The organism is Vibrio sp. 10N.261.46.E11 (genome assembly GCF_041472735.1).
In the GTDB taxonomy this organism is placed as follows: domain Bacteria; phylum Pseudomonadota; class Gammaproteobacteria; order Enterobacterales; family Vibrionaceae; genus Vibrio.
In genome coordinates this window covers 1-46608 of sequence record NZ_JBFRQW010000012.1, presented here as the reverse complement: position 1 = coordinate 46608, position 46608 = coordinate 1, and the positions used below count along the sequence as shown (strand labels likewise).

General features: G+C 44.2%; 36 protein-coding genes and 3 pseudogenes. 9 read left to right on the top strand and 30 right to left on the bottom strand.

What is annotated here, in order from left to right:
- Positions 1-97: 97 nt before the first annotated feature.
- The 7 genes from AB4407_RS04415 to AB4407_RS04385 form a co-directional block, all read right to left on the bottom strand.
- The gene (locus AB4407_RS04415; RefSeq protein WP_372119036.1) at positions 98-1276 is read right to left on the bottom strand and encodes a tetratricopeptide repeat protein; all 1179 of its coding nucleotides are present in this window, start codon (positions 1274-1276) and stop codon (positions 98-100) included.
- The gene (locus AB4407_RS04410) at positions 1273-1893 is read right to left on the bottom strand and encodes an energy transducer TonB (RefSeq protein ID WP_372119033.1); all 621 of its coding nucleotides are present in this window, start codon (positions 1891-1893) and stop codon (positions 1273-1275) included. The genes AB4407_RS04415 and AB4407_RS04410 overlap by 4 nt, the downstream gene beginning before the upstream one ends.
- A gap of 19 nt (positions 1894-1912) precedes the next feature.
- On the bottom strand, positions 1913-2317 hold the full coding sequence (locus AB4407_RS04405) for a biopolymer transporter ExbD (RefSeq protein ID WP_004731145.1): 405 nt from the start codon (positions 2315-2317) through the stop codon (positions 1913-1915).
- Positions 2314-2874 (bottom strand): MotA/TolQ/ExbB proton channel family protein, encoded by a 561-nt coding sequence (locus AB4407_RS04400; protein WP_372119030.1) that lies wholly within the window; start codon positions 2872-2874, stop codon positions 2314-2316. The genes AB4407_RS04405 and AB4407_RS04400 overlap by 4 nt, the downstream gene beginning before the upstream one ends.
- Positions 2874-4250: a MotA/TolQ/ExbB proton channel family protein gene (locus AB4407_RS04395; RefSeq protein WP_372119027.1), complete on the bottom strand. Its 1377-nt coding sequence runs from the start codon at positions 4248-4250 to the stop codon at positions 2874-2876. The genes AB4407_RS04400 and AB4407_RS04395 overlap by 1 nt, the downstream gene beginning before the upstream one ends.
- A complete protein-coding gene (locus tag AB4407_RS04390) occupies positions 4250-5017 on the bottom strand; it encodes a DUF3450 domain-containing protein (RefSeq protein WP_372119024.1) in 768 nt (255 codons plus the stop codon). Before AB4407_RS04390 ends, AB4407_RS04395 begins: the two co-directional genes overlap by 1 nt.
- Before the next feature lie 178 nt (positions 5018-5195).
- Positions 5196-7322 carry a TonB-dependent siderophore receptor gene (locus AB4407_RS04385; RefSeq protein WP_372119021.1) on the bottom strand — a complete coding sequence of 709 codons (2127 nt, stop codon included), beginning with the start codon at positions 7320-7322 and terminating at the stop codon, positions 5196-5198.
- Positions 7323-7879: 557 nt separating this feature from the next.
- Here AB4407_RS04385 and AB4407_RS04380 point away from each other — a divergent pair.
- Complete coding sequence (locus AB4407_RS04380; RefSeq protein ID WP_372119018.1) at positions 7880-9184, top strand: dicarboxylate/amino acid:cation symporter; 1305 nt, start codon at positions 7880-7882, stop codon at positions 9182-9184.
- A 195-nt stretch (positions 9185-9379) separates the two neighbouring features.
- Here AB4407_RS04380 and AB4407_RS04375 read toward each other — a convergent pair whose 3' ends face one another.
- The 3 genes from AB4407_RS04375 to AB4407_RS04365 form a co-directional block, all read right to left on the bottom strand.
- Positions 9380-10765: a histidine kinase sensor domain-containing protein gene (locus AB4407_RS04375; RefSeq protein WP_372119016.1), complete on the bottom strand. Its 1386-nt coding sequence runs from the start codon at positions 10763-10765 to the stop codon at positions 9380-9382.
- Complete coding sequence (locus tag AB4407_RS04370; RefSeq protein ID WP_372119014.1) at positions 10762-11427, bottom strand: response regulator transcription factor; 666 nt, start codon at positions 11425-11427, stop codon at positions 10762-10764. The genes AB4407_RS04375 and AB4407_RS04370 overlap by 4 nt, the downstream gene beginning before the upstream one ends.
- Positions 11428-11507: 80 nt before the next feature.
- A complete protein-coding gene (locus AB4407_RS04365; RefSeq protein ID WP_372119011.1) occupies positions 11508-11981 on the bottom strand; it encodes an NYN domain-containing protein in 474 nt (157 codons plus the stop codon).
- 245 nt (positions 11982-12226) lie between these two features.
- Between AB4407_RS04365 and AB4407_RS04360 the strand changes: the two genes are divergently transcribed.
- A complete protein-coding gene (locus AB4407_RS04360; RefSeq protein ID WP_372119009.1) occupies positions 12227-12769 on the top strand; it encodes a DUF4174 domain-containing protein in 543 nt (180 codons plus the stop codon).
- A 30-nt stretch (positions 12770-12799) separates the two neighbouring features.
- Here the strand turns inward: AB4407_RS04360 and cobA are convergent, their stop codons facing one another.
- The 5 genes and pseudogenes from cobA to AB4407_RS04335 form a co-directional block, all read right to left on the bottom strand.
- On the bottom strand, positions 12800-13570 hold the full coding sequence (cobA, locus tag AB4407_RS04355) for a uroporphyrinogen-III C-methyltransferase (RefSeq protein ID WP_372119006.1): 771 nt from the start codon (positions 13568-13570) through the stop codon (positions 12800-12802).
- Between the two features lie 322 nt (positions 13571-13892).
- Entirely contained in the window at positions 13893-14708 is an 816-nt protein-coding gene (locus tag AB4407_RS04350; protein ID WP_372119004.1) for a formate/nitrite transporter family protein, read from the bottom strand.
- Between the two features lie 125 nt (positions 14709-14833).
- Positions 14834-15157 carry a nitrite reductase small subunit NirD gene (gene nirD, locus AB4407_RS04345; protein ID WP_372119002.1) on the bottom strand — a complete coding sequence of 108 codons (324 nt, stop codon included), beginning with the start codon at positions 15155-15157 and terminating at the stop codon, positions 14834-14836.
- Positions 15158-15171: 14 nt separating this feature from the next.
- Complete coding sequence (gene nirB, locus AB4407_RS04340) at positions 15172-17745, bottom strand: nitrite reductase large subunit NirB (protein WP_372119000.1); 2574 nt, start codon at positions 17743-17745, stop codon at positions 15172-15174.
- 556 nt (positions 17746-18301) lie between these two features.
- Positions 18302-18832, bottom strand: a pseudogene (locus AB4407_RS04335) (IS3 family transposase); the annotation flags it as partial.
- Between the two features lie 181 nt (positions 18833-19013).
- Between AB4407_RS04335 and AB4407_RS04330 the strand changes: the two are divergent.
- Positions 19014-20204 (top strand): hypothetical protein, encoded by a 1191-nt coding sequence (locus tag AB4407_RS04330; protein ID WP_372118997.1) that lies wholly within the window; start codon positions 19014-19016, stop codon positions 20202-20204.
- Between the two features lie 197 nt (positions 20205-20401).
- On the opposite strand, the pseudogene AB4407_RS04325 reads toward AB4407_RS04330, so the two are convergent.
- The 3 genes and pseudogenes from AB4407_RS04325 to AB4407_RS04315 form a co-directional block, all read right to left on the bottom strand.
- Positions 20402-20545: pseudogene (locus AB4407_RS04325) on the bottom strand (acyltransferase); the annotation flags it as partial.
- A 126-nt stretch (positions 20546-20671) separates the two neighbouring features.
- The gene (locus AB4407_RS04320) at positions 20672-21748 is read right to left on the bottom strand and encodes a hypothetical protein (protein WP_372118995.1); all 1077 of its coding nucleotides are present in this window, start codon (positions 21746-21748) and stop codon (positions 20672-20674) included.
- A gap of 93 nt (positions 21749-21841) precedes the next feature.
- Positions 21842-23173, bottom strand: coding sequence for an anaerobic sulfatase maturase (locus tag AB4407_RS04315; RefSeq protein WP_372118992.1), 1332 nt, complete (start codon positions 23171-23173; stop codon positions 21842-21844).
- 137 nt (positions 23174-23310) lie between these two features.
- Between AB4407_RS04315 and AB4407_RS04310 the strand changes: the two genes are divergently transcribed.
- Together AB4407_RS04310 and AB4407_RS04305 are read left to right on the top strand one after the other, a co-directional pair.
- A complete protein-coding gene (locus AB4407_RS04310) occupies positions 23311-24099 on the top strand; it encodes a formylglycine-generating enzyme family protein (protein WP_372118990.1) in 789 nt (262 codons plus the stop codon).
- A gap of 80 nt (positions 24100-24179) precedes the next feature.
- Positions 24180-25862: an alkaline phosphatase family protein gene (locus AB4407_RS04305; RefSeq protein ID WP_372118987.1), complete on the top strand. Its 1683-nt coding sequence runs from the start codon at positions 24180-24182 to the stop codon at positions 25860-25862.
- A 208-nt stretch (positions 25863-26070) separates the two neighbouring features.
- Here AB4407_RS04305 and AB4407_RS04300 read toward each other — a convergent pair whose 3' ends face one another.
- From AB4407_RS04300 to AB4407_RS04260, 9 genes are all read right to left on the bottom strand, one after another.
- Positions 26071-26976: a LysR family transcriptional regulator gene (locus AB4407_RS04300; RefSeq protein WP_372118984.1), complete on the bottom strand. Its 906-nt coding sequence runs from the start codon at positions 26974-26976 to the stop codon at positions 26071-26073.
- 78 nt (positions 26977-27054) lie between these two features.
- The gene (locus AB4407_RS04295) at positions 27055-28434 is read right to left on the bottom strand and encodes a BatD family protein (protein ID WP_372118982.1); all 1380 of its coding nucleotides are present in this window, start codon (positions 28432-28434) and stop codon (positions 27055-27057) included.
- On the bottom strand, positions 28431-30155 hold the full coding sequence (locus AB4407_RS04290) for a VWA domain-containing protein (protein ID WP_372118980.1): 1725 nt from the start codon (positions 30153-30155) through the stop codon (positions 28431-28433). The genes AB4407_RS04295 and AB4407_RS04290 overlap by 4 nt, the downstream gene beginning before the upstream one ends.
- On the bottom strand, positions 30148-31227 hold the full coding sequence (locus AB4407_RS04285; protein ID WP_372118977.1) for a VWA domain-containing protein: 1080 nt from the start codon (positions 31225-31227) through the stop codon (positions 30148-30150). The genes AB4407_RS04290 and AB4407_RS04285 overlap by 8 nt, the downstream gene beginning before the upstream one ends.
- Positions 31220-31780 carry a DUF4381 domain-containing protein gene (locus AB4407_RS04280; RefSeq protein WP_372118976.1) on the bottom strand — a complete coding sequence of 187 codons (561 nt, stop codon included), beginning with the start codon at positions 31778-31780 and terminating at the stop codon, positions 31220-31222. Before AB4407_RS04280 ends, AB4407_RS04285 begins: the two co-directional genes overlap by 8 nt.
- Positions 31781-32743 carry a DUF58 domain-containing protein gene (locus AB4407_RS04275; RefSeq protein WP_065104776.1) on the bottom strand — a complete coding sequence of 321 codons (963 nt, stop codon included), beginning with the start codon at positions 32741-32743 and terminating at the stop codon, positions 31781-31783.
- A gap of 12 nt (positions 32744-32755) precedes the next feature.
- Positions 32756-33739, bottom strand: a complete 984-nt coding sequence (locus tag AB4407_RS04270; RefSeq protein WP_372118974.1) for an AAA family ATPase — start codon at positions 33737-33739, stop codon at positions 32756-32758.
- A 165-nt stretch (positions 33740-33904) separates the two neighbouring features.
- Positions 33905-36319, bottom strand: coding sequence for a tetratricopeptide repeat protein (locus AB4407_RS04265; RefSeq protein WP_372118971.1), 2415 nt, complete (start codon positions 36317-36319; stop codon positions 33905-33907).
- A 207-nt stretch (positions 36320-36526) separates the two neighbouring features.
- Positions 36527-38074 (bottom strand): arylsulfatase, encoded by a 1548-nt coding sequence (locus tag AB4407_RS04260; RefSeq protein ID WP_372118969.1) that lies wholly within the window; start codon positions 38072-38074, stop codon positions 36527-36529.
- 346 nt (positions 38075-38420) lie between these two features.
- Here AB4407_RS04260 and AB4407_RS04255 point away from each other — a divergent pair, with 346 nt between their 5' ends.
- Together AB4407_RS04255 and AB4407_RS04250 are read left to right on the top strand one after the other, a co-directional pair.
- The gene (locus AB4407_RS04255) at positions 38421-39983 is read left to right on the top strand and encodes an arylsulfatase (RefSeq protein ID WP_372118966.1); all 1563 of its coding nucleotides are present in this window, start codon (positions 38421-38423) and stop codon (positions 39981-39983) included.
- 293 nt (positions 39984-40276) lie between these two features.
- The gene (locus AB4407_RS04250) at positions 40277-40918 is read left to right on the top strand and encodes a DUF2057 family protein (RefSeq protein ID WP_372118963.1); all 642 of its coding nucleotides are present in this window, start codon (positions 40277-40279) and stop codon (positions 40916-40918) included.
- A gap of 104 nt (positions 40919-41022) precedes the next feature.
- Here AB4407_RS04250 and AB4407_RS04245 read toward each other — a convergent pair whose 3' ends face one another.
- The gene (locus AB4407_RS04245) at positions 41023-41517 is read right to left on the bottom strand and encodes a GNAT family N-acetyltransferase (RefSeq protein ID WP_372118960.1); all 495 of its coding nucleotides are present in this window, start codon (positions 41515-41517) and stop codon (positions 41023-41025) included.
- Between the two features lie 479 nt (positions 41518-41996).
- Here AB4407_RS04245 and AB4407_RS04240 point away from each other — a divergent pair, with 479 nt between their 5' ends.
- Entirely contained in the window at positions 41997-42494 is a 498-nt protein-coding gene (locus AB4407_RS04240; RefSeq protein WP_372118958.1) for a fasciclin domain-containing protein, read from the top strand.
- Positions 42495-42630: 136 nt separating this feature from the next.
- Here the strand turns inward: AB4407_RS04240 and AB4407_RS04235 are convergent, their stop codons facing one another.
- Positions 42631-43098: a GNAT family N-acetyltransferase gene (locus AB4407_RS04235; protein ID WP_372118955.1), complete on the bottom strand. Its 468-nt coding sequence runs from the start codon at positions 43096-43098 to the stop codon at positions 42631-42633.
- A gap of 130 nt (positions 43099-43228) precedes the next feature.
- Positions 43229-44044, bottom strand: coding sequence for a PhzF family phenazine biosynthesis protein (locus AB4407_RS04230; RefSeq protein WP_372118952.1), 816 nt, complete (start codon positions 44042-44044; stop codon positions 43229-43231).
- A 628-nt stretch (positions 44045-44672) separates the two neighbouring features.
- Between AB4407_RS04230 and AB4407_RS04225 the strand changes: the two are divergent.
- A pseudogene (locus tag AB4407_RS04225) lies at positions 44673-46502 on the top strand (c-type cytochrome); the annotation flags it as partial.
- Between the last annotated feature and the right edge of the window lie 106 nt (positions 46503-46608).

Genomic DNA, 46608 nt, shown 5'->3' with positions numbered 1-46608 from the left:
CGATGAACCAAAAAAAAGGGTGTCCTTTGAACATTCAAATGACACCCTTTCACTGTCTTATTTAGTACTCTGTTTTCTAGCTTGTAACTATACGTGATTAGACGTTTCCGCTTTCGCTTACCGTTCTTAACTGAGTCAGATATTTAATCCACCCTTTAGCCTCAGAGGACGGTTCAATGTTGTTCGCACGCTTAGCTTGAGCGAGAGCATTATCTAAGTTCTTCAACTTATACCATGAACGTACTTTGGCCAATGCAACGTCAGCTTGCTTGTTTTTGTCTTTCACTTTGTCTAAAACAACCAAAGCACGTTCGTAGTAACCTTGCTGAACCAATAATTGTGCAACATTCCAATGGTATCGAGTGTTCATGTTCGACGCTAACGTCCACACTTCAATAGCATTGTCCCACTCTTTCGCTAACTGCCAGTAGGTTGCTTGCTCAGCCAGAAGTTGAACATCGCTGTTTGCGTCGTCTAACTTACTAATTTCTTGGGCAGCGCGCTCAGGAATGCCTCGTTTCGCGTACAGTTGTGCAAGTAGCCTGCGGTCTGAATTATTCAATTCAACACCTTGTAGCTCGGCAAGCGCTAAGGTGTTCAACGCATCTCGGCTGCGTTCTAACCTTAACTGAATCCCGACTAGTTGGCGCCACCAGTTGTCTTTTTCTGGTTGAAGTTCAACTAAGCTTTCTAACGTAGGAATTGATTGCTTCCATTGTTTTAACTGTAATTGTGCACCCAGTTTTAACGAGAGAGGCGACAACTGTGGTTTTGAATTGAACTTGTTATGATTACCTATTGCCGCCAGTACTTTCGTCCAGTTTTCAATTTGGTATTCAGCTTGAGCAATTCGCATCCAAAGTGTGTCTTTCTTTTCGGTTTCCGGTGCTGTTTTAACGAGCTCATAATAGTGTGGTAATGCCGCTTTAAAATGCTGCTCGCTAAGCAGCAAATCAGCTAACATACGTTTCGTTACCCAAGCTTGCTCGTCGACCAACAAGCCACTATCCACTGCATAAGTAAGCTGCTTAATCGCCGCGTCAGTTTTACCATCTTGACAGTAAAAAACACCAAGCATGCGAGCGACATAGGCTTGGTCATAGCCTTTAGATAACTCCAAACTAGCCAACACCTCAATAGCCTGTTTAACCTGCTCCTCTTGAGCAAGTTTATTCGCCTTTTGAACGCGAATAACGGTGTATTGGGTAAGCTCTTTTGCCGGTACTGTAAGGGGCAGTATCAACAAGCCCACTAATATCCATATCTGTTTCATCATTTTGCCAACTTAAACTCTAGTTTCACGGTTTGACCAACCTGAGCTATCGCTTTTCCATCGACGACTTTGGGTTGATACTTCCATTTTTTAAGTGCTCTTATTGCTTCGCGTTCAAACATACGACGCGGATTTGCATCCGTAACTTGAATATCAACAGAACGTCCTGTTTCATCAATTGTAAAAGACAAAATGACATACCCTTCAGCGCCACGCTTTAGCGCTTTTGCTGGATAACGAGGTTCAACTCGATAAAGCGGCATTACCTGTTGATTTGACCCAAAGTCAGAAAATGTTGGAGCGTTAATCGCTAGGCCTTCAATTGAAGTATTCAAATCCAGTGAAGACAGTGAAGACATTGAATTCAGAGGCGTTACTTCAGCTTGCGACTGAGACGTTTGCGCTTGCGGTGGCGGCTCTGGCATTTCGGGTTGTTCCGGGACTGCACGTTGTCTTCTCTGTACTTCTTGTTCTTGTTCAACCATTACCATGTTGAAACTTAACGTCTCACCATTTTCTGGCGAACGTTGGTGTCCATTATCGACCATCCAAGCCATGAAAGAAAATAGAGCTAAACCCAACGCTCCCGCTAAAGGTAATGCAAGAAATAGGCGAATCATTGATTAAGATCCTCCAAGATCATCGCTTTTCAGCTGCAAGCGCAATATTTTTAACACCCGCACCTTTGGCAGCGTCCATCACTTTAACAACCGTACCGTTGTAAGCGTGCTCATCTGCCTGAATAACCAAAGAAGCATCAGGTTGCTCTAGCAATAAGTGTTCTAACGTCGCTTGAACACGTTCAACATCCACAACACGTTTATCTATAAAGATGTCGTTCGCAGAAGTAATCGCAACAAAGATACCCGCATCCTTTTGGCTCACTACGTTTGAAGCTTGTGGGCGATTGACTTCAACCCCTGATTCACGAACAAATGAACTGGTCACAATAAAGAAAATAAGCATGATAAAGACAATATCAAGCATCGAAGTAAGGTCTATTTGAGCCTCTTCGTTTTTAGAATGACGTCGACCGAGTCTCATCGTTGACTCCTTAAAGATTTTTCTAATTTCAATTCTAAGCGGTTACACACTTTCGCTAAACGAGCATGAACAAACATGCCCGCTAATGCAGCAACCATACCCGCCATGGTTGGCAGTGTTGCCAGCGAGATACCTGAAGCCATCAATTTAGGATCACTGCTTCCTTGAGTCGCCATGACATCAAAAACGGAGATCATACCGGTTACGGTACCGAGCAAACCCAACATTGGACAAATAGCGACTAACAGCTTAATAAAGTTCAAGTTTTGGTTAAGTAAGATACTCGCTTGCCCCAGCCAACCTTCACGAATGGCTTTCGCATGCCAAGAAGAGTGATCTTCTCTTTCATGCCACTGATTAATCCAAGCTTGACGCTGCTTTGGAAAGTAGAACGCAAGATAAAGCACACGTTCTACCACAAGCACCCAAAAAACGAGGACAACAGAGGCTAGCCACCACAGGACGAAACCGCCCTGCTCCATAAAGTTTGATAAAGACAGCAGCCAGTTACTCGTTAACCAACTCGCTGGTAATAGAGAACCCGACAAAATATCCATTATGCGGCAGTCCCAACTGGTGAAACAACAACGCTTGGTTCAATAGACTTCTCTGCCTGCTCAGCAACAAGGCCAATGCCCTGCTTTTCCAGAATATTGCGAATGTTCTCTGACTGAGTACTCAAAATGTTGTGTGCCAATAGCAACGGCATTGCTGCAACCAGACCAAGTACTGTTGTTACAAGCGCCATCGAAATACCGCCCGCCATGACTTTAGGATCACCATTACCAAACTGTGTGATCACTTGGAATGTTTCGATCATGCCGGTTACAGTACCCAACAAGCCAAGCATTGGTGCTAGTGCCGCCAATAACTTAAGCATCGATAAACCTTTCTCTAGATGAGTTTGTTCATCAACGACGGCTTCTAAAAGGCGCAGTTCTAATGCTTCAACGGTTTGGTTTTGTTCTTTGTCGTAAACCGCAAGAATGCGACCTAGAGGATTGTCTCCAGCTTGTTCAGGTTTTTTAAGTTGAACGCGAATCTTCTGACGAGCGATAGCCAAAGAAATACCACGAACCAACGCGATGATTAGACCAATCGCTAGTAGGCCAAGAATCACTTTACCAACCACACCACCCGCTTGTAGACGGTCAGTTAGGCTTGGCGTAAGTGCTAATTGCTCTAACATGAATCCGCGAGAAGGATCGACAACCACGTTAGATACTTCACCATTCGCTAACGAAGAAAGTGACGTTAACGTTGGGCCATTTTGTGGTTGTTTAAGGTAAGCGATCGCATCTTCACGCTGAGTGTTCCAGCTAACATAGCCTTGCTCTGTCACTAGACCAATCGAACCTAGGCGGTAAGCGTCAACCTTGTTTGTATTGCCTTCACCATTAATGAATGCAATTTGAGATTTGCTAAGCTCAGAACTCGCTTGAATCTGCTCAACCATGCTCATCCACAAACCAGACAGCTGTGGCATTGATGGCAGCGATTTAGCATCGATAATTTGGTCAACAGTCGCTGTGTGCTCTGCGCGATCAACGCTGTTTACTGTTGAGCTAAGCTCTGCGCCTAGTTCTTTCGCGTTTTGACGAACGACACCGAATAACTCACCAAGGCTACCCGTTTCTAAACGCAGTTTTTCTTCTAAACGAGCAAGCTTGTTTTCGTTATCGCTGAAGGTTTGAGTAAGAACGTCTGTCGCGTTTTGAACCGATGTCCGTTTCGCTTCGAGCTCTGCTTTGATCGCTTTAAGCTCTTGTTCAGTCTTATTGAAGTCAGCTTCACGAATTACGTTGTGAGAAGCTTGAGTACGGTTTTCTGATTTTGCTTTGTTAACGAGTTGAGCCGTTGAGTCTGAAGCTGAGAAAGCAGAAAATGAAAGTGATGTAATGCAAAGCAATGCTGCTAATGGTTTTAAGTTCATTACTTAACCTCCGCAACAGTTAAAGAAACAGGTAAAGTAATCAAGCTTGGAGCAGTTTGTTGGCCAGCAATATCGTACGCTTTATCTAGCTCTGACTTCATAGAAGAATCAAGTTCTTGCCATTGAGCTTCTGTTTGATTCCAAGCCCAGTATTGGCTGCCATTTAGATTACGAGCAACCAAAGAGATACGACCCAAATGCAGAACATCTGCCTCGATTGTTTTATCGCTCGCCAATGCGACACGACCTTGGTAAACACCCAGCTTAATTCCGTAGTCCATCTCGATTTGGTATGCCTCTAGGATGCGGCGGTATTTCTCAGCATCACTTACGTCAGCACGAGTCATCATTGCTTGTAGCTTTTCTACTCTTTCTAGACGCTGTTCTTTCTTAATCGGCACGTCTTTCTCTACCAACTGTTGAAGGCCATCGATCATTTGATACATCAATGGCACGACACCTTGGCGTGTGTATTTGATTTCTTCGATCTGCTCTTCAATGCTTTGAGCTTCTTGGTTTTGGCTCTCGACTAATGCAGCAAGGTGATCGTGATAGATTTCTAGGTTTTTAACTTCTTCTTGCAGACGCTCAACCTCAGCTTGCAGCAATAATGTTGCTTGTGAGCTTTTATCAATAACCTTCTGGCTCGAAGCCGACGCGTTATTGGTCTTGTTTTGAATTGATTGAGCTTGATCCAAGCTGTTTGCCATCGATGACGTTGCAACCAAACTGATGGCAAGTGCTAGGCTAGTTTTTAAAAGATTCATAATTGTAGTCATTTACTTTAGAAGAAGAACAAATGAGTTTTATTGATAAGCAGTCTCATTATCATTAAAAACCACTCGCATTGCTAGGGGTATTTTTACTAAATAGCAGAATCAAGAAAGGGGAAAGTCGAAACTTTCCCCTTAGCATTTAAGCTACCAATAGTACCCTACTAACAAATTAGTATTTTACCTGTAACGTAGCCATGTAGTTACGACCTTCGCCAACAACAACGCCGCGAGTGCTGCCGCCTTCTAGGTAGTCTGTATCAAACAGGTTCTCTACATTAAAGCGTGCAACAAAATCTAAGTTCTCATCGTACTTAATAGTATGTGCAACACCTGCATCTACACGAGTGTAAGCGTCTTTCTTAAATGTGTTAGCACTTTCAGTGTAACGCTCACCTACGTGATACACACCTAGGTTTACATCAGTACCGTTGTTGAATGCGTAAGTAGACCAGATGCTTGCAGTAAATTCAGGAACGTCTGCTGGTGTTTTACCATTAAGAGCTGGGTCATTCTTATATTCAGCATCTAAGAACATTGTTGACGCGCTTACAGAGAACGCATCCGTCACGTAGCCCGTCGCTGCTAGCTCCACACCGGTGTGAACTTGTTCACCAACCTGTGTTGTACGCGTCTCTTTTGCGTGAGATGCAGGAAGGTCTTCTGTAACTTGCATGTTCGTTTGTGTGATCTGGAATACTGCACCTGATACGAATAAACGCTCGTCAAACAATTCCCACTTAGAACCTAGCTCGTACAATGATCCTTGTTTCGGCTTTTGTGATTGACCGAAGTTCACATCTTTCGAGTTTGAGATTTCACCTACAGGTTCAAAGCTTTCAGAGTAAACTGCATAAATTGAACCATTTTCAGCCGGTGAGTACACCACACCTAGTTTTGGTAAAAGATTGTTGTACGTCTGCTCTTTAACTTTCGACGTGCCTTTGTTGCTGATCGTTTTATCGTATGCTAAACGAACACCTGCAAGCGCTTGCCATTGGTCGTTAAAAGTCACAAGGTCTTGAACGTATAGACCGTAGTGTTGGCTTTGTGAATGCGATTGTGAATCATCATTTTTGTAATGAATGTCCGCTGGCATATCAAAGCCTTTACCACACTCTTTTATTGCATCTGCTTCTGATGCATTTTCACAAGCATAATCCCTTACATACAAGCGCTTGTAATCGTAATGCAAACCATTAGCGCCAACCAATAGACGATGGTTTACACCCAATGCATCAACATCACCTGTGAAATCTACATAGGCCGTATCGAACGTCCACTCATCATGGCGATCAGAAACTTGATACCCGAACGTCTTGCTTTTCTTGTTTGCTTTAACTTCGTTTTTTGACTCTGTACGACGACGCTCGTAAAACTGGCGGTTAATACCAGACTTAACCGACCATGCATCGTTTAAGTTTGCTGTAAGACCCACTCCGTAGTTTGCAACATCATTGTCTGTTTGTGCAAAACGTTGATCATTAACCGTATTTGGGTTGATCGCTTTACCCGTTGTCTTATCAATCTTAGAGCCGTTATCTAGGTCACCTAGCTCTTGCGTACGATCGTAATGTGCAGATAACATTACATCTTCGTTGATATCGTAATCAACAAACAGGCCACCAACAAAACGTTCAGTTTCCACATCTGTGCCGTCAAAGCGAGTGCGGTAAGAGTCTTGATTTTCTTTTGAAACGACAGCACGAGCACGTAATGTCTGAGCATCATTCAATGAACCGCTTACATCTGCGACAGTACGAGTGTAGTTGTCAGAACCAATGTCTTGACTCACGTTAACTTGCGTTTCGTACGTAGGCTTCTTCGTCACCATATTAACAAGGCCGCCTGGTGCTGATTTACCGTAGAGTAAACCTGCAGGGCCTTTTAGTACTTCAACGCGTTCTAGTAGTTCTACCGGTTGACGGTAATGAGACCAGTGTTGAACACCATCGCGCAAGTAACCAGAACTGCTTCCTAGAGAGAAACCACGTAGGTTGAAGCGCTCACGGTTCGTTGATTTAGAACCCGCTGAAATTGAAGCATCATTTTTTAATACTTCGCCAAGCGTGCTTGCGCGTTGCTCATCAATGATTTGCTCATTGATAATCGTAACTTGTCCCGGAGTCTCTAATTGAGTGGCCTCCATGCGCATTGCCGTTGTATTCGTGTCGGCTTTGTAGCCGTAATCACGGCCTTCAACAACCATATGTTCATCAGTTTTTACTGTTTCAGCCAATGCTGCTGGTGAAACTAATACTGCGCCGATCACTAAAGCCAATGGCTTTTTTGAAAACATGTCCTTTTCTCCACTTTTATTCTTTTAGACGAACACTTTGCTATTTATTCGATGTGTCCGTTAGACCGTTTCCGGTACCACTGAATCATTTCGCGACGGAATATAAGTGATAACTATTACTATTTGCATTAAATTTACATTCTTTGCATTCGTAACGCTTTGTAAAGACTTGCTGTAAATCGTTAACCCACAGTGAAAACACCCAACTCGATCCCGTTATTTGATGTGTACTTGAATTGAAAATCGGTTCTTGGCGCCAAATTTTGTGTAGATCCACCCTTTTTTCAGCAAATGTAATGAGCAAAAATCTGTCATAAATTCCTGTTATCTTATTTATTACCTTTGGAATGGCAATAGTTTGTATAAAACACTCGCAATATGTAAAAAATTGGTGAATAACTTTGTTTTAGTTTGTTTCAATCGAACAATTATCGGTGATTACGATCACATCTGTAATTTCAAACTCATTTTTTGTTTTTCGATTTGATCAACCGACTGCTAATCTCCTGCACACTTTGGAAAGGTATCAAAGTTATAAATAATAAGGAGTGTTCTAAATGAATACCAAGAAACCTATGTCTCTGACCGGCCGAGTTATCCTCGGTATGGTTGTAGGTATATTAACGGGATTTGCCATTCAATCCCTTTTTGCTGAAAGCGGATTTGTTAATAACTACGTCGTTAACGGACTCTTTGAAGTTGGTGGACAGATCTTTGTCGCCAGTTTAAAAATGCTTGTTGTGCCACTCGTCTTCGTTTCACTCGTGTGTGGTACAAGTTCTCTTAAAGATTTATCAACTCTTGGCCGTATGGGGGGCAAAACGCTTGCACTCTATATTGGTACCACTGCTGTTGCGATTACTTTAGCACTGACTATCGGTAACCTGTTCCAACCTGGAGCTGGTGCGGATCTCACAGCTGCTAGCTCGTTCAAATCAGCAAACGCCCCATCTTTAGGCCAAGTGATCATCGACATGTTCCCGACCAACCCTATTCAGGCGATGGCTGAGGGCAAAACGCTACAAGTTATCGTGTTTGCAGTATTATTCGGTATCGCGATCAGTGCTGCAGGGAAACCTGGGGAGCGTATCGCTGCCGTTTTCTCTGACTTGAATGAAGTCATCATGAAGCTGGTTGCGCTACTAATGAACCTTGCTCCTTACGGCGTGTTTTTCTTGATGGCTAAACTATTCTCAGGCCTTGGTTTGGGGGCAATTTGGAACCTAGCGGAATACTTCTTAGTACTGGCTGGTACCCTACTTCTACATGGTTTGGTGACTTACAGCGCAATGCTTAAAGGATTCGCAGGCCTTAGCCCGATAACGTTCCTTCGTAAGATGGAAGATGCGATCATGTTTGCATTCTCAACTGCCTCTTCGAACGCAACAATTCCAGTTACAATGGAAACGGCTAAAAACCGCATGGGCGTAGACAACAAGGTCGCTTCTTTCACTGTACCACTAGGTGCAACAGTGAACATGGACGGTACTGCGATCATGCAGGGTGTTGCGACTGCGTTTATCGCACAAGCGTACAACATCGATCTAACTATGGGTGACTACCTAATGGTTATCCTAACAGCGACACTGGCTTCTGTTGGTACTGCAGGTGTTCCTGGTGTAGGTCTTGTTATGTTAGCGATGGTATTGAACCAAGTAGGTCTGCCGCTTGAAGGTATCGCGCTAATTATGGGCGTTGACCGTCTTCTTGACATGATACGTACTGCTGTAAACATTACTGGTGATAGTGCTGTAACTATCATTGTAGCTAAGTCTGAAGGATCTTTTGACGAAGCTCGCTTCAATGACCCGGCAGCTGGTGAGAAAGAAGAAGAAGTTAAGCTAGCACGCCAACAGGCATAATCTCGCTTATCTGATGCTCTTGTCTTCAAGCTCTGGCGTAATTAATGGCTACGCCTAGCTCATTCAAAGCACATAAAGAAAAGCGCCACTGCTGATGCAGTGGCGTTTTTTATTGGGTTCTCTTAGAGCCGATACGATTCAACGCTCGCCTATTTTCTCATTGCAGGGGTGAGCGTCGAGTACCGAACCTAACGCTTAATCTACGATAGGAAACATGAGCTTCACTCTAAGTCCCCCACCTTCTCTGTTCTCCGCGGTAACATGTCCATTCATCACTCCCATGGCTTCCTTAACGATCGCGAGTCCAAGACCATAACCACCAGACTGTTTATCTCTGGCTGACTCGATGCGGGTAAACGGGTCAAAGATATCTGCAATCTTGTTATCTGGAATGCCTTCACCATCATCCCCTACAGAAATGACACTGTAACGTCTATCATTAAGCTGCTCGTAGGTCGTGACGACAATATGGGCATTATCTCCTGCGTATTTGATCGCATTTCCAATAAGGTTACTGATCACTCTTAAGAGCAGCCTCTCATCAACATTAACCATTGATGTCGTTGTTTTCAAATCACCAACCAAAGTTTGATTAGGTTTCAAGTCGTTTTGCATCTGGGCAATTAGCATCGAACAATAATGTTCAAGATGCATTGGAGTTAACTTAGAATCATAGCGAGAAGTTTCTAAGCGGCTGAACTCAAGAATTTCACCCACCAGCTTATTCATCTCTTCCGTTTCGTTTTCCATTCGCTCGAGCAAACCCATGCTTTTTTCATCGACTTTGCTGCGTAACAAATGCAATGCGAGATTTTGCCTTGCTAACGGTGTTCTCAGCTCATGTGAGACATCACGAATCAAACGACGCTGCTTTTCAGCCAGAGATTTAATCTCAAAGGTCATATGGTCAAAATCATTGGCAAGCTCATTGAATTCACGTGTAGTTGAATCCAACTCAGACACCACGCTCACAGAAAAATCCCCTTGCGCGAGCCTTCGACTGGCCTCTCTTAAACGATCGAGTGGTTGCTGCAGGCTTTTCGCCATAATAATGGAAAACAGCGATAGCACGATCAAAGCAATCACAGCTTTAAGCGCGTAGGAATACGGTGCAAAGGATTTTGCTGGATGAAACTGGCCTGGTAGTTGGACCACGAGCGTGTTGCCGTTATCAAGTGGCAAGCCGAAGATAGGCTTACTCACTCGATCACTGAGTTGATGATCTAGTGTACGAAGGTACTGCAACTTAAATTCGAAATGCGGATGCATGTGTCGATGGGTAATGGGACGATTGTTTTCATCAATTACGAATAGATAGTAACCTTGAGCATTACCCCAGTCGGCAAGCTCATCCATGTCCCCTTCTTCGATCAATACATTAGCTTGATAAGCCAAATCCAACATCTCAGCTTTAACGGGCTCAGAGACCTTTAACAAGGCTTTCATGAGCGCTCTTTCTGCAACACCTTGAAGGATGAGTATGCTGACTAAAATCACAGTCAAGTAACTGAACAGCTGAAACGTTAAGCCATCCTTACGCTTGATAACGAAATCAGGGCACCGTAGAAACCGGTTAATCATACTCCTACCGACTCTAGGTAGCTGTAGCCTTGACCGCGCACAGTTTTAATATGTTGCTTTGATAAGCCAGCCTGCACCAATTTTCGACGTATATTGCTGATATGCATATCTAAATTACGATCGAAGGGGCAAAGCTCTTTTTTCAATACATGTACTTGTAAGTCAGATTTTGAAACAACGATACCATCATTTTTGATCAGATAATCAAGCAGCTCTTTTTCAGTGCCCGTTAAAGGTAGACGGGTAAGTTGCTCGCACAAGCCTTGATTTGATGAAGCCATTGACTGTCTTTGACGCTCAAAGCCAACTCGTCGCAAGATCACCTTAATCCGAGTTAGAAGTTCAGGTACATTGAAAGGCTTAGCGATGTACTGATCTGCACCCGCTTGATAGCCATCTAACATAGAGGCATCGTCATTAAGCGCAGTTAGCATAAGGATTGGAGTAGCAAAACGCTGACAAATGCGTCTCGCGACTTGAATCCCACTTAAATTGGGGAGCATCACATCGAGTAAGACTAAATCAACAGGATTCGATTGAATAAACTCTAGAGCGGATTCACCGCAATGAACGGTATCAACGTGATACCCCTCATTTTCCAACACTTCACCCAATAACTCACACAACTGAATATCATCATCAACAACTAAAACACGAGACATTGCACACACCGATAAATAAGAACTGTTTGCATTCTAATTATCGTTATTATTGATTTCAATTATAAAGTGCGTGATTTCCTCTACAGAAGAAAATCTTTTTCAATCGGTACAAATTTTGACGCAGAATCGATAAGATTTTGAGCGGTTAACCCGGGAACGCCGTACACTTCAACGGGCTTTCCAAAACGTTCCTTAATTCGTTCAACTAAGACTTCGAAATCACCGTCGCCCGATACCAGAATAATCCTATCGACCGTCTCAGCAAGCTCTATCGCATCTAGTGCAATACCTACATCCCAATCCCCTTTTGCGCTACCATCGCGACGCTGAATAAACGGTTTCAACTTCACATTAAAACCAACACCGCGCAAGATATGGTGGAATTGACGCTGTTTGGGATCTTGACTAGAGATCGCGTAAGCATTGGCTTCAACAACGTTGCACCCTTCCGTGGCAACATACCAAAACTGGTTATAGTCGAAGTTAGAACGGTATTTATCTCGAGTTGTGTAGTAAACGTTCTGAACGTCGACCAAAATTGCTATGTTTTCCATAAATTCATACCTTTAGATTTTCCGTATACCCTATTCTATTCACTTCTAAAATGCGAGTCGCTTTCTTTAATAAAAATGAACCTGTTGGCTATCGTTAACGTAGATCTAAACACGTTTAATACAAACCTAGCTATGCTTAATACAGTCGCATCAAATTTGAAGCCCATCACTGTAGGTATCTCGTCAGTGTGATAAGCCGAAATTAGTTTGTAATCAGGATCAGAGTTACTAGAGGTTGGTTGACTATGCTACATAAACAAACACACAAATCGAGCTTAGGCATGGACACCACCAAAGCAACACAAGCAACCAAGTGCTCAAACACTTGGCCTACTGTATCAAAGGTTCTAACTATCAGTACGGTATTAATCATGAGCTTAACCATCAACTCAGTGCTTGCCTACCCTGCTTATTCTCATTCCAATCCACTCCCACACCGAAGCGTCATATATTTCGCGCCAACAGAGGATTCAGTGGTCAAAGAATTTCTAAACGAAGTGTTGATCAACAACTGTCAATTGGACGAACGTGATGTGGTTATCATGGTCATCGCAGAGAGCGGTTACACCGTTCCGGCATGGTTAGTTGAAGAATTTAATTTAGAAGCGGTGACGAGCAGTTATGGAATACCAAAAGGTTCACACACTGCCGTGTTGATTGGTAAAGACGGAAAAGAGAAACACAGATGGAATGGTAAAACAGATTGGCGCTTAATCACCAATATCATAGATGAAATGCCCATGCGCCAACAAGAAATGCAGCGACAAAGTAGCCGCTGCAGTATTTAACTCAAAACAAATTGCTAGAGCGTGACTTGGTTACTTGTTAAACCAAGCCAGTTTTTCATGGAGCTGAGCAACACTTCCAACCACAATCAGTGCTGGGCTCTTTGCAACGCCAGCAAGATCAGCTAGGTCGCGTAGCCCACCTCTAAACACTTTCTGCTCTTGGCGAGTGCCATTTTCGATAATCGCAACAGGCATATCTGCTCGCATACCGTTATCGAGTAAATTCTTCTGGATATTGGGGCTCTCTTTCAAGCCCATATAAAACACAATTGTGTGATTGTGCTGAGCAAGAGAACGCCAGTCAATATCTTCGCCATCCTTCTTCAAATGACCCGTAATAAACTGTACGCTTTGCGCGTGATCTCGATGTGTAAGCGGAATACCCGCATAAGCTGTTGCGCCTGCAGCTGCCGTGATACCGGGTACTACTTCAAACTTCACACCATTTTCAGCTAAAGTTTCACACTCTTCGCCACCACGACCAAAGATAAATGAATCACCACCTTTTAGACGCACAACGTGCTTGTTTTCTTGTGCTTTAGTCACCAACAGCTGGTTGATCTGATCTTGTGGTACGCAGTGATGATCGAGCTTTTTACCCACATACAACATTTCTGCTTCTGGGTTAGCCATCGCCAAGATATCTTTTGATACCAAGCGGTCATAAACCAACACGTCTGCTTGTTGAATCACTCGTGCTGCTTTTAATGTAAGTAAGTCTGGGTCGCCCGGACCTGCACCTACTAATGAAACCAATCCTTTGGTTACTTCTCTAACATTCGATGACGATACTTCTGACATGCTGCGCTCCGAAGGTTTGCTTGTTTTATATCAAGCTTCAATCTTTGGGATAAGTCACTGTATTCATGATAACTTATCCAAATCCTTAACCCTTAGACTATCAGGTGTTGAGTTAAATATTCAGTCTAAATACTAACGAAGATAGAAATAATTATAACAAAACAATCTATTGCGGATGTTTTGCTCAATAGCAAACAACGCATCTGTGATAACTAAGGGTTTGTCTGCCCGAAAATACACTGACAGCTTTCAAATTAAAAAGCCCCAAACACGTTGTTGGGGCTTTCAATCTCATACTAATTACGTTTCATCGTATTCAGAATTACTTAGCGCCTAGCGAAGGAGCTGTTTTAGCGTGAGTTAGGTACAGAGGAACACATGTCATTAGTAGACCACCAACGATGTTACCTAGGATTGTTGGGATAAGGTTGAAGTTCAACCATGTCGCGATACCGAAGTCAGCGCCAAGAATCATACCCAGTGGGAATAGGAACATGTTTACAACTGTGTGCTCAAATACAAGTGCGAAGAAAATGAAAATTGGGAACCACATCATTGCTACACGACCAGTTACAGTACGTGCTGTCATGTTACCAATCACACCTAGACATACCATTAGGTTACAGAAAATACCGCGCACGAAACACGTAATCCATCCGTCCATACCCATGTTTTCAAAACCTAAACTACGACCAGTAGATACAGCTATGAACTTTTGAGCAACTGCGTTTGGTTCTAAAGAGAAGTTACCTGTAAGTGAAATTGCCACTAACACTGCAACAATAAGAGAACCAATTAGGTTACCCAGACCAACGATACCCCAACAGCGTAAGATACGTCCCCAAGTAATACCTGGGCGGTTATCGAATTTTGCTAAAGGTGCTAAACCGAAAACGCCCGTTACTAGGTCGTAGCCCATAACACTTAAGATTACGAAACCTACAGGGAACACAAGAGCGCCCACAATACCAATGCCGGTTTGCACGATAGTCGTAATTGCCACAACAACGGCAAGAGAAAGAATGATGCCTGCCATTGTGCTTCGGATCAGAAGATCACGAGTGCCTGTTTTTGTTTTTGCTTCACCTACGTCGATCATAGTTTGAACAAATTCAGCTGGTTTGAAATCAGGAGACATAATGTTGTCCTTAAAAAAGTTAAAAATAAAAGTTAAAAATTGATAGGAAAAGGTTCTAATTGCCGAATTAAGGCAATGTCGATAACTAGAACCCTTGATCTATCAAATCTTACTAATCAGTGAGATTAAGCAGAGATTTCTACTGCGCCTTTAGTAACACGAGCTTTATAAGCTTTAACGCTAAACTGCTCGTCTTCCATGCACACGCCTGTCGTCAGGTTAAAACGTTGCTTCTTAAGCGGGCTTGCCACCCAAAGCGCTTCTTTGTGCTCAACAATCAAACCACGTGATAACACGTTAGATTGGAAGTAAGGGTCTGTGTTGCTAATCGCAAATACTTCTTCAGCCTTAGTTGGGCGGAAGACTGCTACTTGTTCACCAGCAACCAATGCACAAACACCGGTACCTGGGATAATGTCTTCGATCTTACAAACTTTGGTAAATGCCATGATGTCGTCTCCCCTTAAACAGATTCTACGTGAATGATGTCGCACTGATGCTTTGAAGTAATGGCTTCTGGGTGTTTTTCTGTGAATGTCGCTGGACGGTGTTGCTCACGACCATCATCAACAAACACTACATTTTCATCACGGTCATCAGCATTGATGAAGTGTGCAAAACGCTTAAGTTGAGCTTCGTCGTTGATTGTATCTGTCCACTCACAAGCAAAGTTACCTACTAGACCAGCAATGTCAGTTTCAAGTTGGTCATTGATGCCAAGCTTGTTGTCTACAATTACTTCACGTAGATAGTCAACGCCGCCTTCTAAGTTGTCCATCCATACCGAAGTACGTTGCAGTGGAGCCGCCGTGCGGATGTAGAACATCATGAAACGGTCGATGTATTTAATCAGCGTTTCTTGGTCTAGGTCACTTGCAAGTAGGTCTGCGTGACGAGGCTTCATACCACCGTTACCACACACGTACATGTTCCAACCAGCATCAGTTGCGATGATACCTAAATCTTTACCTTGAGCCTCAGCACACTCACGAGTACAGCCAGAAACACCAAACTTCATCTTATGAGGAGTACGGATACCTTTGTAACGGTTCTCGATCATCACGCCAAGACCAACTGAATCTTGAACGCCGTAACGACACCAAGTAGAACCAACACATGTCTTCGCCATACGAAGTGCTTTTGCGTAAGCTTGACCTGTTTCGTAACCTGCAGCGATTAACTTTTTCCAGATTGCTGGTAAGTCGTCTTTCTGAGCACCGAATAGACCGATACGTTGTGCACCCGTAATCTTGGTGTACAAGTTGTATTCAGCAGCAACATCAGCAAGAACGCTAAGTGCTTGAGGCGTTACTTCACCACCCGCCATACGAGGGATAACAGAGTAAGTACCGTCTTTTTGCATGTTACCGAGGAAGTTATCGTTGGTATCGTGCAGCTTCACGAGTTCTGGCTTAAGGATGTGTTCACCCCAGCAAGAAGCAAGGATAGAACCCGCTAGAGGCTTACATACTTCACAGCCGTAACCTTTACCGTATTTCTCTAGTAACTCATCGAATGTTTTAATTTCTTCGATGCGAATAAGGTGGAAAAGCTCTTGGCGAGAGTAAGCAAAGTGCTCACAAACGTCGTTCTTCACTTCCACACCAGCTTTAGCAAGTTCAGCGTTCAGTACTGAAGTCACAAGTGGAATACAGCCACCACAGCCAGTACCAGCACCCGTTACCGCTTTGATATCACCAATGGTGTGGTGACCTTCAGCAACGGCTTGTGCAATCTTGCCTTTAGTTACATCGAAACAAGAACAGATAACGGCAGATTCAGGAAGAGAATCCGCGCCAAGTGTTGGCTTTTCAGCACCCGCGTGAGCAGGAAGAATCAATGCATCTGGATGCTCTGGTAGGTCGATTTCATTCAGCATTAGCTGAAGAAGATCACCATAGTCAGACGTATCGCCGACCATTACCGCGCCAAGCAGCTTCTTGTTGTCTTCAGAAACGATTAGTCGCTTGTAAATTTCTTGTTCTTCGTTTTGGTAAACGTAGCTCTTACAACCTGGAGTGCGGCCATTAGCATCACCGATAGAACCTACTTTCACGCCCAGAAGCTTAAGCTTCGCAGACATGTCAGCACCTTCAAATGTGCTTTCGTTACCGACAACGTGGTCAACCGCCACTGTCGCCATTTTATAACCAGGAGCCACTAGACCGTAGAACGTTTGGTTCCAAGATGCACACTCACCGATAGCGTAGATATCTTTGTCTGTCGTTTGACAGTGATCGTTAATCTCGATACCACCGCGAGGTGCAATACCTAGGCCCATTTGACGAGCAAGTTTGTCTTGTGGGCGAATACCAGCAGAGAATACGATGAAATCAGTTTCTAGCTCTGTACCGTCTGCAAAACGCATCACGTTACGAGCTTCTGTGCCTTCAGGAGCAATTTCAAGCGTGTTCTTGCTTGTATGGACATTTACACCCATACGTTCGATCTTTTGACGAAGCTGATTACCACCAGCAAGATCAAGCTGCTCTGCCATAAGCTTTGGAGCAAACTCTACAACGTGAGTCGTCACACCTAATGCCTTTAGCGCACCAGCCGCTTCAAGACCAAGTAGACCACCACCTACAACAACACCAGATTTAGAATCCTTTGCCGTCGCTTCGATAGCTTTTAAGTCTTCGATAGTACGGTAAACAAAACAGTCTTTACCTTCGTTACCTTTGATTGGCGGAACGAATGGGAATGAACCTGTCGCAAGGATGAGTTTGTCGTATTGAATTTCACGACCAGTGCTTGAGTAAACTGTTTTCTTTTCACGGTTAACGTTAATAGCACGTTCGCCGATCAGCATGTTGATGCCGTGTTTCTCGTAGAAGCCTTCTTTTACCAAAGAAAGTTCATCTGCAGTGTGGTGTGAAAAGTAAGAAGAAAGGTGGACACGGTCATACGCAACACGTGGTTCTTCACAGAACACCGTGATGTCCATGTTTGCAACATCTGTCTTCTCGACTAAATCTTCGATATAGCGATGGCCGACCATCCCGTTACCGATTACGACTAGCTTCATCTTGCTCATAAGAATTCCTGAAGGTTATATATTTCTTAACTGAGCGAATAATGAATTATGAAAGAAAATGAAAATATGATGTAAATCAATTACGAAAACAAACCACCCTAAAGGGGTAGAGCAAAAGAGGTAGATATGCTTGATTATCGAGCAAAGCAAACGAATAACCACAGTTTAGATAGGGTTTAGCGGGGTTTTATATACACTTTAATGCATTATTCGGAATGTTGTAAAGTTTCAGAATAGGTTACCAACAACGCAAGTAAATGACAATCATTTTCATTTAGGTTCTTATAAATATATATAGAAGCTTATAAATACATGTAGAACACCGTTTGCATGAAAAACTATGTGTAATTGTGAAAACCATTCCTACCATGCGGAATTGAAACGAAGCTATTAGCCCTTTTAGCCGGTGAGTAACACAATACCAAAGCCGCCGCATGCCACCTTCAACACTAAAACTAACGCACAGTAACGATGCAACGCGTTGCCTCGCTCGCCTAGAGAAAAGACTCAAAGCGATGTGCTCTTCAAATGGAATCGTACAATTTACTTAATAATTCACATCGTGCTTGTTACCATTGTCTTCAAGCTCTTTTTGAATTCGCCTTGCACCATCACGTTCTTTTTTTATCTTCAAAGACTTCTCGAACTCTGCTATCAAGCAGCTTACGCCGTTCGTCTCGTTGAGTGACCTTGTGGCGATTTTCAATCCAATAATAAAACCCACTTCGAGCCCCCCCGAACACCTTAGCCATACGGACAACCTTATATAGCATCAGGTGTTCGAGCATAAACTCATAGCAATCTATTTTAGATTTTTCGCGAAGTAGGTGGCGGCCTTTTTTACGATGTCTAACTCTTCAGCTTACTCGGCTAATAATCGTTTGAGCTTGGCATTCTCAATCGCTAATTCTTTTTCTCCATCACAGGTATTTGTGCCTTTTTTGACCGCGTTTAGCCGTCCATAGATTTGAGACTCATATAAAGATAGTTGTCTTGCCGCAGCCACAACGCCTGCTTTCTCGGCTAGTTTGAGTGCTTCTGCTTTAAATTCAGGAGCATGTTTAATTCGTGTTTTCTTAATTGTCATTATTCACCTCGTTAGTGACTGTACTCACTTAACTCAGTGTCCAAAACTATTGGTACGGATCATTACTGAGCAAACATGCTTTGTAAGACATTGTATGAGTATGTCTTACAGCAACTTCTGTCACTAAACAACGCACTTCAGTTCCGTATATTGATACTTCGTATGAATAATAAGGTGTGTCATGAAAACTCTATCTTTAGCTACCTTAGCGACAGCTATCTTTCTCATTGGATGCGGTTCAAATCAAAGTAAATCGTTATTCAATAAGGCAAACGCAGCACCGTCAGTTGTACATGGAATTACGATTGAAGCCGTTCCCTCTCAATTCGCTGAATACTCTCAAGCAGGCTACAACCGATATGTCGCGATCAATGCTCCGAATGGCAAATCGATCCATATTTTGATTATGGATCGCCTGAGCGATTATCAAATAGTCAGAGCCGTCAATGTTCTCAACCACTATCTAACTCCTGTTGATGGCACTAAGTATGGGAGCGCTGACTCAAAACGCGAGATTGCAAACGCGATGGCTAACAATGGCGCAATACTAAAGCTAATGAATTATTACGATGAGCCACGATACAACGATGACTTGCCCGGGCAGCCCTTGTTCGAAGAAGAGATTCAGGTTGAAGGCGGTGAATGGTATGTCCAACAAGATTATCAAGAGCATCGGGACGCCTCTTATGAAGAAATACTGCACCTAGTTCATGACTATGGTATTGGCGTTTACGACTCGCCTGAAGGTGCAGTAACCGCATTACCTGAATTTCAAAAAGAATTTAATGCGATACAGAGACAAGCATTACACCATGCTTACACACCACCCCGTGATATTTTAAAAGAGTGGCAAGAAGAAGTCAGCGTTGATCAAGAGTACTTTGCCGCTGTAATTGATAGCTACTACGGACTTTGGGGAGCATACAACGGCAAAGGTATGTGGGGGTTATACCAAGTTAAAACCCGCGACGATTTCTCAAAAGAAGACCCCGATGCACAAGCGATAGTAGAACAGATTTTCTCTCCAACATTGACTTACGATGCATACATTGCTGATACATTCACTGGTACATTTAAAATGAGATATGACCCAGCGACGTCCTATACTCATCACTCTCAATATCTTACTAAACTAACGCTATCAGGTAACAATGATGCGAATATTGAGATCAACGAGCATGACAACCGCGTAACCGGAAACGCGGGGGTAAATACAGTGATCGCCCATGGCCCTAAAAGTGAATACCAAATTCATGATCTGGGGAATGGTAAATTTCAGCTTAATGATACCGTCGTTTCGCGTGACGGCTTGAACGTGCTATCCAGTATCGAAAAAGTACAGTTCACTGATCAGCTTTTGTCTTTTAGGTAATATTGACCAGTTTACAACTTAGTCAAAATGAACCAACAGTGACATTGCACAATATTGTAGAGTTTGATGTAAACGAAGTGCCTCCTAGCTCAATTGACCGCTACAAGTCATTCGGGAAAATTAAGTGACAGGAAGCACTATCAAAATAGGTGGTTTAAGGAAAACTTGTATGTGTATGTTGCCAGCTCAACTTTCGATTAACTTAATTCCTTTTTCTTTACAGTACACGGGTTACCCGCAGCCATACAATTAGCCGGTATGCCCTTTGTGACAACACTACCTGCCCCTATAACTGCTCCATCGCCAATATTAACGCCAGGTAAAACAATACAGCCATAACCACTGTATTTGGACAGTTAACTGAAACGCTTGTCAGCGTTGTAACGCCAGAAAGATACAAAAAAGCCAGTCGAATGTTTCGACTGGCTTTTCAATAACTACTTTCCGTTTATCGACTCACTCAAATATTATGAGCTTGGCACTACTCGCTTCTCTTTGAGCTGGTCAATTACATAACCCGGCGCCACTTTCGAAAGCTCTACCAAGCATTCGTCTGTTTTCTCATTACCGTAGCGTACGTAAATGTCACAGACTGCGTACAACTGCTCTGGAGAGCCCGAGATCAGATACGCTTTTTCGAAAGACTTGGTCGATTTATCGATGTCTAATTCTTCTTGTAATACCCCATTGAGGTACCAGTAATAGCTGTTATCTTTCGATAACTTAGCTGCTACTTCAATTTCATTGGCCGCTGCGATCTTATCTTCAAGGCGAACCAAAGTTAGAGATTTAGAGTAATGCAGAGCTGCGTTGTTTGGTACATGTTTCAAACCGCGATCCAATACATCGACCGCTTGTTGATCCTTTTTCTGCGCTCGGAAATTATCAGCGTAGCTTAACCAAACTTGTGGCTCTTTTTGATGCGTTTTGATGAGTTCTAGATAAACCGTTTCGGCCTTATCCCACTCGTTGTGCCAGCGAAGTACATCAGCAAACAGCAGTTGATACTTTTCAGATTCTTGCGTTTCTAGGAAACTGATCAGCTCTTTTACTGGTGGTTCGATTTGCGCTTTTTGTTCTTCACCTAACGCATTAAAGTCACGAATTAGATTTGATGTTGCGGTATGGCGAACCATGGAATCGCTGTCTTTAAGCAACGGAGATACCAATGCCCAACGATGTTCTAGTTGATAAGGTTCAGAGCCAATAACGGACGCTTCGCGAACTTCAGGGTCTTGATCTTTCAAGCCTCTAGCAACAGCCACCAACGCGTTTTGGCTTGGATAAGCGGCCAATTCTTGCAGCGCACCAGTACGGTTTTCAATAGACTGATTCTGATCTTGCGCCATGTAAGACAGTTGCTGAATGCGGGTTTGGGTGTCTGTCATTTCAAGCACTTGATTGATATTTTGTGCTGGTGCATCAACGGTTTGTTGAACGCCATTAGCTGCCATCGCTGACGTTGAAACCAATGCAGACGTTGATAGCAATGCGGACGTTGAAAATAATAAAGCAACCGCTGTCGCTAAACTCTTCTTGATCATAGTATTACCTTAAGCTGGAGAACTTAGCCTGTCCCTAGACTCATATCTGATTAAATTTCGTTGAGCTCGATAACTCTCAACCTAGAACTTTACTTAAAACTTGGTCTCAAACGTCGTTTGTTTTGCCAGTTCTGCGCGACGCGCTATCATCACAGGATCACTGTACTTACCATGAGCAACAGGATGTCTCATCGCACGAGCGATATACGCCATTGATTTATCAACATGAGAGAAGAACTTGTGCCAGCCCGCGCATAGATAGTTCAAGCCCGGCTCACCCGCACGAGTTTTGATAAAGCGGTTTTTAGGGCATTCACCATGACAAGCAAACTTGTAGTCACATTGCTGACATTGACTGGTCAGCGTACGTGATTTAGCGAAACCAAATTTCTGTTGTGGTGCACTGTATGCTAGGTCATCCAACTTCTCGTGGTGAATGTTGCCAATTTTATATTCAGGGTAAACGTAGTGGTCACAAGAGAACACATCGCCGTTTGGCTCCATCGCTAAACCTTTACCGCAGATCTCATTCAGGGTGCAAAGCGGGTTCGAACGACCAATCCACGTTTCTAAGCTCGCTTCGAAATATTGAACAAACACTTTACCGATATCATGCTTAGCCCACTCATCAAACACAGCGATCAGGAAGTTGCCCCACGCTAAGTCCGAAACACACCATGATTCCATGATCGAATCTTTGTGCCCTGGAATCAGGCGCTTGTCACCTTGCTTGAGTTGCTCACTCACTTGAGATGTTTGCGGTGCAACGGTTCTAAAGGTTTTCTGCTCAACGATAGGAATAAACTGCATTTGTGGAGACTTCACCACATCGCGAAGGAAACGATACACTTCCAACGCATTTTGGCTAGTGAGGTTGTTCACGCAGGTCAGGGTGGCGAATTTCACTTGGTGTTTGTGCAGCAACTCAACCGCCGCCATTACTTGTTTGAAGGTGCCACGCCCGGCTCTGTTGACACGATACGCATTGTGCAGCATTTCAGGGCCATCAATACTCAAACCAATCAGGAAGTTATTCTTTGCTAAGAAACGACCCCAATCGTCATTGAGCAGTGTGCCGTTGGTTTGTAGGTCGTTTGAAATCAATACACCCTCAGGTTGATACTTTTTCTGTAGCTCAACCACACGTTCGAAATACGCTAACCCCAGCATGGTCGGTTCACCGCCCTGCCATGAGAAGATAATTTCAGGCGTATTTTGACCTTCGATGTATTGTCGGATGTAAGTCTCTAACGTCTCATCATCCATTCTTGGAGAACTGCCTTTCTTGTACTCCAACAAATCTTGCTTACTTAGGTAATAACAATATTTACAGTCAATGTTACACGCTGCGCCAATCGGTTTAGCCATAACATGCAAACGCTTAGACGCTTTACCGTTATATTGTGGACCTTGAGTAATGTGCATGATTTACCTACCTTTCTTAGTGTCTTGTTCCCATCATAATTCCGAATTAAGTCAGTGGCATGTTATACCCTTTATAACCAATAGGAATGACCTTAAACGTTAGAATCACAGCCTATTTTGAACATTTGAGGCACGTGATGAAATTTTTCAATTACAAACATTTAGCAGCAGTTAGCAGCGTCACCATAACTATTTTCCTGAGCGGCTGTGCAAACGTGCCTACACACCCTATCGCCCAACAAATCAACCAAGAGATGGTGTTGGTTGAAGGCGGAACATTCACCATGGGTTCAAACAGCTCGGAAGCGACTAAAGCAGAACGACCAGCCCGTGAAGTAACTGTAGATAGTTTCTACATTGCGAAGTTTGAGGTGACTCAAGAATTGTTTGAATCGGTGATGGGTTCATCTCTCAGTTATTTCCAAAACCCACAAGTTCCGGTCAATAACCTTAGCTGGCAACAAGCGAACTATTTCGTTGAGCAGTTGAATGAATTAACGGGTGAAGAATACCGCCTACCGACTGAAGCGGAATGGGAATTTGCAGCGAAGGGTGGCAACAAAAGCAAAAGCTATACTTACAGTGGTTCCAACAACTTAGATGATGTTGCGTGGTACTCAGCAAATTCGAAAAATAGCGCGCATCCTGTAGGGTTAAAAAAGCCAAATGAACTAGGCTTATATGACATGACAGGAAACGTTGGTGAATTTGTCATTGATGCTTTCGATGACACCTTCTACAGATTCGGGCCAACAGACAACCCAAACAATGCAAAAAACAGTGACGTAGGTTTATCGCACAAGTCTGTTCGCGGTGGCAGCTTTGCTTATGACGAAAATGAATCGGAAAGTTACCGTCGTGATTTCGCAAGCCAATCCATCACCATGTCGGACATGGGACTGCGGTTGGTTAAAGATACGAACTAGATACGTGAATAACCCTATCTCAACGTTAAAAATCTGACCACACGTTAGAACGCTACGGCAACAGTGAATAAGGAAACCCTATGCAATACACCAAGCTTTCAGGACTGACACTCGCGTTACTCTGCGCTCTTCCTGCATCGGCTGCAGAAAAGCCAGACCTTGTCCTTCAAATCACGGTGGATGGTCTACGCGCTGACCTCATTGAACGATACAAGCATAATTTTGGTGAAGGTGGCTTTCGCTACTTAATGGATGACGGTACTTATTACACCAATGCGAACTACCAACACGGCAACACAGAAACCATTGTTGGCCATGTGTCGCTTGCAACAGGCGCTCCACCTAGCGTACATGGTATGGTAGGTAACGTTTGGTATGACCGTAGCGAAGAACGCTTGGTGTATAACGTAGAAGATGGCAACTACAAAATGCTGACTTCTGGCGCGGGTGTCGACAAAGCCACCGAGATTGACCCAACACAGAAGACAGCGAAAGGTGACGGTCGTTCTCCGGAGCCAATACTCGCCACCACTTTTGGTGACGAGCTGACGATTTCCAATAGTGGCAAATCAAAAGTGTTCGGCGTATCAGTGAAAGACCGCGGTGCAATCTCATTAGCAGGACACAGTGGTAAAGCCTTCTGGTTCTCCAAAGCACAATCTGAATTCGTCACGAGTAACTATTACTACGACGAGTATCCAGACTGGGTATCACGCTGGAACGAGAAAGCGATTGCTGCTCAGTATTCCAAACAAAAGTGGGAGCTCTCATTACCGCGTGATAAATACACGTTGCAAGAAAATGATACCGAACACAAAGTGAAACTCGGTGATTTCCAACGCACCTTCCCTCACCCATACGGCCCTGCGAGTTATAAATATTACAGCACGACATTAACCGTCAGTCCGGCTGGCGATGAGATCACAGAGAACTTTGCAAGCACACTATTGATGCAAGAGAAGTTAGGCCAAGGCGACGTGACTGATTACCTGTCTGTGAGTTTCTCTTCGAATGACTACGTGATTCACCTATACGGCCCAGAAAGCTTAGAGACAGAAGACAATCTTATTCGACTTGATAAGACGATCGCCAAACTCCTTAAAACCGTCGATAACCAAGTCGGTCTAAAGAACACATTAATTGTACTGTCTGCCGACCACGGTGTTCCTGAATCTTCACCTGCGGCAAATGCTTTAGGTTTCAGTCAAGCTCAGTACTTCGACAAAGACGCGCTGCTATCGAGCGGTGTAGAGAAACGACTGAAAGATGAGTTTGGTTTAACCAAAGACGCAATTCGATTGTATGCACAGCCTTACATCTATCTGAATCACGACTTGATCGCCGAAAAGAAACTGGATCTCGCGAAGGTTCAAGAAGCGATTGCGGATGAGATAGCAAAAGTGAAAGGCGTTGCGTTTGCAGTATCAAGCAGCGATATTGCAGCAAACCGAGTGCCTGATACTCACGTGATGCAGCTCATCAAGAACAACTACCACCCTGCTCGTTCTGGCGATGTGTATGTGGTATTTGCACCACGCAGCTACATTAACGACATGGAAGGCCTGCAAATTGCCTCGACTCATGGTTCTCCTTGGAAATACGACACGCACGTGCCAGTGATTTTCGCAGGATACGATGTGGATGCTAAGAAGATTTCACGTCCAATCACACCATACGATATTGCACCTACACTCTCAAACAAACTGGGTATAACTCAACCAAGTGGATCAATTGGAGAGGTGTTGCAAGAGATCACTGAGTAAACTAAATCTCTAAGATTTTGTCATCTAGATTTCAAATCCAGTATCAACTCAAATAATGAGCCGTTTATCATGTTCACTGATTAAGTCGAAACAGATAAGCGGCTCCTTTGAGTTTCTGCTAGGGAGTTTTAGATAAACGACGGCATGTTAATGATCAGGAATAACGGCTACACGCGCGATTGCTTTCCATAACAAAGTCTTTTAAGGACTAACTTGAGACATCTTTTGCTGCCGCTTTGATCTTAGCTCGTAACCACTTGTGGCTCGGTTCATTAGTGCGACTCGGGTGCCAAATCATACACATATCGAGGTCTTCCAATTCGAATGGCAGTGGTAGTGTTTTAACCGCGTACTTTTCAGAAAAACAACGCACCGATGACATAGGTAACACTCCGATGTAATCAGAGCCCTCAATAACTGGCAGCATCTCAACAACACCCGCAGCACGATAGACTATTCTGCGCTTTTCAAGGTCACTGTAGTGTTCAGAACTCAATAAGCTTTTACGTGCATGCCAACGAGATACAACCACATGCTCAACTGATAGGAACTGCTCCATATCGATCGTATCACCAATCGTGGGATGGTCCTTACGGCACACCACCACCAGTTCCTCTTTAGAGATCACCTCATGCTTGAGCATGGTTCTTCCTTTAGGTGTCATATCGATAATAACATCGTGTCTTTGAAGCCTTAAATCAGACTCGTAATCTTCCGTAAATAGAGGGTGAACTTCTAATGCGATACCAGGTGCAACTTGACTGATTAACTGCATCACTCTTGGCATCATTTCGTAGCTCGCCGCCGAGACGCAGGCAATTGAATACACGCGGCCTGAAGTTTTGGGGTCGAAGTCTCTTGATGCGGATAAGGTAGAAGTAAAGTTTTTAAGTGCAGCGGCCATTGCAGGATAGATATCAATAGCGAATGTGGTTGGCTCTACGCCAGATGTAGTTCGATGAAACAGTGGCTCGTCATAGATATCTCGCAACCTTGCAAGCGCTTTGCTCACAGCTGGTTGGCTTATATCCATACGATTAGCAGCTCTTGATAAGTTCTGCTCTTCATAAATTGCGACAAATATAGGAATTAAATTGAGTTCGGTGCTTTTCATACAGTTCCATATTAAAGAAGCAGGTCCCCTATAGTAGAGAGCCTGCCGATTTTGTTCGATGCGAATGACTAAAGTTTGCTACTTAGTTCTATCTTTTAAGTCTGGCAAGGCTTTAGGGATTTTCAAGCGGTCGAAAATTGAACGAGAATTGCTTGAGTTTGATGTGTCATTGGGTAAGTTACGTAACCCTCTCCACAAACGAGTAAATACGTTTTTGTCTTCTCGCCCTTGTTGGAGGGATTCACTGTCTTCTATCCAACGTTTCTGTCCATTCAATTTACCAAGTTGCGCTTTATTCAGTTCTAGCTGAGAGGTTTCGTTTCGTAATTGACGATAGATAAAGGTTCTCAATGCGGGCCAATTATTTTGCTTAAGCAAACGACGCAATACCAACCAACTTGGTGTTGGTCGATTTTTGTAATAGCGCTTCGCCGCAACGAATAACATGCCACATAAGACCACTGCCAAACCAACGCTTATAAAGACTGACATGTAAGCTTTGATGAAGGATTGGAATGTGTGTTTTGCTTCAAACACTTCGCCTTTTATTACCACGCTCTCAAGACGCTGATTTTTGCTGTCCCACCACTGGAATGTGAACTCCGGTAAGGTAAATTCACCACCTTGCTGAATCACATAAACCGTCTCTTCAATTCTACTGGAACGGTAGTCACCACGTTCTTGTGTGTCATCTAAACGATTAGGTTGCGGGTAAGCTTGATATTGCTGTGTCGATTCATTGGTCAACACATTGGGAAGTAACACCGACAAACTGTCTTTCGCTTTGATCGTCACGGTTCGAGTAACCGCATCACCCACTTTTAAGTCTTCGCTCGAACGTTGCCATTGCTGCTCAACATCCACGTCTGTCGCTGAAAACCAAGGCGATTCATCGCTTAACAAACCAGACGGTAATGAGGCTTCAAACTTAATCGGCTGCGTATAAAGCGTGCCACCAACGTTTGACCCATCAGGAGCTGACACTTGAATACGAACCGGTACGGTTGGAATCACAAACTCGCCAGAAGTCATCGGATAAAGCGTCACTTCCCAACGTTGACGCGACCATGTAGTGCCATTGACCCGTTCCGTGTAATTAGTCGCGAGTTGGTTACGTTGCTTAGCGATCACGTTAGGGATTTCGATACTGCCGATTCGAGTCCCTCCCGTTAACCAACGTGGTGTCGCCACCTCAATGGTCAGAATCACTTGTTCATTAACGCTTACTTTTGCAGGCGTAATCTTGTCGCCAGACTTCGGTTTTTCACCTACCCAAGCGACCAATTCGACATCACCACTCTTCTGCAGATCATAGATATCAGCCGCAGAACCAAGAGTAGGTAAAACAGTGCTAATTAATAGAAGCATCGATACAAGCAAGGTCTTGGTTAGTTTAAAGGACTCTGAGCGCCCTACCTTTGATTGAACCGCTGCAAGAGCTAAATCATATCGACTCATTGGGTTTGCTCCTGTTTTGACGTCTGTTCTTGTTTTCGCATCTGCTCGATGGAAGGTGCAGGGTCTCTTAATTGAATTTGGAACTTGGACTTTAAGAAGAACTTAGGGTCCGCTTCGACTCGTTTTAACCACTTATCGGCAAGCTCTTGGCTACCCAAAATTTCATTGGCATTAAGCGTTTCCTTGAGCATCAATTCCGCTACCGTTTCTTCTTCAGCGCCATCACCCGTTCGCGGCTGATCGTCTTCGAGTTCTAAAGACTCTTCAGGGCCATCTGTGGTCCCGGACTGACTTTCACTGGTTCGGTTAACCTCTTCGACAATCCCACTAAGCACAGCAAGATTGTTTTCCACATCCGTTCTTAGTTCTGGTGACAGATCCTCTTTCTCGCTTAATAATTTCAAAAGGTCTCGCGCCGCAAGATATTCACGCTGTCTGGCTAACGCACTCGCCGCGTTGTATAAACCAAGGTCAGTTTTGGTTTGCAGGAATGCACTGTGAGCGAGCTTAAAATCACGAGCATAGTAATAAGCCGCGCCCTTTCGCATTGGGTCAGTAAAATGTTTGGCAGCTTGAAGATATTCTTTCTGATTCAACAGGCGTTGACCTTGCTGATCGGGCGTTAACCATAAGTCCCACCACCATTGAGCTGTTTTGTCCCAAGCCGTAACCGACTCCACCACAACGGGTTTCTCAGCAGTTAAGTTGACTGTTTTCGCAAAAGTGCTTGGTGAATAGATGCTGCCCGAAACCACTAGACCAACGACACACCACTGCACCAGCCATCCTTTTCTGAACCACAACAACATGATAATCGCCATTGGGATAAGCAAGCCATAGCCCATGTCTTTCCAAGGCATTGAAGACTCACCGTTCAGTTGCATGTTTCTTTCAACCGCTTTGTTGAGTTGTTGGATATCGGAACTATCAACGGTCACTTCGATCAGTCGCCCGCCAGTCTTGCTAGCTAGGCTACGCAATGAATCGAGATCGACGGGATTATCGCTTTCCACATTGCTATTTCCTGCGGCGAGAATGAGCAACTGATACGGGTTGTCGTTAAAGAAGCTTTCGAACGCCCTGATGGTACTGGGGTTAACGCCATCTGATACCAACAACACTGACGAACCTAGCTCACCAGACAATTGTTGATTGATGAGTGGCAATGCCTCTTCCGCTGACTTACCTGATACCGGCATGATGTCAGGGGTGATAGCCGCCAGAAACGGTTCAAATACCTTGCTGTCTTGGGTCACTGGCATCGCGACATGCGCACTGCCTGCGTAAACAACTAAGCCCGTATTACCGCCTTTCCGAGCTGCTAATAAGTCTCTAATCTTCTGCTTAGAGCGTTCCAAGCGACTTGGTGGTAAGTCTTTAGCGAGCATAGATTCACTGTTATCAAGCACAACCAACATCGACGCTTTGTCTTCACCAAAAGGCGAAGCCTCACGTTGCCATGTTGGGCCTGAACAGATAATAATGGCGATGGTCACAATCACCATTAATAGCTTTAGTGGTAACTGTTTGCGCCAGCCGGTTTCACCAATGGTCAATGCATCACGTAAATGTGCAGGCAGGATGTCTTTCCACGTTGGTTTGGTCTCTTCTCTCCAGCGAACCCATAACAGGAAGAACATCGGAATAAAGGCCAATAACCACAATGGTCGAATAAAGTGAAACTGAGTAAAGAACTGTTGCAACATGAGAGAATCAGGCATTGTTCTCTCCTTTCAAATTTTTCTTTGATGAAACCAAAAGCGATCTTCTACGGATTGTCGCCAAGCTAAAGGCAGTCAAATACATCACAACCACAATCGCCATTAAGTAATGGTGTAACCCCTGTTTAGGACGATAAGTTGTACTCTCATACAATTGAGGCTCTAGCTCACCAATTTGAGCGTAAGCTTTAGTCAGTTCATCGCGGTTAAGTGCTTCAAAAGATTCACCACCAGACTCTTGAGCCACACGATTGATGGTTTCCATATCCAAAGCCACTTCGCCCACGGTTTGCGGATCACCCATGGCGATAACGTGAATACGAACGTCTTTTGCCTTAGCCACTTTGGCCGCATCGATAGGTTCAACAAAGCTGCCAGTGTCATTACCGTCGGTCAGCACAATCACGACCTTCTCTTTTTCGTTGGCATCAATACTTGAATCTTGAACCGCAGCACTTTGCTTTTCGCTTTGTTCAAACACCTTAATGGCTAGGCCAATGGCATCACCTAAATGCGTGCTTTGCCCTGCCATTGCCACGTCGGTTTGGTTGAGTAGTTCAAGCCACACTTCTTGGTCGGCCGTGAATGGCGTTTGTACAAATGCTGCGTCACCAAACAGAATCAAACCTAATCGGTCGCCCTTTCGAGTTTTAGCAAAGTCAGCTAACACCTCTTTAGTTGCGTCTAAACGCGAGATTTTATCGCCTTGTTTAGAGGTAAAATCTTGTTCAGCCATTGAGCCAGACAAATCGACGACCACCATGACATCGCGGCCTAATTGTTCACGAACTTGCGGCTCACCTAAGATGGTTGGTTTAGCTAACGCACAAACCACTAATGCCCAAGTAATAATCAATGTGGTGCGTTGCCACCAGCTCGGTGTTAATTGGCTTGCACCTTCTGATGGTGCCTCACCAATCGCTTCAACCAGCTCACTGAAAAATGGCACTTTGATAGCCATTTGCTTGGTGCGATAAGCAGGTACGGCGAAGTAAACGAGTAAAGGTAACGGTAGAGCGATAAACCACAGTGGGTACGAGAATTCAAAGCTGGCAGAGAAACTATCAAACATTATCTTGCCCCTCTGGTTTCGCTTGTACCTCTGGTTTTGTTTGTACATAGGGTTTATGAAGTTTTAGCCACATCATCGCGGTTTGAATTACTTCTAAACGCTGTTCAAAGGTTAAACGTACCTTTGGGTCAATTAGGCTTTGCATCCACAGCCCCGAGACTTCATCGGTAAAGAAAGCATTGCTCTTTGCACTCGTGCCAGCGTTAACAGGAAGATAAGCATTCAAGCGATTTACATAGGCTTGACCAAACAACTTGGCATTGCCACTGTCGAGATAACGAAGCACCACTTTGAGTACCTTGAAGGTTCGTTCGGTTGAGTTTTTGTCTCGTGCGTCCAATACCATGAGTTCTTTAAGGGCTTCTTTTCGATAACGATTATTCCACCACCTTAACGCCAAGCGATAAGCCAGATAGAACGCGGCCAATAACAAGGCAACGCCGAGGATCTTCCAGCCGATCGTTTGAGGAGCCCAGCTCACACTGTCAGGAATCGCTACATCGTGCAGTTCACGAAGGATATAAGTACTTGGAGGCGTATGTTCAACGGCCATCTAACGCCCTCCCACCAGCTTTTGAAGCTGAGAGATATGAGTTCCAGACGTATCTAATTCGATATAAGGGAGGTTTTTCATCGCCATTAATTTAGCAAGGGACTGTTTCTGGAGTGCCGCCTTTTGAGCAAGGCTTTCACTTGCGAGGTTAACCTTAGATTGGCTATCGAGATTAAGTTGAAAGCGACCATCACCCACCACCCAATTTGCGCTTGCGAGATCTTGAGGTAATGATTGTTCCAATGGGTCTGTGACCATTATGGCCAAGATATCGTTGTGTTGCTGTAACTGCTTTAGTCGGTCTAGATGTTGTTCTTGGCAGTCGCGCCAATCGCTAATAAAGATTAAGGTCGACTGCTTTAATCTCATTCGTTTTATCAGTTCAATCCATTGACTGAACCCGACTCCTTCGCTGTCACTCACACTCACGTCTAAGCTTTGATTTGCTTTAGTAAGGTGCTTTAACTGAGCCAGTAAATCAGACTGTGAACGTTGTGCTTTGGTGTGGAAGAGTTTTTGATGCGAGGCTAAAACAAAGCCGACCCGGTCACCATCTTTCAGGACTCGCCATCCACACAATGCCGCGACTTCAGCCGCAACAACCGATTTCATGGTATTTTGAGAAGCAAAGAACATCGAACTGCGCTGATCGACACAGATCATTACATTTCGGTCTTTCTCTTCGGTATAGCTACGAACATGAGGCTTACCCGTTCGCATCGTGACTTTCCAATCGAGATTACGGATATCATCACCCAATTGGTAATGACGTAATTCCTCAAAATTCAAGCCACGACCACGAAACAGGGAATTATGTCGACCCGACAGCACACTGCCCGCCTTTAGATGAGGCAACAGAGAAAACGACTCAGCTTGAGCCTGAATTCGCACTAACCTTGAATAATCACAGTACAATCGTGGATCAAGGCCTTGCGGTTTGGGAGCTTGTGTTGGCTTCGCCATGACGCCCCCTAGTTATCCAATCTCAACATTATCAAGCAGTTCTTCAACCACTCTTTGATGGTCAACACCATCGGCCAATGCGTCATAAGACAACGAGAATCGGTGACCTAACACGGTAGGTAGCATCGCTCGCACATCGTCTAACGTGACGTGGTCACACCCCTGTAGCCATGCATAAGCGCGAGCACATTTATCCAACGCGATGGAAGCACGTGGGCTTGAACCAATCTCTATCCATTTAGACAAGTTTGATTCTGGGTAACGCTCTGGCTTACGAGTCGCCATCACCAAGGCCACAATGTAGTTTTCGACTAAATCAGAAACCGCAATATCAGGAAGTTGGCGGCGAGCCTCCAGTACCAATTCAGGTTCAATATGCTGTGGTGTGACTAATTCAGAACTCGTCTCGCTGCCTAGCTCTTCGCTGCGCACTAATCTAATGATGTCGCGCTCAGCTTCGTCTTCTGGGTAGTCGACCGTCACTTTCATGATGAAACGGTCCATCTGCGCCTCAGGCAGTGGATACGTACCTTCTTGTTCAACCGGGTTTTGAGTCGCTAATACCATGAACAAGTCAGGAAGGATGTGAGTTTGACCACCTACAGTTATTGTACCTTCCGCCATCGCTTCAAGCAGTGCTGCTTGTACCTTTGCAGGCGCACGGTTCACTTCATCGGCTAGCACAATGCTGTTGAAAATAGGACCCGGTTGGAAATGCAGTTGAGGCTTACCATCTAGCTCTTGATACACTTCAGTACCCGTTACATCTGATGGCAGTAGATCGGGCGTAAACTGAATACGGCCAAAGCTTGTATTCAATAAATTCGCTAGCGACTTGACCGAACGCGTTTTCGCTGTGCCGGGAAGCCCTTCTAGAAGCACATGGCCATTGGTCAATAACCCTATCACCAGAGCACGAACGACGTGACTCTGACCGATAACACTTTTCTCTGTCTCTTCAATCAGTTGGTTTATTGCTTGTTGCGCATGGTTCATAGGTCTTCCCTTTATTCAATCTGGCTGTGAACATCCTACTCATAAGCCCCATAACTAATAGTTATAAACGTGATAATTAGTTATATACACCATAAATTATAAGCGCATAGCCACGTCAATTCTGGTGCTTTATTTCAGCCCAGCTTTCTACTTGCTAATTGCTTTCTACTGAGCAATCTCTTTCAATTGGTTAATCACCTCCGGTGGCGCTACCTTACTCAACGACGAAACACATTGTTCAAACGCTTTTGCTGCGCCCGGTTTCTGGTAATTTCGGGCCAAAATCTCACACTGTGCGTACAAGTGTTGTGGATTGCGGCTGAATTGATAAGCCTTGTGCAATGACTTACTTGCCGCAAATACATCCGACTTCTCTAAAGCCAATCCGTACACATACCAATATTGTGGGTCGGTTTGCGCAGTTTCAGCGGCTTGTTTTAGGTAGTCGGTTGCTTGTTTGTAATCTTTCACTCGCAGCATGGCTAACCCTGCGCTGTATGGCAACACACTCGATTTAGGTTGAGCTTCAATACCTTGTTTCAGTGTCGCTAATGCTTTTGGCTCGTCGCCAAGTGCGCGATACAAGTCAGCCAAGTTGGCATAACTGTTCTCGAAATAAGGCTCTATCTCGATAGCACCTTGGTAAAGCTCAATCGCCTTTTCATGCTGACCCAAATCTCGGTAAACATTACCTAGGTTAGTTCGCCCAAAGCCTCTGTCAGCATTAAATTGCTGTATCTCAATGTACTCTTCCAGCGCTGGCTTGATTTGATCTTTCTGCAGAGGATTCATCTCTCCCCAATAGCGCACTAGCGCGCCTGCAGTTTCTGAACGAATCGACAATACAGGGTCCTTCAATAATGGCTCTAAAATCTGCCAACGATCAGTAAACGGGAAGCCCGACGAGCCTTGCACAACACCCAGGCGGATCATTTCATCATCGTGTTTCACTGATCTCGCCAATGAAATAAGCGTATTCTTACCCGTGTTGCCACCCAAACGTTCTAAGCTTGATGCTCGGATTATATTGCTTAAGCTTGAATCCTGAGCTGAATACGCCAATGCATCTTCTGCGCCCCTGTGCCCTATTGAATCCGCGTAAAAAGCAACAGCAAAGTGTTGTTGATTACGATACTTAGAATCTGGGAACCATTGACCGATTTGTTTATCGGCCCATTGATCAGTTTGATCTTCATGACAACTAGTACACACATTCGGCGTTTGAATATGCTGGCTGATATCAGGGCGTGGAATATGCCAACTGTGGTCACGTCTTGGGTCAACTTCCATGTACGTCGTTTCAGGCATATGGCAGGTGGTACATTGTGAAGCCTCGGTATTCGCTTCATGGAATGTGTGTTTTTCAGGCGTGTATTCAGAAGCAATGTGACATTGGCTACACACGGCTTCTTCGGCAATTTTCAGTTCTGCAGTATGGGGATCATGGCAGTTAGTACAAGTAACGCCTTTCTCTGCCATCACCGATTGCAAGAAAGAGCCGTAAACGTAGTCTTCGTCGTAGATTTGGCCATCGTTGTGATAAAGCTCAGGGGTTATCAAGCTTAGGCGATATTTATCAAAGAACGACCCATTAACATGGTCGCCTGTTTCATTCAGCTGAGTGCGTCGGCTATGGCACTGAGCACAGGTTTGAACTTGATTGGTATGGATGATGTCTTTTGGTTGTAGGGTTGAGTTGCCCTCTTGATAGATCCACTCTTTTACTGACTTCGACAAGTCGCGATCAAACCCATAATGCGCCGAGACTGGAGCATCCTTACCACCGTTAGCTTTTACTGACTTGTTATGTGCTAACTTCGTTTTAGCTAACTTAGCTTGCTCAACGTGCTCACTCGCAGGGCCATGACACGCCTCACAACCAACATTAATCTCGGACCAAGTGGTGTTGTAAGTATTGCTTGCACTGTCGTAGTTCTTTTCTAGGTTTGTTGAATGGCAGTCTGCACACATGAAGTTCCAGTTCTGGCCACTGTTGGTCCAGTAAAACTCATCGGTGTTAGTGGTATCAGGGTAAAGGTGAAACCAGCGTTGGCCGCCTTCGTCCTCGGTGCGAGAGTCCCAAGCGAAAGGAATCAACTGTACGCGTCCGTCTTCAAACTCAACCATGTACTGTTGTAGAGGTTCAAAGGCAAAGGTATAGCTGATTTTATAATCTTTGAATTGACCGTCTGGTTCTTCGATATTGACCCAAAACTCATCACCTTTGCGAAAAAAACGGTTGGGCTTTCCTTTATGAGTCACGGTTTGATCGTCGAAGTTGCCCAACACAGATTCATCGTCGGCGTGCTTCATCGCCATATCATGATGAGAACCTTGCCACGCTTCTACTTCTTCGCTGTGACAGTCAACGCATGCTTCAGAACCGACATACGTAGCCTTGAATAAGTTGGCATCTGAAATTTCTGAACCGATAAGCGAAACTTCAGTCGTCGGAGCTTGTTCATTAGCAGATACATTGACACTGAGTGTCGACAACATAGGTAAAGATAACATTGCGGATAATACTGCAACTCGCTGGTGTTTCAATCCGTTCACTAGTGAGCACAACCATGCAGACATAACTTTCCTTGTTTTTATACATCCTTATGCTTAATAAGGTAGACGTAAAAACAATGAAATTACAATTATTTAGTGGCAGTTAGCTCGATAGTTGTGATTCATATTCACGACGGAGATCTACTCATCGATATGCTCATAAAAAAAGAGCTCCTAGGAGCTCTTTCGTGTTATCAGTTTCATCAAACATCAGTTTCAATAAACCAAAGCTTACTTGTTATGGTTCTCTTGAAGTTTCTCCATAACCTGATCCAAGCTAAAGCTCGCTGCTTTTTGGCGTGGTGGGTATTCAGCAAATGTTTCTAAGAATTTGCCCACATACGCTTGTGCAGGAACGAACATATAAGCATGGTCTAGCAACCAGTCATAATAAGTGTTCGAAGTAATATCTGCGTTTTCGTATGGGTCCATACGCAGGTTAAACAGCTTAGGAAGACGTAACGTCACGAACGGTTCTGACCAAATCTGCATGGTACCCGTTGCGCGCTGCTCCATGAACACCGCTTTCCATTGGTTGTAACGAAGCGCTGCTAAATCACCATCATCGGTAAAGTAAAAGATCTCAGCACGACGACCTTTTTCTTCTTCACCGGTTAGGTAAGGAAGGAAATTATAACCGTCTAAGTGGACTTTAAACGTTTTTTCCCCGGCAGTATGACCTTTCAAAAGTTTCTCTTTAATCTGATCATCACCAGCGGCTGCAACGAAGGTCGGCATCCAGTCCATGTGGTGCATAATTTCGTTAGAGACACTACCCGGTTCAATCTTACCAGGCCAACGAACCATTGCTGGTACACGGTATGCGCCTTCCCAGTTGGTGTTTTTCTCACCACGGAATGGCGTTGTACCTGCATCAGGCCAAGAGTTCATGTGTGGACCATTATCCGTTGAGTAGAAAACAATGGTGTTGTCTTTGATACCCAGCTCATCCACTTGTTTCAACAACTGGCCAACGTGTCGATCGTGCTCAACCATACCATCAGCGTAGTTACCCACACCTGTCACACCTTTACTGTCGGCTTTCACGTGTGTTCTAAAGTGCATACGTGTTGCATTCCACCAAACGAAGAAGGGCTTGTCGGCTTTCACTGCGCGATCCATGAAATCAAGTGCCGCGTCCAGTGTTTCTTCATCGACCGTTTCCATACGCTTACGCGTTAGTGGGCCGGTATCTTCAATCTTGCCATCAGCAAATGATTTGATTACACCACGCGGGCCAAATTTCTTACGAAACTCTGGGTCGGTTGGGTAATCTTCATTTTCTGGTTCTTCTTCAGCATTCAGGTGGTAAAGGTTGCCAAAAAATTCGTCAAACCCGTGCGCTGTTGGAAGGAATTCATCTTTATCGCCAAGGTGGTTTTTACCAAATTGACCTGTCATGTAACCCATAGGTTTAAGCAGTTCAGCAATGGTTGCATCTTCTGCTTGAAGGCCAATATCTGCACCCGGCAAGCCTACTTTACTCAAACCGGTTCTCAGTACACTTTGACCTGTAATGAACGTAGAGCGACCTGCGGTACAAGATTGCTCTGCGTAGTAATCGGTAAACATCATGCCTTCTTTGGCGATGCTATCAATGTTCGGAGTTTGATACCCCATTAAGCCAAAGGTGTAAGCACTGACATTAGATTGACCAATGTCGTCACCCCAAATGACGAGAATATTCGGTTTTTCTGCTGCGAATGTGGCGGTGGAAGCCGCCATCATCGCTGTACCCAAAATCGCTAATCGACGTTTGACGCCATATTTCGCTGTCATAGAAACCTCTTCGTAAGTTATTTGCATCCTGCACTACAACGTATAGTTCATTTTCCAAACTATCGCGACATTCGCTAACCTATTAATATTTTTGTCATTTTCATCGAGATATGGATACAGAAGTCATCGATAAGGTTTACGGCAACAAACATGATAAGGATCACACATACAAACTAAGGGGCTGTTCTGGCAACACTCTGAAAATGATATGAATCAATAAGTTAACTAGACATCATAACGATTGGTTATAAGCACTATAAAAGGACGGAACGGAATTTTGAGAATAACATTTGCTCATCGATGTGTTGTTCTAACGCATTAATCTTAAAAGTGAATCGGAGTCCTTATGGGTACTAAAATCAATAAACTAGCATTAGGTGTTGGCTTATTAGCAGCTTCTTCAGCAGCAACAGCAGCAGAAAAACCAAACATTCTTGCTATCTGGGGTGATGACATTGGTGTATTCAACATCAGTGCATACAACAATGGCATGATGGGTTATGAAACACCTAACATCGACCGTATTGCTAACGAAGGCGCACTATTTACTGACCACTACGGTCAACAATCGTGTACTGCTGGCCGTGCTGCATTCCTAACGGGTCAAGAACCTTTCCGTACAGGTCTATTAACTATCGGTATGCCAGGCTCTGATCACGGTATCCCAGATTGGGCTCCAACTATCGCTGACCTTCTTAAAGAACAGGGCTACATGACTGCTCAGTTCGGTAAGAACCACATGGGTGACCAAGATAAGCACCTCCCAACAGCACACGGTTTTGACGAATTTTTCGGTAACCTTTACCACCTAAATGCTGAAGAAGAGCCTGAAACATACTACTACCCTAAAGACCCTGAGTTCCGCGCTAAATACGCGCCTCGTGGTGTAATCAAATCGACTGCTGATGGAAAGATTGAAGATACGGGCCCTATGACGCGTAAGCGTATGGAGCACGCTGATGAAGAGTTCCTAGAAGAATCTCTAGCGTTCATGGAAAAAGCGGTGAAAGCAGACAAGCCTTTCTTCATTTGGCACAACACCACCCGTATGCACGTTTGGACTCGTCTACAAGAGAAATACCAAGGTGTTTCTGGTATCAGCATCTACGCAGACGGCATGATGGAACACGATGACCAAGTGGGTGTTCTACTAGATAAGCTTGATGAACTGAAAATCGCTGACAACACTATCGTTATCTACTCTACCGATAATGGCGCTGAGACAGCAACATGGCCTGATGGCGGTGCAACTTACTTCCATGGTGAAAAAGGCACAACATGGGAAGGTGGTTTCCGCGTGCCTCAGCTTGTTCGTTGGCCTGGCACTATCGACCCAGGTACTAAAGTCAATGACATGATGAGCCATAAAGACTGGATTCCAACACTTCTTGCTGCCGCAGGTGATGATAAAGTGGTTGATAAACTGGCTTCTGAAAAAGGCGCAACTTACAACGGTAAAAACTGGCGTGTACACCTAGATGGTTACAACTTCCTACCTTTCTTCGAAGGTAAAGAAGAGAAAGGCCCGCGTGACTCTCTGATGTACTTCTCTGCAAACGCTGAGCTAGATGCTGTTCGTACTGGCGACTTTAAAGTTCAGTTTGCACATATGGAAGGTAATATTTCTGATGGTGTTCGCTTCCAAACGAACTGGCCTTCAATTGTTCACCTACGTGCAGACCCATTCGAAAAAGCACCACACGAATCTGGCATGTACCTACGTTGGATGGCAGACAACATGTGGCTATTCGTACCAGTGGGCAATGAAGTTCAATCTTTCTTGTCAACGATTTCCGACTACCCAATGCAGCAAAGCCAAGTATTGAACCCTGGTAACTTCAACCAGAATGTTCTAATGCTGCAAGGTAGACTTCAGCGATTAGAAGCGGCAGCAGCGCAAGCTAAATAATCATTACTTTATGCAAAACAGTCACTGACTAGATTGAAGCAAAGCCGTGATAGCCATGTCGCTATCACGGCTTTTTCGTATATCAACAATGAAAACTATCCCACCTAAGCCTTTAACAAACGAGTGACTAACAAGGTTACCGGCTTACATTTGCCCAAATACCCTTGTAACTCGCCTCATTTATGACCGTTACGTTAAGATTACGCAAATTTTTTCGAATCCTACGGACATCACTTGAAATACAAAGATATGCGTGCGATTGTATTTTAACTCACCCTAACAACTGTATGATTATGAAGACAATCCAAAGCATTGCCCTACTATCAGCTATCGTTGCTGCACCTTCAGTATTAGCTGACGTTGAAATCCAAGTTCCATCCAGTGTTGATATTCTAGCGGTTAACGAAGCTAAGCCTGACTTAGACGGCGGCTTATTCTCTTCTCATAAAACACTGACGTTACCAGATGGCCAAAACCAAATTGTATTCCAATATCAACTTGCATTTGATAAAGGTAACGACCGCGAATTCGTAGACAGCGACGCTGTTATCGCAACATTCGATGCGACTGATACCACACTGACTTTCGATCTGCCAAAATACCGCAACACAGCAGAAGCAAAATCTGGGTTTAAAAACTTAGAGTTGAACCTTGTTGACGAGAACCAGAATAAAATCAGCGTTAAGCAAGACAAGCTAGTAAAAGACGGTATGCAAATTGGACGTAACTACCCTCAAGAAGCAAAAGAGTACAACCAGAAAGGCGGCATTGCTGCGCTAGCTATAGGTACAACAGCAGCGGTTGTTCAACCAGCAACGCTACCAGCAAAGATCGACGCAAACGCGGCGAATACTGCAGAAGAAATGCTTTATTTCTGGTACGAAAAAGCCGATGCTGAAACGAAGCAGAAATTCAAAGATTACGTGAACAAGTAGATTCGATTACGAACAAGTCTATAAAGTATCTCGTTCAAACCAAAGGAGCTGGCACACTGCCAGCTCCTTTGGTTGATATATATAGGAAGTTATAGGTGTAACAATCAACGATAATCAGGTCTAATCCTCGACATCAACAACATATCAATGTATTCCCCGCCTTTGAATGTACTCAGCCTTTTAGTGCCTTCTAATTGAAAACCGACACCTTCATACAAAGCAATGGCAGCGTTGTTATCGGCATGAACCTCTAGCTCCAGACGGACAAGATTAAGCCAATTATCAGCCTGATTAATCGCTTCTTTCATTAATGCCTTTCCAACCCCTTTGCCGTGTGCATCAGGGTGAATCGCAATCCCTAATCCAGCACTATGTCGGTCTCTCACTTTAGTCGTCATGAATAAGGTAATATGCCCAACGACTTTACCTGACACTTCTGCGACTAAAGTGAAATGGTCTGAATGACCAAACAATCGCTCCACTTGATCAGAGCTAAGGAAAGGTTTTTGTGAGGTATTTTCTGTTACTGATGAATGACGATAAATATCAAAAATGTCTTGGTTGTCTGTGGTTTCAAGATGTCTAATTTGTATTTCCAAAGTGATTCCTTACTGTCTATTTCTATCCTTAATCTAATTTTCATATTACGGATAGCAACGAGTAGCTACAACCGTAAGTGACAGAAATAACTGAATAATCGTCATAGCCGATAAAACAGTCGCCACAGCCCATAAACAACAAACTCAAATACTAAAAATACACCATTGAAGACCCTCACTCGCCTGTTCATAGAGTAAAGTTCGCTCTCGAAGAAAATAGCTAAAAGGTATAATAATACCAATCGTAGTAAATAACTGTTCACCCTAGCTTGTTAAAAATCTCGATAACGTCGTTAGGTTTTTTGATTGTAGAATAACTACTTATCGAAACTATTTATTGAAAAGAGCAGCCTTGTTCTCAAGTTTTTTCTGCGCTACTTTTGATCACTTACTTACTGTGATTGGTATAAATTGATCCATCTCTTTGAGCCTTTCGTATTACCTGACGAAAATAACGGACAAACTCAAAGGGTTCCAACATGATTAATAAAATTAGCAAGTCTCTATCTCTTCTTGTCGCTGCACTTTTTTTTAGTGCATTCGCTAATGCCAATCATCATGAGATGAAAAAAGATATCGTCGATGTCGCAGTAGGAAATGGCTCTTTCAATACACTTGTAGCTGCTGTTAAAGCGGGTGGACTTGTAGATACTTTGAAAGGAGAAGGACCTTTTACCGTGTTCGCTCCAACCGATGAAGCATTTGCCAAATTGCCAGATGGTACTGTCGATATGCTTTTGAAACCGGAAAACAAAGACAAATTAGTAGCAGTGCTAACCTATCATGTAGTCGCAGGGAAAGTAATGGCGGCAGACGTTATGAAAATAGACAATGCGACAACAGTTCAAGGTCAAAACGTGATGATAAGCGTGAGCGATGGCACTGTTATGATTAACAATGCGAAGGTGATTGCGGCTGATGTGGAAGCAAGCAATGGCGTAATCCACGTAATTGATACTGTCTTGCTCCCGAAATAATCAAACAGAAAGAAAGTGTAGGCAAACCAACTCTTTGAGGGTGTGAAAGTTCACACCCTTTTTTACCAACTGGAGATTAAGCGTTTGACTGTTTGAGCATTTCCAAGCTTCTCAACACTAGACATAACGTTACTGGCTACTCAGTGGTTTTCTCCATCACGTAATTAGTCAGCTTAACGCCACGTATTTCGACTTCCTGCTCATTCACTAATCTAAAGCCAAAGTGCTCATAGAAAGGCCTAGCGGTAATACTCACCTCAGAAAAATATCTCGATACACCACGAAATCGACCAACCTCGAATACATGCTCCATCAAAGCTCTTCCTACGCCTTTACCTTGATATTCGTGATGACAGAAAAAATGGTCAATCAACCCACTCGGTTGAAGGTCAGTATACCCAACAACGCGCCCGTCTAACTCGGCCACAAAGGGCTCTATACGACGAAGACATTTCTCCCACAGTTCCGAGTCAAAATCACTTGGTGCCCAAGCCTCGATTTGTTCTTGAGAGTAATCGCGAACGTTAATGTTACGAACGGTATGAAAATAAATCTCCCATAGCACTTTACTATCACTAGGTTGGTAATTTCTAATTCTAACCACGACATACTCCTCTCATGTCTTTAGTGTTTTGGGTTTAGCCATCAAGGCTTAAACTCTAAGCGATGGCATTCTGTTTGAAGTAAAAACGGTAATTCGCTTGATGAGATCAAAGAGATACAACCAATAACGCTTAGACCTTTAACACACCACTGATCACAGTTGTAGCAGAGCCAATCAGCTTTATGCGCCCATTATCCATTAATTCGGTCGACATGTACCCGCCACGACGTGATGCCTGATAGGCATTGAAACTGCATTTATTTAACTTCTCTACCCAATGCTGCGTGAGTGCGCAATGCGCCGAGCCAGTAACCGGATCCTCATTGACGCCCACCCAAGGTGCAAAGTAACGAGAAACAAAGTCAAGTTCAGAATTCGACGACAATGCCGTCACGACAACACCTCGCCCCTTCATACCTTTCAAGGCATCAAAGTTGGGTGCAAGAGCCAACAACACGTTTTCTTCAGTTACTTCAATCAACTGCTTAGAATCAAACTCTCTAAACGAAACCACTTGATCCAGTGATAGCCCAAGATGCTCTAACAATGCGAGGTTGAGTTCAGAATTTGAAGATAGCTGATTCGAAGATAACTGGGGGCTAGGGAAATCAAGCTCAATTAACGATTCACCAACGGTGGCAGATAACTCTCCAGATAAGGTGTTAAACGCTACCATGTCACCTGTTTTTACCAAGCCTTGTTCTTTCATTACATGGACAGTCGCTAAGGTGCCGTGCCCACACAGCTTCACCTCGACTTCGGGAGTGAACCATTTAAGCGTCATGCTATTAAGCGAAAGAAAAGCCGTTTCGGATACCGCCATCTCTTCAGCGATTGAAAACATTAACGACTCATCCAAAGGCTCTTGGGAGATACAAACACCGGCAGGGTTACCTTTAAACGCTTGATTTGTAAACGAATCTACTTGGTATATCTCTAAATCCACAATGATTCCTTGTGCTGACAAGACTTATATAGTGTTCACCACAATAAGCACAATCACTCTGTGCTACAAGTAATTAACGATAACTTTGTAGATACTTATTCAAGAAGTAACAAAATGATATACAAAGAATAATCTAGCTCCTTTCACAGAAAAAAGAGTCCTTCAAGCGTTGAATCAAAGTAACGTCAATCAGTTTGGGCAGCGTAACATCTATATCGTTGATCCTAAGTTCCAGTTAATGCTATCTACGGGCTTTGTTGCGTAATTCAGTTTAGAGACAGAGTCGCCCCATTTCGTGCGTTTCTTAGTCAATATGACAAGTTTCAGGTATACCTAGCCCAGTGAGCTTGTTCAACGCTTTTATCATCGCGTAAGTTTCACCCACTTGTGCATTGTACTCCCCGCATTTGAAGACAATGAGTAATCCAATCCTGCCACTGAATGCGTAGTGACCTACGAAATTGACAATAAATATGAGTCCGTAAGTAGCGAGAACGCTTAAGCATGCATAACCTTTAATCGAACGTAAGCAGCTTTATGAGCCCACTAATCTGGTATTTGTCACTTCTATCCCACTTGCCAACATAGTGTGTCGTTCTTAGACAGCTTACTCACTTCATAATCAAGGGAAACAACCCTCGAAGGCTTGGCTGATGTTCCTGAAATAGTGAACAGCGGGCAGATTCTGTTCCAAACTCACTGCGCGGCTTGTCATCGTGACAACGCTCAAGGTCAGAAACACTTCCCTAACCTTATTGACCAAGAATGGCTATATGGTGGTAGTGATGAAGCGATCATTCATTCGATCGCCAAAGGGCGAAATGGTGCGATGCCGGGTTGGAGTGAGATAATGCGACCCGATGAAGTGGCTAAGGTTTCTTACTACTTAGCTTCCCTCAATCAACGCCATACCGATGTTCCAGAAGTGAAAGTCAAAGTCGGCAAAGAGCTGTTTGCAAAATACTGTTCATCTTGTCACGCCGATGGTTCTATCGCGAATCCGGCGATCGGCGTCCCTGATCTTTCCGACGATATTTGGCTGCATGGCGGCAGTATTGAAGAGATTCAGCACACTATCAACAAAGGCTTGAACAACCTGATGCCTGCGTTTGATAAACAGCTTACGGAAAACGAGATACTCGCACTGGGTGCTTACATTCGACATGCGGGCTCAGAGCAGCAGCAAAGACTCGCGAACCTAGTGGCTCAGTCTGTTGAACGGGGTGAATACCTCGCTTATGCCGGTGACTGTGTCGCGTGTCATAGTGCCGAAGGTGGCGAACCTTTTGCTGGCGGGCTTCCTTTTGTGACCCCTTTCGGCACCGTGTATTCAACCAATATTACCCCCCATACAACGGAAGGTATTGGTACTTACGATTTTGATGATTTCCGAGCCGCGTTAGTTGCAGGTAAAGGTAAGAATGGTTACCTGTACCCTGCAATGCCTTACACCTCTTATCAATACCTCACCGACCAAGACATGCTCGATTTGTGGGAATACATGCAGTCAATCACCGCGGTGCCTCGCCGCAATGACGACAACAGCATGATGTTCCCATCGAATATACGTCTAGGTCTGCTTGGTTGGAATATTGTGTTCATGGATACCGATCCGATTGACTATCAAGTGCCTGAAGAACTTAAATCGGAAGTCGAAAACGTTGAGAAATGGCAACAAGGGAAATATTGGATTGCTGGTCTTGGACACTGTTCTGAGTGCCACACCCCGCGAAACATTGCTCAAGCTCTGATACCCGAACGTATTTTCCAAGGTAACTTGATTGACGGTTGGAATGCGCCCGATATCACGGCCAACGAGCTGTATGTCGATGGTTGGGATGAAGCGACACTCACCGACTTCTTACACACGGGTCACTCAGACAAAGGGACTGCTTTTGCGGGCATGGCCGACGTAGTGAAAAACAGTCTCAGCTTGATGACGCGTGAAGATATCGAGTCGATGTCCTATTACCTACTCAGTGGTGACATCAACAACACCATCAGCAGTGACGCCGTTCCGTTGCAACCTAAAGGGTTTGATGAAGACTCTTACGCGACTGACATTTACACCACGTATCGCCAGACATGTGGAGCCTGTCATGGTGACGATGGTAAGGGACGTGACCCTATTGCCCCTACTCTGTTGAATAACGGCATCATCATGCACAGCGATCCATTCAACACCATCGCAGTAACCGTGCGTGGCCTACAACCTACCTATCTCGACAAAGACAGAAACTTCATGCCAATGGCAAGCTTTGAAGATGTGTTGTCGGATCAAAGGTTGGCTGAGTTGATCACCTTCGTGCGATTGCACCTTGGAGATAGAGAGGAACCAGTAACGGCAGAGCACGTTCGAGAGGTAAGAGAAACTCTTGAAGCTGCAGGTTACGCTGGAGGGTTACACACCACACCTGAAATGTACGAAAGTCGAGACAAGAACATTAACATTCGCTAGGTTCTGTACGTATTCAATTTACTCGGTAAGCAGCAACAATACGTTACTTCTATCACGGCTTAATCAATTAAAAGGAGACCAGCGTGTCTAATGCCGATCAGTTAGA

Bases quoted from the DNA above. Each gene is read 5' to 3' on its own strand.
- AB4407_RS04400 (WP_372119030.1), bottom strand. From the start codon at position 2,874: ATGGATATTTTGTCGGGTTCTCTATTACCAGCGAGTTGGTTAACGAGT.
- nirD (WP_372119002.1), bottom strand. From the start codon at position 15,157: ATGGCATTTACCAAAGTTTGTAAGATCGAAGACATTATCCCAGGTACC.
- AB4407_RS04280 (WP_372118976.1), bottom strand. From the start codon at position 31,780: ATGGCCGTTGAACATACGCCTCCAAGTACTTATATCCTTCGTGAACTG.
- AB4407_RS04415 (WP_372119036.1), bottom strand. From the start codon at position 1,276: ATGATGAAACAGATATGGATATTAGTGGGCTTGTTGATACTGCCCCTT.
- AB4407_RS04300 (WP_372118984.1), bottom strand. From the start codon at position 26,976: ATGAAAAGCACCGAACTCAATTTAATTCCTATATTTGTCGCAATTTAT.
- AB4407_RS04380 (WP_372119018.1), top strand. From the start codon at position 7,880: ATGAATACCAAGAAACCTATGTCTCTGACCGGCCGAGTTATCCTCGGT.
- cobA (WP_372119006.1), bottom strand. From the start codon at position 13,570: ATGTCAGAAGTATCGTCATCGAATGTTAGAGAAGTAACCAAAGGATTG.
- AB4407_RS04375 (WP_372119016.1), bottom strand. From the start codon at position 10,765: ATGATTAACCGGTTTCTACGGTGCCCTGATTTCGTTATCAAGCGTAAG.
- AB4407_RS04255 (WP_372118966.1), top strand. From the start codon at position 38,421: ATGGGTACTAAAATCAATAAACTAGCATTAGGTGTTGGCTTATTAGCA.
- AB4407_RS04405 (WP_004731145.1), bottom strand. From the start codon at position 2,317: ATGAGACTCGGTCGACGTCATTCTAAAAACGAAGAGGCTCAAATAGAC.
- AB4407_RS04290 (WP_372118980.1), bottom strand. From the start codon at position 30,155: ATGCCTGATTCTCTCATGTTGCAACAGTTCTTTACTCAGTTTCACTTT.
- AB4407_RS04370 (WP_372119014.1), bottom strand. From the start codon at position 11,427: ATGTCTCGTGTTTTAGTTGTTGATGATGATATTCAGTTGTGTGAGTTA.
- AB4407_RS04390 (WP_372119024.1), bottom strand. From the start codon at position 5,017: ATGAATCTTTTAAAAACTAGCCTAGCACTTGCCATCAGTTTGGTTGCA.
- AB4407_RS04365 (WP_372119011.1), bottom strand. From the start codon at position 11,981: ATGGAAAACATAGCAATTTTGGTCGACGTTCAGAACGTTTACTACACA.
- AB4407_RS04395 (WP_372119027.1), bottom strand. From the start codon at position 4,250: ATGAACTTAAAACCATTAGCAGCATTGCTTTGCATTACATCACTTTCA.
- AB4407_RS04260 (WP_372118969.1), bottom strand. From the start codon at position 38,074: ATGACAGCGAAATATGGCGTCAAACGTCGATTAGCGATTTTGGGTACA.
- nirB (WP_372119000.1), bottom strand. From the start codon at position 17,745: ATGAGCAAGATGAAGCTAGTCGTAATCGGTAACGGGATGGTCGGCCAT.
- AB4407_RS04385 (WP_372119021.1), bottom strand. From the start codon at position 7,322: ATGTTTTCAAAAAAGCCATTGGCTTTAGTGATCGGCGCAGTATTAGTT.
- AB4407_RS04240 (WP_372118958.1), top strand. From the start codon at position 41,997: ATGATTAATAAAATTAGCAAGTCTCTATCTCTTCTTGTCGCTGCACTT.
- AB4407_RS04315 (WP_372118992.1), bottom strand. From the start codon at position 23,173: ATGCACATTACTCAAGGTCCACAATATAACGGTAAAGCGTCTAAGCGT.
- AB4407_RS04285 (WP_372118977.1), bottom strand. From the start codon at position 31,227: ATGTTTGATAGTTTCTCTGCCAGCTTTGAATTCTCGTACCCACTGTGG.
- AB4407_RS04265 (WP_372118971.1), bottom strand. From the start codon at position 36,319: ATGTCTGCATGGTTGTGCTCACTAGTGAACGGATTGAAACACCAGCGA.
- AB4407_RS04330 (WP_372118997.1), top strand. From the start codon at position 19,014: ATGAAAACTCTATCTTTAGCTACCTTAGCGACAGCTATCTTTCTCATT.
- AB4407_RS04360 (WP_372119009.1), top strand. From the start codon at position 12,227: ATGCTACATAAACAAACACACAAATCGAGCTTAGGCATGGACACCACC.
- AB4407_RS04410 (WP_372119033.1), bottom strand. From the start codon at position 1,893: ATGATTCGCCTATTTCTTGCATTACCTTTAGCGGGAGCGTTGGGTTTA.
- AB4407_RS04250 (WP_372118963.1), top strand. From the start codon at position 40,277: ATGAAGACAATCCAAAGCATTGCCCTACTATCAGCTATCGTTGCTGCA.
- AB4407_RS04310 (WP_372118990.1), top strand. From the start codon at position 23,311: ATGAAATTTTTCAATTACAAACATTTAGCAGCAGTTAGCAGCGTCACC.
- AB4407_RS04275 (WP_065104776.1), bottom strand. From the start codon at position 32,743: ATGGCGAAGCCAACACAAGCTCCCAAACCGCAAGGCCTTGATCCACGA.
- AB4407_RS04270 (WP_372118974.1), bottom strand. From the start codon at position 33,739: ATGAACCATGCGCAACAAGCAATAAACCAACTGATTGAAGAGACAGAG.
- AB4407_RS04295 (WP_372118982.1), bottom strand. From the start codon at position 28,434: ATGAGTCGATATGATTTAGCTCTTGCAGCGGTTCAATCAAAGGTAGGG.
- AB4407_RS04305 (WP_372118987.1), top strand. From the start codon at position 24,180: ATGCAATACACCAAGCTTTCAGGACTGACACTCGCGTTACTCTGCGCT.
- AB4407_RS04320 (WP_372118995.1), bottom strand. From the start codon at position 21,748: ATGATCAAGAAGAGTTTAGCGACAGCGGTTGCTTTATTATTTTCAACG.
- AB4407_RS04350 (WP_372119004.1), bottom strand. From the start codon at position 14,708: ATGTCTCCTGATTTCAAACCAGCTGAATTTGTTCAAACTATGATCGAC.